The organism is Micromonospora sp. R311 (assembly GCF_056780015.1).
Window position 1 is genome coordinate 1 of the sequence record NZ_JBSWCE010000010.1, and the last position, 55,100, is coordinate 55,100.

Annotated in this window: 56 protein-coding genes, 1 tRNA gene, 2 pseudogenes and 1 riboswitch (1 of these 60 running past the window's edge); of the genes and pseudogenes, 38 read left to right on the forward strand and 21 right to left on the reverse strand. The window is 74.2% G+C overall.

The features are described from left to right. Nucleotides 1-163: 163 nt before the first annotated feature. The 9 genes and pseudogenes from fdh to AC1WTP_RS10495 all read left to right on the forward strand — a co-directional run. Nucleotides 164-3,409, forward strand: a pseudogene (fdh, locus tag AC1WTP_RS10455) (formate dehydrogenase); the annotation flags it as partial. A 41-nt stretch (nucleotides 3,410-3,450) separates the two neighbouring features. Beyond that, nucleotides 3,451-4,524 (forward strand): 4Fe-4S dicluster domain-containing protein, encoded by a 1,074-nt coding sequence (locus tag AC1WTP_RS10460; RefSeq protein ID WP_481649022.1) that lies wholly within the window; start codon nucleotides 3,451-3,453, stop codon nucleotides 4,522-4,524. Between the two features lie 200 nt (nucleotides 4,525-4,724). Next, the gene (nrfD, locus tag AC1WTP_RS10465) at nucleotides 4,725-5,738 is read left to right on the forward strand and encodes an NrfD/PsrC family molybdoenzyme membrane anchor subunit (RefSeq protein WP_481649181.1); all 1,014 of its coding nucleotides are present in this window, start codon (nucleotides 4,725-4,727) and stop codon (nucleotides 5,736-5,738) included. A gap of 45 nt (nucleotides 5,739-5,783) precedes the next feature. Further along, nucleotides 5,784-5,879 (forward strand) — tRNA-Sec (locus tag AC1WTP_RS10470). 18 nt (nucleotides 5,880-5,897) lie between these two features. Continuing rightward, entirely contained in the window at nucleotides 5,898-7,205 is a 1,308-nt protein-coding gene (gene selA / locus AC1WTP_RS10475) for an L-seryl-tRNA(Sec) selenium transferase (protein WP_481649023.1), read from the forward strand. A gap of 2 nt (nucleotides 7,206-7,207) precedes the next feature. Further along, nucleotides 7,208-8,971, forward strand: a complete 1,764-nt coding sequence (gene selB, locus AC1WTP_RS10480) for a selenocysteine-specific translation elongation factor (RefSeq protein WP_481649024.1) — start codon at nucleotides 7,208-7,210, stop codon at nucleotides 8,969-8,971. 65 nt (nucleotides 8,972-9,036) lie between these two features. Beyond that, nucleotides 9,037-9,234: a hypothetical protein gene (locus tag AC1WTP_RS10485; RefSeq protein WP_393007638.1), complete on the forward strand. Its 198-nt coding sequence runs from the start codon at nucleotides 9,037-9,039 to the stop codon at nucleotides 9,232-9,234. A gap of 1 nt (nucleotide 9,235) precedes the next feature. Further along, nucleotides 9,236-10,177 (forward strand): annotated as a pseudogene (locus AC1WTP_RS10490) (hemolysin family protein); the annotation flags it as partial. A 112-nt stretch (nucleotides 10,178-10,289) separates the two neighbouring features. Next, nucleotides 10,290-10,475 (forward strand): hypothetical protein, encoded by a 186-nt coding sequence (locus tag AC1WTP_RS10495; protein ID WP_481649189.1) that lies wholly within the window; start codon nucleotides 10,290-10,292, stop codon nucleotides 10,473-10,475. Between the two features lie 3 nt (nucleotides 10,476-10,478). Here the strand turns inward: AC1WTP_RS10495 and AC1WTP_RS10500 are convergent, their stop codons facing one another. After that, on the reverse strand, nucleotides 10,479-11,132 hold the full coding sequence (locus AC1WTP_RS10500; RefSeq protein WP_481649025.1) for a hypothetical protein: 654 nt from the start codon (nucleotides 11,130-11,132) through the stop codon (nucleotides 10,479-10,481). Nucleotides 11,133-11,263: 131 nt separating this feature from the next. Here AC1WTP_RS10500 and AC1WTP_RS10505 point away from each other — a divergent pair, with 131 nt between their 5' ends. Continuing rightward, nucleotides 11,264-11,470, forward strand: a complete 207-nt coding sequence (locus AC1WTP_RS10505) for a hypothetical protein (protein ID WP_481649026.1) — start codon at nucleotides 11,264-11,266, stop codon at nucleotides 11,468-11,470. Between the two features lies 1 nt (nucleotide 11,471). Here AC1WTP_RS10505 and AC1WTP_RS10510 read toward each other — a convergent pair whose 3' ends face one another. From AC1WTP_RS10510 to AC1WTP_RS10520, 3 genes are all read right to left on the reverse strand, one after another. Further along, nucleotides 11,472-11,945, reverse strand: a complete 474-nt coding sequence (locus AC1WTP_RS10510; RefSeq protein WP_481649027.1) for a hypothetical protein — start codon at nucleotides 11,943-11,945, stop codon at nucleotides 11,472-11,474. Continuing rightward, a complete protein-coding gene (locus tag AC1WTP_RS10515; protein ID WP_481649028.1) occupies nucleotides 11,942-12,154 on the reverse strand; it encodes a phosphatidylethanolamine-binding protein in 213 nt (70 codons plus the stop codon). The genes AC1WTP_RS10510 and AC1WTP_RS10515 overlap by 4 nt, the downstream gene beginning before the upstream one ends. An 85-nt stretch (nucleotides 12,155-12,239) precedes the next feature. Beyond that, nucleotides 12,240-13,121, reverse strand: coding sequence for a universal stress protein (locus AC1WTP_RS10520; RefSeq protein WP_481649029.1), 882 nt, complete (start codon nucleotides 13,119-13,121; stop codon nucleotides 12,240-12,242). A 119-nt stretch (nucleotides 13,122-13,240) separates the two neighbouring features. Between AC1WTP_RS10520 and AC1WTP_RS10525 the strand changes: the two genes are divergently transcribed. The 15 genes from AC1WTP_RS10525 to AC1WTP_RS10595 all read left to right on the forward strand — a co-directional run bounded on the left by AC1WTP_RS10525 (nucleotide 13,241) and on the right by AC1WTP_RS10595 (nucleotide 25,378). Next, nucleotides 13,241-13,987, forward strand: a complete 747-nt coding sequence (locus AC1WTP_RS10525; RefSeq protein WP_481649030.1) for an SAM-dependent methyltransferase — start codon at nucleotides 13,241-13,243, stop codon at nucleotides 13,985-13,987. Nucleotides 13,988-14,074: 87 nt separating this feature from the next. After that, entirely contained in the window at nucleotides 14,075-15,253 is a 1,179-nt protein-coding gene (locus AC1WTP_RS10530) for a PP2C family protein-serine/threonine phosphatase (RefSeq protein ID WP_481649031.1), read from the forward strand. Between the two features lie 54 nt (nucleotides 15,254-15,307). Then, a complete protein-coding gene (locus AC1WTP_RS10535) occupies nucleotides 15,308-15,817 on the forward strand; it encodes a MarR family transcriptional regulator (RefSeq protein WP_481649032.1) in 510 nt (169 codons plus the stop codon). A gap of 242 nt (nucleotides 15,818-16,059) precedes the next feature. Next, nucleotides 16,060-16,698: a cardiolipin synthase ClsA gene (clsA, locus tag AC1WTP_RS10540; RefSeq protein ID WP_481649033.1), complete on the forward strand. Its 639-nt coding sequence runs from the start codon at nucleotides 16,060-16,062 to the stop codon at nucleotides 16,696-16,698. Beyond that, nucleotides 16,695-17,624 carry a DUF881 domain-containing protein gene (locus AC1WTP_RS10545; protein ID WP_481649034.1) on the forward strand — a complete coding sequence of 310 codons (930 nt, stop codon included), beginning with the start codon at nucleotides 16,695-16,697 and terminating at the stop codon, nucleotides 17,622-17,624. Before clsA ends, AC1WTP_RS10545 begins: the two co-directional genes overlap by 4 nt. Continuing rightward, on the forward strand, nucleotides 17,621-17,953 hold the full coding sequence (locus AC1WTP_RS10550) for a small basic family protein (RefSeq protein WP_007460356.1): 333 nt from the start codon (nucleotides 17,621-17,623) through the stop codon (nucleotides 17,951-17,953). Before AC1WTP_RS10545 ends, AC1WTP_RS10550 begins: the two co-directional genes overlap by 4 nt. 10 nt (nucleotides 17,954-17,963) lie before the next feature. After that, nucleotides 17,964-18,989, forward strand: coding sequence for a DUF881 domain-containing protein (locus AC1WTP_RS10555; RefSeq protein ID WP_481649035.1), 1,026 nt, complete (start codon nucleotides 17,964-17,966; stop codon nucleotides 18,987-18,989). A gap of 56 nt (nucleotides 18,990-19,045) precedes the next feature. Continuing rightward, entirely contained in the window at nucleotides 19,046-19,426 is a 381-nt protein-coding gene (gene gcvH / locus AC1WTP_RS10560; RefSeq protein WP_481649036.1) for a glycine cleavage system protein GcvH, read from the forward strand. A gap of 214 nt (nucleotides 19,427-19,640) precedes the next feature. Beyond that, entirely contained in the window at nucleotides 19,641-20,093 is a 453-nt protein-coding gene (odhI, locus tag AC1WTP_RS10565; protein ID WP_007071101.1) for an oxoglutarate dehydrogenase inhibitor Odhl, read from the forward strand. Between the two features lie 50 nt (nucleotides 20,094-20,143). After that, on the forward strand, nucleotides 20,144-20,845 hold the full coding sequence (gene ftsR / locus AC1WTP_RS10570; RefSeq protein ID WP_447136790.1) for a transcriptional regulator FtsR: 702 nt from the start codon (nucleotides 20,144-20,146) through the stop codon (nucleotides 20,843-20,845). 173 nt (nucleotides 20,846-21,018) lie between these two features. Beyond that, nucleotides 21,019-21,483 (forward strand): bifunctional nuclease family protein, encoded by a 465-nt coding sequence (locus AC1WTP_RS10575; RefSeq protein ID WP_088962140.1) that lies wholly within the window; start codon nucleotides 21,019-21,021, stop codon nucleotides 21,481-21,483. A 208-nt stretch (nucleotides 21,484-21,691) separates the two neighbouring features. Continuing rightward, nucleotides 21,692-22,288, forward strand: a complete 597-nt coding sequence (locus AC1WTP_RS10580) for a MerR family transcriptional regulator (RefSeq protein WP_481649037.1) — start codon at nucleotides 21,692-21,694, stop codon at nucleotides 22,286-22,288. A gap of 708 nt (nucleotides 22,289-22,996) precedes the next feature. Next, nucleotides 22,997-23,395, forward strand: coding sequence for a group I truncated hemoglobin (locus AC1WTP_RS10585; protein WP_481649038.1), 399 nt, complete (start codon nucleotides 22,997-22,999; stop codon nucleotides 23,393-23,395). Between the two features lie 2 nt (nucleotides 23,396-23,397). Further along, nucleotides 23,398-24,576: a globin domain-containing protein gene (locus AC1WTP_RS10590; protein WP_481649039.1), complete on the forward strand. Its 1,179-nt coding sequence runs from the start codon at nucleotides 23,398-23,400 to the stop codon at nucleotides 24,574-24,576. 109 nt (nucleotides 24,577-24,685) lie between these two features. After that, nucleotides 24,686-25,378 carry a DivIVA domain-containing protein gene (locus AC1WTP_RS10595; protein ID WP_481649040.1) on the forward strand — a complete coding sequence of 231 codons (693 nt, stop codon included), beginning with the start codon at nucleotides 24,686-24,688 and terminating at the stop codon, nucleotides 25,376-25,378. A gap of 146 nt (nucleotides 25,379-25,524) precedes the next feature. On the opposite strand, the gene AC1WTP_RS10600 is transcribed toward AC1WTP_RS10595, so the two are convergent. Beyond that, entirely contained in the window at nucleotides 25,525-26,184 is a 660-nt protein-coding gene (locus AC1WTP_RS10600; protein ID WP_481649041.1) for an NAD(P)H-binding protein, read from the reverse strand. A gap of 167 nt (nucleotides 26,185-26,351) precedes the next feature. Between AC1WTP_RS10600 and AC1WTP_RS10605 the strand changes: the two genes are divergently transcribed. After that, nucleotides 26,352-27,245, forward strand: a complete 894-nt coding sequence (locus AC1WTP_RS10605) for an NAD-dependent protein deacetylase (protein WP_481649042.1) — start codon at nucleotides 26,352-26,354, stop codon at nucleotides 27,243-27,245. A 96-nt stretch (nucleotides 27,246-27,341) separates the two neighbouring features. Here the strand turns inward: AC1WTP_RS10605 and AC1WTP_RS10610 are convergent, their stop codons facing one another. Next, nucleotides 27,342-27,695, reverse strand: a complete 354-nt coding sequence (locus AC1WTP_RS10610; RefSeq protein WP_481649043.1) for a YybH family protein — start codon at nucleotides 27,693-27,695, stop codon at nucleotides 27,342-27,344. Nucleotides 27,696-27,793: 98 nt separating this feature from the next. Then, a riboswitch (glycine riboswitch) is annotated at nucleotides 27,794-27,891 on the forward strand. Nucleotides 27,892-27,964: 73 nt separating this feature from the next. On the opposite strand from AC1WTP_RS10610, the gene gcvP reads away from it, so the two are divergent. Next, the gene (gene gcvP / locus AC1WTP_RS10615; RefSeq protein ID WP_481649044.1) at nucleotides 27,965-30,784 is read left to right on the forward strand and encodes an aminomethyl-transferring glycine dehydrogenase; all 2,820 of its coding nucleotides are present in this window, start codon (nucleotides 27,965-27,967) and stop codon (nucleotides 30,782-30,784) included. A gap of 125 nt (nucleotides 30,785-30,909) precedes the next feature. Here gcvP and AC1WTP_RS10620 read toward each other — a convergent pair whose 3' ends face one another. After that, a complete protein-coding gene (locus AC1WTP_RS10620) occupies nucleotides 30,910-31,110 on the reverse strand; it encodes a DUF5999 family protein (RefSeq protein ID WP_091641361.1) in 201 nt (66 codons plus the stop codon). A 90-nt stretch (nucleotides 31,111-31,200) separates the two neighbouring features. Here AC1WTP_RS10620 and AC1WTP_RS10625 point away from each other — a divergent pair, with 90 nt between their 5' ends. Continuing rightward, nucleotides 31,201-32,427: a chorismate-binding protein gene (locus AC1WTP_RS10625; RefSeq protein ID WP_481649045.1), complete on the forward strand. Its 1,227-nt coding sequence runs from the start codon at nucleotides 31,201-31,203 to the stop codon at nucleotides 32,425-32,427. Between the two features lie 192 nt (nucleotides 32,428-32,619). Beyond that, a complete protein-coding gene (locus AC1WTP_RS10630; protein ID WP_481649046.1) occupies nucleotides 32,620-33,225 on the forward strand; it encodes a YdeI/OmpD-associated family protein in 606 nt (201 codons plus the stop codon). A gap of 74 nt (nucleotides 33,226-33,299) precedes the next feature. Here the strand turns inward: AC1WTP_RS10630 and pip are convergent, their stop codons facing one another. Further along, a complete protein-coding gene (gene pip / locus AC1WTP_RS10635) occupies nucleotides 33,300-34,250 on the reverse strand; it encodes a prolyl aminopeptidase (protein WP_481649047.1) in 951 nt (316 codons plus the stop codon). 42 nt (nucleotides 34,251-34,292) lie between these two features. Between pip and AC1WTP_RS10640 the strand changes: the two genes are divergently transcribed. Next, nucleotides 34,293-34,775 carry a MarR family winged helix-turn-helix transcriptional regulator gene (locus tag AC1WTP_RS10640; protein ID WP_481649048.1) on the forward strand — a complete coding sequence of 161 codons (483 nt, stop codon included), beginning with the start codon at nucleotides 34,293-34,295 and terminating at the stop codon, nucleotides 34,773-34,775. Between the two features lie 206 nt (nucleotides 34,776-34,981). On the opposite strand, the gene AC1WTP_RS10645 is transcribed toward AC1WTP_RS10640, so the two are convergent. Beyond that, the gene (locus AC1WTP_RS10645) at nucleotides 34,982-35,794 is read right to left on the reverse strand and encodes an ABC transporter permease (RefSeq protein WP_481649049.1); all 813 of its coding nucleotides are present in this window, start codon (nucleotides 35,792-35,794) and stop codon (nucleotides 34,982-34,984) included. Continuing rightward, nucleotides 35,791-36,756: an ATP-binding cassette domain-containing protein gene (locus tag AC1WTP_RS10650; protein ID WP_481649050.1), complete on the reverse strand. Its 966-nt coding sequence runs from the start codon at nucleotides 36,754-36,756 to the stop codon at nucleotides 35,791-35,793. The genes AC1WTP_RS10645 and AC1WTP_RS10650 overlap by 4 nt, the downstream gene beginning before the upstream one ends. 75 nt (nucleotides 36,757-36,831) lie before the next feature. Between AC1WTP_RS10650 and AC1WTP_RS10655 the strand changes: the two genes are divergently transcribed. After that, nucleotides 36,832-37,620, forward strand: coding sequence for a TetR/AcrR family transcriptional regulator (locus AC1WTP_RS10655; protein ID WP_481649051.1), 789 nt, complete (start codon nucleotides 36,832-36,834; stop codon nucleotides 37,618-37,620). Between the two features lie 10 nt (nucleotides 37,621-37,630). Continuing rightward, complete coding sequence (def, locus tag AC1WTP_RS10660) at nucleotides 37,631-38,140, forward strand: peptide deformylase (protein ID WP_447136750.1); 510 nt, start codon at nucleotides 37,631-37,633, stop codon at nucleotides 38,138-38,140. A 61-nt stretch (nucleotides 38,141-38,201) separates the two neighbouring features. Here the strand turns inward: def and AC1WTP_RS10665 are convergent, their stop codons facing one another. The 3 genes from AC1WTP_RS10665 to AC1WTP_RS10675 form a co-directional block, all read right to left on the reverse strand. Beyond that, a complete protein-coding gene (locus tag AC1WTP_RS10665; protein ID WP_481649052.1) occupies nucleotides 38,202-39,782 on the reverse strand; it encodes a VWA domain-containing protein in 1,581 nt (526 codons plus the stop codon). Between the two features lie 245 nt (nucleotides 39,783-40,027). Next, on the reverse strand, nucleotides 40,028-40,804 hold the full coding sequence (locus AC1WTP_RS10670) for a GNAT family N-acetyltransferase (protein WP_481649053.1): 777 nt from the start codon (nucleotides 40,802-40,804) through the stop codon (nucleotides 40,028-40,030). Between the two features lie 48 nt (nucleotides 40,805-40,852). Beyond that, entirely contained in the window at nucleotides 40,853-41,626 is a 774-nt protein-coding gene (locus tag AC1WTP_RS10675) for a sulfite exporter TauE/SafE family protein (protein WP_481649054.1), read from the reverse strand. A gap of 587 nt (nucleotides 41,627-42,213) precedes the next feature. On the opposite strand from AC1WTP_RS10675, the gene AC1WTP_RS10680 reads away from it, so the two are divergent. The 3 genes from AC1WTP_RS10680 (at nucleotide 42,214) to AC1WTP_RS10690 (ending at nucleotide 45,980) form a co-directional block, all read left to right on the forward strand. Next, nucleotides 42,214-42,993 carry an endonuclease/exonuclease/phosphatase family protein gene (locus AC1WTP_RS10680; protein WP_481649055.1) on the forward strand — a complete coding sequence of 260 codons (780 nt, stop codon included), beginning with the start codon at nucleotides 42,214-42,216 and terminating at the stop codon, nucleotides 42,991-42,993. A gap of 131 nt (nucleotides 42,994-43,124) precedes the next feature. Then, nucleotides 43,125-45,233 carry a M14 family zinc carboxypeptidase gene (locus tag AC1WTP_RS10685; RefSeq protein ID WP_481649056.1) on the forward strand — a complete coding sequence of 703 codons (2,109 nt, stop codon included), beginning with the start codon at nucleotides 43,125-43,127 and terminating at the stop codon, nucleotides 45,231-45,233. An 87-nt stretch (nucleotides 45,234-45,320) separates the two neighbouring features. Further along, nucleotides 45,321-45,980: a fasciclin domain-containing protein gene (locus tag AC1WTP_RS10690; RefSeq protein ID WP_481649057.1), complete on the forward strand. Its 660-nt coding sequence runs from the start codon at nucleotides 45,321-45,323 to the stop codon at nucleotides 45,978-45,980. A gap of 7 nt (nucleotides 45,981-45,987) precedes the next feature. Here the strand turns inward: AC1WTP_RS10690 and AC1WTP_RS10695 are convergent, their stop codons facing one another. Together AC1WTP_RS10695 and AC1WTP_RS10700 are read right to left on the reverse strand one after the other, a co-directional pair. Beyond that, complete coding sequence (locus AC1WTP_RS10695) at nucleotides 45,988-47,004, reverse strand: hypothetical protein (RefSeq protein WP_481649058.1); 1,017 nt, start codon at nucleotides 47,002-47,004, stop codon at nucleotides 45,988-45,990. Next, a complete protein-coding gene (locus AC1WTP_RS10700; RefSeq protein ID WP_481649059.1) occupies nucleotides 47,001-48,005 on the reverse strand; it encodes a tyrosine-type recombinase/integrase in 1,005 nt (334 codons plus the stop codon). Before AC1WTP_RS10700 ends, AC1WTP_RS10695 begins: the two co-directional genes overlap by 4 nt. A gap of 54 nt (nucleotides 48,006-48,059) precedes the next feature. Here AC1WTP_RS10700 and AC1WTP_RS10705 point away from each other — a divergent pair, with 54 nt between their 5' ends. From AC1WTP_RS10705 to AC1WTP_RS10715, 3 genes are all read left to right on the forward strand, one after another. After that, nucleotides 48,060-48,599: an AAA family ATPase gene (locus AC1WTP_RS10705; RefSeq protein WP_481649060.1), complete on the forward strand. Its 540-nt coding sequence runs from the start codon at nucleotides 48,060-48,062 to the stop codon at nucleotides 48,597-48,599. Nucleotides 48,600-48,948: 349 nt separating this feature from the next. Beyond that, nucleotides 48,949-49,776: an SDR family oxidoreductase gene (locus tag AC1WTP_RS10710; RefSeq protein WP_481649061.1), complete on the forward strand. Its 828-nt coding sequence runs from the start codon at nucleotides 48,949-48,951 to the stop codon at nucleotides 49,774-49,776. Between the two features lie 188 nt (nucleotides 49,777-49,964). Beyond that, the gene (locus tag AC1WTP_RS10715) at nucleotides 49,965-50,450 is read left to right on the forward strand and encodes a carboxymuconolactone decarboxylase family protein (RefSeq protein WP_481649062.1); all 486 of its coding nucleotides are present in this window, start codon (nucleotides 49,965-49,967) and stop codon (nucleotides 50,448-50,450) included. A 107-nt stretch (nucleotides 50,451-50,557) separates the two neighbouring features. On the opposite strand, the gene AC1WTP_RS10720 is transcribed toward AC1WTP_RS10715, so the two are convergent. The 6 genes from AC1WTP_RS10720 to AC1WTP_RS10745 form a co-directional block, all read right to left on the reverse strand. Continuing rightward, the gene (locus tag AC1WTP_RS10720) at nucleotides 50,558-52,951 is read right to left on the reverse strand and encodes an ATP-binding cassette domain-containing protein (protein WP_481649063.1); all 2,394 of its coding nucleotides are present in this window, start codon (nucleotides 52,949-52,951) and stop codon (nucleotides 50,558-50,560) included. Between the two features lie 142 nt (nucleotides 52,952-53,093). Next, nucleotides 53,094-53,327, reverse strand: coding sequence for a VOC family protein (locus AC1WTP_RS10725; protein WP_481649064.1), 234 nt, complete (start codon nucleotides 53,325-53,327; stop codon nucleotides 53,094-53,096). Between the two features lie 5 nt (nucleotides 53,328-53,332). Next, nucleotides 53,333-53,713: a helix-turn-helix transcriptional regulator gene (locus tag AC1WTP_RS10730; protein ID WP_481649182.1), complete on the reverse strand. Its 381-nt coding sequence runs from the start codon at nucleotides 53,711-53,713 to the stop codon at nucleotides 53,333-53,335. A gap of 138 nt (nucleotides 53,714-53,851) precedes the next feature. Further along, nucleotides 53,852-54,037 (reverse strand): hypothetical protein, encoded by a 186-nt coding sequence (locus tag AC1WTP_RS10735; RefSeq protein ID WP_481649065.1) that lies wholly within the window; start codon nucleotides 54,035-54,037, stop codon nucleotides 53,852-53,854. Between the two features lie 39 nt (nucleotides 54,038-54,076). Beyond that, nucleotides 54,077-54,523, reverse strand: coding sequence for a VOC family protein (locus AC1WTP_RS10740; RefSeq protein ID WP_481649066.1), 447 nt, complete (start codon nucleotides 54,521-54,523; stop codon nucleotides 54,077-54,079). A 162-nt stretch (nucleotides 54,524-54,685) separates the two neighbouring features. Next, a protein-coding gene (locus AC1WTP_RS10745; protein ID WP_481649067.1) for a glucose 1-dehydrogenase crosses the window boundary here: on the reverse strand, nucleotides 54,686-55,100 show its 3' portion. Its footprint extends 365 nt past the window's final position; only the last 415 of its 780 coding nucleotides appear in the window; the start codon falls outside the window, past its right edge; the stop codon is at nucleotides 54,686-54,688.

Below are 55,100 nucleotides of genomic sequence, written 5' to 3' on the forward strand. Positions count from 1 at the left end.
GAGGCGACCTGCACACCGACACCCCAGCACCGCCCCCGGAGCCCACCTGGCCCGGGGGCGGCGCTGTCTACACCGGGACGTGAAGATCGGTCAGACGGGTCGCGGGCGGGCGTCGGCTGGCCTATGTTCGAGGGGTCGGCGTCGGGGCGAAGGGGGTGTGGCAGTGGGCATCCGCACCTTCATCGAGGGCTGGCCGGTCTACCGGCAGCTCACCGGCACCGACCCGCTCGGCCGGGGCACCGCGGCGCAGTCGGCCCGCTCGGCGGAACTGACCGCCCGCACCGAGACCGCCGACAGCGTGGCCCGCTCGGTCTGCCCCTACTGCGCGGTCGGCTGCGGCCAGCGGGTCTTCGTCAAGGACAACCGGGTCACCCAGATCGAGGGCGACCCGGACAGCCCGATCTCGCGGGGCCGGCTCTGCCCGAAGGGCGCTGCCAGCAAGAGCCTGGTCACCAGCCCGCTGCGGCAGACGAAGGTCCGCTACCGCCGGCCGTACGGCACGGAGTGGGAGGACCTGGACCTCGACGTCGCGCTCGACATGATCGCCGACCGGATCCTCGCCGCCCGCGAGCAGACCTGGGAGGACGTGGACAGCGAGGGCCGGCCGCTCAACCGGACATTTGGCATCTCCAGCCTGGGCGGGGCGACGCTGGACAACGAGGAGAACTACCTCATCAAGAAGCTGTTCACCGCGATGGGGGCGCTCCAGATCGAGAACCAGGCCCGGATTTGACACTCCGCCACCGTTCCCGGTCTGGGGACCAGCTTCGGTCGCGGTGGCGCGACGGACTTCCAGCAGGACGTCGCCAACGCTGACGTCATCGTCATCCAGGGCTCGAACATGGCCGAGGCCCACCCGGTGGGCTTCCAGTGGGTGATGGAGGCCAAGCGGCGCGGCGCCAAGGTCTTCCACGTCGACCCGCGGTTCACCCGGACCAGCGCGCTGGCCGACACGTACCTGCCGATCCGGGCCGGGTCGGACATCGCCCTGCTCGGCGGGGTGGTGAACTACATCCTGGCGAACGAGCTGGACTTCCGGGAGTACGTGCTGGCGTACACCAACGCCGCGACGATCGTCAGCGAGCAGTTCGTCGACACCGAGGACGGCGACGGCTTCTTCTCGGGCTTCGACCCGGACACCGGCACGTACCGCCGGACCAGCTGGCAGTACGCGGGCCAGGAGGGGGAGCATTCCGCGGCGGACAGTGACCGGGAACGGGACGCCGCGGCGGGGCTGCGGCACGAGTCGCACGGGTCGCCGATCCCGGGGCAGACCGAGCGGGACGAGACGTTGCAGCACCCACGCTGCGTCTACCAGATCCTCAAGCGGCACTTCGCCCGCTACACACCGGAGATGGTGGAGCGGGTCTGCGGCATCCCACGGGAGAAGTTCCTCGAGCTGGCCCGGGCCTGGACGGAGAACTCGGGCCGGGAGCGGACCGGCGTGCTGATCTACTCGGTCGGCTGGACCCAGCACAGCGTCGGGGTGCAGTACATCCGCACCGGCGCGATCATCCAGCTGCTGCTGGGCAATGTGGGCCGGCCGGGCGGCGGGGTGCTGGCGCTGCGCGGGCACGCCAGCATTCAGGGCTCCACCGACATCCCGACGCTGTTCAACCTGCTCCCCGGCTACCTGCCGATGCCGCACCACGCCGACCACCCGACCTTCGACGAGTGGGTGGACAGCATCCGCCATCCGGGCCAGAAGGGGTTCTGGGGCAACGCCCGGGCCTACGGCGCCAGCCTGCTCAAGGCGTACTGGGGTGAGGCGGCGACGCCGGAGAACGACTTCTGCTACGGCTACCTGCCCCGGATGACCGGCGACCACGGCACCTACCAGCAGGTGCTGAACATGATCGACGGCAAGGTGAAGGGCTACTTCCTGCTCGGCCAGAACCCGGCCGTCGGCTCGGCGCACGGCCGCGCGCAGCGGTTGGGCATGGCCAACCTGGACTGGCTGGTGGTCCGCGACCTGTTCATGATCGAAAGTGCCACGTTCTGGCGGAACAGCCCCGAGGTGGCCACCGGCGAGATCGTCCCGGAGCAGTGCCGCACCGAGGTGTTCTTCCTGCCCGCCGCGTCGCACGTGGAGAAGGAGGGCACCTTCACCCAGACGCAGCGGCTGCTGCAGTGGCGGGAGAAGGCCCTCGACCCGCCGGGTGACTGCCGCTCCGAGCTGTGGTTCTTCTACCACCTGGGGCGCAAGCTGCGGGAGAAGCTGGCCGCCTCCCCGCACCCGCGGGACCGCGCCCTGCTCGACCTGGCCTGGGACTATCCCACGCACGGTCCGCTCGCCGAGCCGAGCGCCGAGGCGGTGCTGCGCGAGATCAACGGGTACGAGGTGGCGACCGGCCGCCCGCTGGCCTCGTTCACCGAGGCCCGCGACGACGGCACGACCGTGGTGGGCTGCTGGATCTACACCGGGGTGTACGCCGACGGGGTCAATCAGGCCGCCCGCCGCAAGTCCCGGCACGAGCAGGACTGGGTGGCCGCCGAATGGGGCTGGGCGTGGCCGGCCAACCGGCGCACCCTCTACAACCGGGCCTCCGCCGATCCGCAGGGCCGGCCGTGGAGCGAGCGGAAGAAGTACGTCTGGTGGGACGCCGACGCCGGCGAGTGGACCGGCTACGACGTGCCGGACTTCGAGAAGACCAAGCCGCCGACGTACCGGCCGCAACCGGGCACGTCCGGCCCGGCGGGGATCGCCGGCGACGACGCCTTCGTCATGCAGAGCGACGGCAAGGGCTGGCTGTACGCGCCGAGCGGGTTGATCGACGGCCCGCTGCCGACGCACTACGAGCCGGCCGAGTCGCCGGTGCGCAACCCGCTCTACCGGCAGCAGTCCAACCCGACCCGCAAGGTGTACGCGCACCCGGTGAACTCGGTGAACCCCAGCCCGCCGGAGGAACACAGCCAGGTCTTCCCGTACGTGTTCACGGTCAGCCGGCTCACCGAGCACCACACCGCGGGCGGGATGAGCCGCACCGTCCGGCCGCTGGCCGAGTTGCAGCCGGAGATGTTCGTCGAGGTGTCCCCGGAACTGGCGGCCGAGGTGGGCCTGGCGCACCTGGGCTGGGCGCACCTGGTCAGCGGGCGGGCGGTCATCGAGGCGAAAGTGCTGGTCACTGACCGGCTCACCCCGTTGCGGGTGGACGGCCGGGTGATCCATCAGCTCTGGCTGCCGTACCACTTCGGCGGCGAGGGGCTGGTCACCGGCGACTCGGCCAACGACCTGTTCGGGATCACCCTCGACCCGAACGTGCTGATCCAGGAGAGCAAGATCGGTACCTGCGACGTACGACCCGGCCGGCGGCCCACCGGGCCGGCCCTGCTGGACCTGGTGGCCGACTACCGACGCCGGGCCGGCATGGAACCCGGTGAGCGGCCGCCCACCGTCACCCCCGGCGCGCACCCCGCCACAGAGCACCGGCCGGACGGGGGAGCGGCCCGATGAGCCCCGACCCGAACAGCTACTACGGCCCGGCGGACCCGGCCCCGGACGCCGGCTGGTCCGACGCCCCACCCCGGATGGGCTTCTTCACCGACACCAGCGTCTGCATCGGCTGCAAGGCGTGCGAGGTGGCCTGCAAGGAGTGGAACGACGTCCCCGGCTCCGGGCTGGACCTGCTGGGCATGTCGTACGACAACACGGGCGCGTTGACCGCCAACTCGTGGCGGCACGTCGCCTTCGTCGAGCAGCCCCGCCCGGCCGGGCACCGGACGCCCCCGTTCGCCGGGAACCCGACCGGCGGGTCGGTGAGCGCCTCCTCGGCGGCGGTGGGCGCCGGCACCGGCAACCCGACCGGCACCGACCCGGGGGTGCCGCCCGGCTCGCCGGACGCCGCCGCCCGGATGGCCGCCGGCGCGGACGCCGCCCCGATGGCCGCCACGCCGCAGTTCCTCGGCATGCCCGGCGACGGGCCGCCGGGCCGGACCGGCAGCGCCGAGGGTCGGACCGACTTCCGCTGGCTGATGATGTCCGACGTCTGCAAGCACTGCACCCACGCGGCCTGCCTGGACGTCTGCCCGACCGGGTCGCTGTTCCGGACAGAGTTCGGCACGGTGGTGGTGCAGGAGGACATCTGCAACGGCTGCGGCTACTGCATCTCCGCCTGCCCCTACGGAGTGATCGACCAGCGCAAGGGCGACGGCCGGGCGTGGAAGTGCACGCTCTGCTACGACCGGATCGGGGTCGGGATGACGCCGGCCTGCGCGCAGGCCTGCCCGACCGACTCCATCCAGTACGGCCCGCTGGAGGAACTGCGCGAACGGGCCGCCGCCCGGGTGGCCACCCTGCACGCCCGGGACGTGCCGGAGGCGCGGCTGTACGGGCACGACCCGACCGACGGGGTCGGCGGTGACGGGGCGTTCTTCCTGCTGCTGGACGCCCCGGAGGTGTACGGGCTGCCGCCGGACCCGGTGGTCACCACCCGGGACCTGCCGAAGATGTGGAAGCGGGCCGGCCTGGCCGCGCTGGCCATGGCGGCGGCCGCGGTCGCCGCGTTCGTCGGAGGTTCCTCGTGAGTGCGTACCGCCCGGCCGGCGACCGGTTCCGCCGCTTCCGCACCCGGCTCGCCGGTGGTGACGCCGAAGCAGCGGCGACCGGTCCCGCCTCCGGCCGCGGGCCGGGTGATCCGGCGCGGGGACCGGAGGCGAGGGGTGGGCGCTCCATCGGCACCGGGGCCGGCGCCGCGCGCAGCGACGCCGGGGCGGCCGCGGCCGGCCTGGAGGCGTCCCCGGCCACTCCGGCCGCCCCGACCGAGCGGCGCCGCGGCGGCCGGCGCCGGCGCGGCGGCGAGGAACTCACCGTCCCGGAGGCCGAGTTCACCTCCTACTACGGCCGGCCGATCCTGAAGGCCCCGGTCTGGAAGTGGGACATCGCCGCGTACCTGTTCACCGGCGGCCTGGCGGCCGGCTCGTCGCTGCTGGCGGCCGGCGGGCAGCTCACCGGGCGGCCGGCGCTGCGCCGGGCCGGGCGGGTCACCTCGCTGGCGGCGGTCACCGCCAGCGCCGCCTTCCTGATCCACGACCTGGGCCGGCCGGAGCGGTTCCACCACATGCTGCGGGTGGCCAAACCGACCTCGCCGATGTCGGTGGGCACCTGGATCCTCACCGCCTTCGGGCCGGCCGCCGGCGTGGCCGCGGTCGCCGAGGCGGCCGACCGGCTGCCCGCGCACGGCCTGCCCGGGCTGGCCCGCCGGGTGCTGCCGCCGGTGGGGCACGCCGCCGGGCTGGCCGCCGCGGTCACCGCGCCGGCGCTGGCCACGTACACCGGGGTGCTGCTGGCCGACACGGCCGTGCCGTCCTGGCACGAGGCGTACCCGGAACTGCCGGTCGTCTTCGCGGGCAGCGCGCTGGCCAGCGGCGCCGGCGTGGGTCTGCTCGCCGCGCCGCTCGGGCAGGCCGGCCCGGCCCGGCGGATGGCGGTGGCCGGGGCGGCGCTGGAGCTGTACGGCGTGCACCGGGTGGAGACCCGGCTCGGGCTGCTCAGCGAGCCGTACCGCACCGGCCGGGCCGGGCGGCTGCTGCGCGCCGGCCGGGCGCTGACCGTCGCCGGGGTGGCCGGCGCGCTGCTCGGCCGGCGCAGCCGGACGGTCTCCGCGTTCTCCGGTGCGGCGCTGCTGGCCGCGTCGGTGGCCACCCGGTTCGGCGTCTTCCACGGCGGGGTCGCGTCGGCGCGGGATCCGAAGTACACGGTGGTGCCGCAGCGCGAACGCCTGGCCCGCGGCGAGGGCTGACCCTTCGCCACCCGGTCGACGCCCCGCTGTGGTCAAATGCTCGGTGGAGGCGTTCAGGCGGCTGGTGCCCCTCCCGGTCTTCAAAACCGGTGTGGTCCGGGACCCGGGCCAGGCGGGTTCGATTCCCGTCCGTCTCCGCCAAGCCAGCGGGGAGATGACGTGACAGGGGACGGCGACGCCGATCCGCGTCGGCGCGTGCCGCGCACCGACGCGCTGCTCGCCGAACCCGGGTTGGCCGCCGCGGCGGCCACGCTCGGCCGGGACCGGGTCAGGGCCGCCGTCCGCCGGGCCCAGGAGCGGGCCCGGCGCGGCGAGATCAGCCCCGACGAGGTACGCGACGTGGCGCTCGGCGCGCTGCCCGCGCCGGCGCCCCGGGCGGTGCTCAACGCGACCGGGGTGGTGCTGCACACCAACCTCGGCCGGGCGCCGCTGTCGGCCGCCGCCGTCGCCGCGGTGGTCGCCGCCGCCGGGCACACCGACGTGGAACTCGACCTGCGCACCGGCCGGCGGGCGCGGCGGGGCCGGGACGCCCTGGACGCCCTCGCGGCCGCGGTGCCGGGCGCCGGCGCGGTGCACGTGGTCAACAACGGCGCCGCCGCCCTGGTGCTCGCCGCCACCGCGCTGGCCGCCGGCGGCGAGATCGTGGTCAGCCGCGGCGAACTGGTGGAGATCGGCGACGGGTTCCGCCTGCCGGACCTGCTGGAGAGCACCGGCGCCCGGCTGCGCGAGGTGGGCACCACCAACCGCACCACCCTCGCCGACTACGCCGCCGTGCTCGGCCCGCGCACCGGCTTCGTGCTCAAGGTGCACCCGTCGAACTTCCAGGTCACCGGCTTCACCTCGGCGGTGCCGGTGCGCGCCCTGGCCACCCTCGGCGTGCCGGTGGTCGCCGACATCGGCTCCGGGCTGCTCGCCCCGGACCCGCTGCTGCCCGACGAGCCGGACGCCGCGAGCACCCTGCGTGCCGGCGCGGCACTGGTCACCGCCAGCGGCGACAAGCTGCTCGGCGGCCCGCAGGCCGGGCTGCTGCTCGGCGCCGCCGAACTGGTCGACCGGCTGCGCCGGCACCCGCTCGCCCGGGCGCTGCGGGTGGACAAGTTGACCCTCGCCGCGCTCGCCGCCACCGTCGGCGACCCGGCCACCCCGACCCGGGCGGCGCTGCACGCCGACGCCGGGGCGCTGCGCGAGCGGACCGAACGGCTGCGCGACCGGCTCGCCGGGGACGGCTGTAAGGCCGAGGTGGTGCCGACCGCCGCGGTGGTCGGCGGAGGCGGCGCTCCCGGCGTGGCACTGGACTCGTGGGCGCTCAGCCTGCCCGAGCGGTACGCCGAGCCGCTGCGCACCGGCGATCCGCCGGTGCTCGGCCGGGTGGTGCGCGGCCGGCTGCTGCTGGACCTGCGCTGCGTGCCCGCCGACGCCGACGACGCGGTGCGGGTCGCCGTGCTGCGCGTGCCGGGGGACTGCTGAGCATGTGGGTGGTGGCCACCGCCGGGCACGTGGACCACGGCAAGTCGACGCTGGTGCGGGCGTTGACCGGGATGGAACCGGACCGCTGGGCCGAGGAGCGTCGCCGGGGCATGACCATCGACCTGGGTTTCGCCTGGACCACGCTGCCCGCCGGCGGGACGGTCGCCTTCGTCGACGTGCCCGGGCACGAGCGGTTCGTGCCGAACATGCTCGCCGGGGTGGGCCCGGTGCCGGCCGCGCTGGTGGTGGTGGCCGCCGACGAGGGCTGGATGCCGCAGTCCGCCGAGCACCTGGCCGCGCTGGACGCGCTCGGGGTGTCGTACGGCCTGCTGGTGGTGACCCGCGCGGACCTGGCCGACCCGGGCCCGGCGCTGGCCCGGGCCCGGGCGGAGCTCGCCGCGACCTCGCTCGGCGCGGTCGAGGCGGTCGCGGTCAGCGCGGTCACCGGCGCCGGCCTGCCCGAGCTGCGGGTGGCGCTGGACCGGCTGGCCGCCCGGCTGCCGACACCGGCGGCGGACGCGCCGGTGCGGCTCTGGGTGGACCGCTGCTTCACCGTCCGGGGCAGCGGCACGGTGGTCACCGGCACCCTCGGCGCCGGCCGGCTGCGCGTCGGCGACGAGCTGGAACTCGCGGCCACCGGCGAGCCGGTGCGGGTGCGCGGCCTGCACTCGCTCCACCAGGCCCGCGCCGAGGTCGCCGCCGTCGCCCGGGTGGCGGTGAACCTGCGGGGCGTCCCGCGCGACCGGCTGGCCCGCGGGGACGCGCTGCTAAGTCCCGGCCGGTTCCGGCCGACCGACCTGCTCGACGTCCGGCTCGCCGGTGACCCGGTCGCCGACCTGCCGGCCGCCCTCACCCTGCACGTCGGATCCGCCGCGGTGCCGGCCCGGGTCCGGCCGCTCGGCCCGGACACCGCCCGGCTGCGGCTGGCCCGCCCGTTGCCGCTGCTGATCGGCGACCGGGCGCTGCTGCGCGACCCGGGCCGCCACCACGTCGCCGGCGGAGTCACCGTGCTGGACGTGGCGCCCCCGCCGCTGACCCGCCGGGGCGCCGCGGCCGCCCGTGCCGCGGTGCTCGCGGGCCTGGACGGCCGCCCCGACCTCGCCGGCGAGCTGCGCCGCCGCCGGCTAGCCCGGGCCACCGACCTGGTCCGCACCGGGGTCGAGGTCACCGCCCGGCCGGTCGCCGGAGACTGGCTGGCCGATCCGCAGCACTGGCGGCAGCTCGCCGCCCGACTGGTCGAGGCGGTCGCCCGGTACGGCCGGGACCACCCGCTGGAGCCCGGCGCGCCGGTCGAGCTGCTCCGGCGGCGCCTGGACCTGCCCGACCGGGTGCTGGTCGAGGCCCTGGTCCGGCCGCCGTTGCGGCTGCGGGCCGGGCGGGTCACCGCGTCCGCCGCGGAGGCGCTGCCCGAGCCGGTGGCGCGCGCCGTGGCCCGGGTCCGGGCCGAGTACGCCGACCGCCCGTTCCGCGCCCCGGAGGCCGCCCACCTCGCCGACCTCGGGCTGGGTCCGCGCGAGATCGGCGCCGCGGTGCGGGCCGGTGCGCTGCTGCGGCTGGCCGAGAACGTGGTGCTGCTGCCCGGTGCCGTCGACGACGCGGTGCGGGTGCTGGCCCGGCTGCCCCAGCCGTTCACGCTCAGCGCCGCCCGGCAGGCGCTGGACACCACCCGGCGGGTCGCCGTACCGCTGCTGGAACTGCTGGACCGGCGCGGCGCGACCCGCCGGCTGCCCGACGACGCCCGGATCGTGGTCGCCGGCAGGGGGTAGGCCGGGCCGCGGGGGACGTGGCCAAGGCGGCCCGCCGGACCGCGCGGGTCACCTAGCGTGGCGGCATGGACCCTTCCGCGGTCTGGCGGGACCGGCAGCACAAGTGGCGGATCGAGGCGTACCGGGCGCCCGACCTGCGGTTCGCCATCTTCGCCACCAACGGCACCACGGAGTCCGCGCCGCTGTGGCTGTTCGGGATGTCGGCGCTGGCCCGGTGGCTGATGTCGCACAAGATCTCGCTGGACGACCTGGAGGTCGACTGAGATGGGCGGGCACCTCGGGCAGCTCGCGCTGGTGGCCGTGCTGATCCTGGTCAACGCGGCGCTCTCCGGCAGCGAGATGGCGCTGGTGACGCTCCGCGAGGGGCAGGTCCGCCAGCTGAGCCGGCGCAGCGGCTCCGGGGAACGGCTGGCCCGGCTGGTCCGCGACCCGAACCGTTACCTGGCCACCATCTCCAGCTCGGCATCACCCTCGCCGGTTTCCTCGCCTCGGCGGCGGCCGCGGTCTCGCTGGCCGAGCCGCTGGTCGGGCCGCTCGGCTTCCTCGGCGGGGCGGCCCGGCCGACCGCGGTGGTGGCGGTCACCGTGCTGCTCACCTTCGTCACCCTGGTCGTCGGCGAGCTGGCGCCGAAGTGGCTGGCGATGCAGCGGGCCGAGCGGTGAGGGCTGCTCAGTGCCCGCCCGCTGGACCTGCTGGCCCGGCTCTCCCGGCCGGCGATCTGGTTGCTGAGCGCGGCCACCGACACGGTGGTGCGCCTGGCCGGCGGTGACCATGCTGCCGGCCGCGCTACCCACCGGGGACGGGCTGCGCCGGCTGGCCGAGGCCGGGCGGTCGCGCGCCCCGGTCGGCGGCCCCGGCGGGCTGGACGACGTGTGCGGGGTGGTGCACATCCGGGACCTGGTCGACGCCGGGCCGCGGACGGTGGGGGACCGGGCCCGCCCGCCGCTGCTGCTGCCCGGCACCCTGCCGGTGGCCGACGCGTTGCGCCAGCTACGCCAGCACCACCAGAAGCTGGCGCTGGTGGTGGACGAGCACGGCGGGGTCGCCGGCATGATCACGGTCGAGGACCTGCTGGAGGAGGTGGTCGGGGAGCTGTACGACGAGACCGACCGGGACGTGTCCGGGGTGACCCGGGAACCGGACGGCTCGCTGCTGCTGGCCGGCGACTTCCCGCTGCACGACCTGGCCGACGTGGGTGTCCGGCTGCGTGAGTTCCCCGCCGGCGGCTGACCGCCGGGGCGGCGCCGACGCCACCCGGTCGGGGGATCGTGTCCGGAAAAGCCGATACACCCCGATCAGCGCCCGTAGCGTCTGGTACGTGAGGGACCGAGGAATGCGTACCTTCGTCACGGTGCTCGCCGGGCTCGCGGTGATCTACTTCGGCACCACCGGCCGCAGCCCCGAGGAGGGCGGCGGGGTCACCGGCGGCCTCGTGGTGCTCGCCCTGCTCGCGGCACTGTTGGTCTGGCACCTGACCAAGCCGGGGAACACCTCGGCGAAGTGAGCCTCAGCCGGCGGCGGCGCTGCGGCTGACCTCCCCGGCGGACTCCTCGCCCAGCGCGACCCGGACCAGCGCCGAGGCGAGCCGGCCGAACTCGGCCGAGCCGACCAGCCCGGCCAGCCGGTCCGGCGAGGTGGGCAGGCCCAGCCGCTTCGCCCCGGCCAGCGCCCGCCGGTCGGCGTACGGGCGCACGTCGGGCCAGACCGTCTGCGCCTCGCGCAGGAAGATGTCGGCGCCGGTCGGGCCGATGCCGGGGAACTCGGTCAGCCGCCGACGCAACCCGGCCGGGTCGCCGTCCGCCTCCCGGTGCAGGCGGCGCAGGTCGCCGCGCCAGCGGTCCAGGCAGAGCCGGGCGCCGGTGCCGAGCATCGTCGAGGTCCGCTCGTCGTAGCGGCGGTAGTGGCCGCGGCCCAGCGCGTCCACCCGGTCCTGCCAGCTGGCCGCCTCCATGGCCTGCGGCGTGCGGTAGCCGGCGGTGAACAGCTCCCGGGCGGCCGCCACCGCGACCTGGGCCCGGATCCGGGTGCTCAGCAGGGTGGCGAGCACCAGCAGCTGGTAGAGCGGGGCCGGCCGGTCGGCGAGCCGGATGCCGGCCTCCTCCGCGTACGTGCGTCCGCCCCGGTCCAGCAGGACCCGCGCCACGGTCCGGTCGTCGCCCATCTGCCGGGGGTACCCGTGCTGCGGCCGGTCACCCCTCGCCGGCCGGTCCGGCTGCGGCATGGCGCCTGCGGCGGCGGGTAACCGGTGGCGGACGCGGCGCCGCCGGGTGCCGTCCAGCGGAAGGAGACACCGTGGTCAACCCGCAGCAGGAGGAGCTCCGGCGCAACGACAAGGGCGCCACGAGCCAGTACAGCAAGGGTCCGAAGCCGACCGGTCATCCTCTCAACCGCGGTTCGTCCAAGGGGGACACCGGGCGTCCGGTGCCGAAGGGACAGATCTCGCCGTACGGCCCGACGGCAGAGCCGGTGGCCGACGACGAGAGCGACGGGCGGGGCTGACTCAGCCCCGCCCGGTGGGCGGCCGCAGCCGGTTCCAGGTGGCTGCGGCCGCCAGGCCGTACGCCAGGTGCGGCACGATGTCGGCCAGCCAGTCCGCGTGGCGCCACGTCCGCGGGTCGGTCACGCCCAGCGCGGTCAGGCCGCCGTCGGAGATCGTCATCACACCCCCGCCGAGCAGCGCGGAGGCCAGCGCCAGCGGTTGCCGGCGGCCACGGGTGAGCAGCGCGAAACCGACCGCGGCGGCGACCCCCGCGCCGTAGCCGAGCAGGGGCCCGAGGCCCGAGCGGCGGTTGGCCGCCCGGTCCCCGGGGCCGAGGTCGACGTGCGCCACCCCGGCCAGCCGGCCGGCGCTCTCCTCCGGCGTGCTGCTCGCCGGGCGGCCGCGCACCACCATGTCCAGGTAGGTCACCACGTTCAGCGCGGTGCTGCCGACCGCCCCGACGATCACCCCGTCGGCCAGGCTGCCGCCTCTCACTTGGGATCCCCGGGTTCGCGTTCACCCTTGGGCCCGTACGTCCGTTCGCCGCGCACGACGCCCCGCTGCCCCCGGTCGTCCTGCAGGATCCGGTTGGCCACCTCGTTGGCCTTGCGGTCCGGCACCCGGCGTCCGGAATCGTCGATCGCGTTACGGATGCGCGCGCGCTGCTTGTCGTACGCGTTGCTGCCCGGCCGTGGTCCTGGCATCACTGCCTCCTCCGGTCGCTGCGTCCGCCCGTCGGCGTACCGCGTGCGTCTACCCGCCTGTGGCCGGGCCAACCCCGCGCCCGGCTCAGCGCGGCGTGCGGATCACCGCGACCGGGCAGTCGGCGTGGTGCAGCACCGCCTGGCTCACCGAGCCCAGCAGAAACCCGGTGAACTCGCCGCGTGCCTGCCGACCGACCACCAGCAGTTGGGCGCGGCGGGAGGCGTCGTTGAGCACGGCCGCCGGGCGCCCCCGGACCGTCCGCCCGCTGATCGGCACGTCGGGCCAGCGTTCGGCGAGCCCGCCCAGGGCCTCCGCGAGCACCCGCTGCTCCTCGGAGCGCAGCTCGGTGTCGTCGTAGACGAGGGGTTGCATGTCGCCGGGGCCGGTGGAGACCGGGTGCCGGTAGGCGTGCAGGGCCAGCACCTCGGCGCCGCGCGTCGAGGCCTCCTCGACCGCGAACTCCGCGGCGAGCCGGGACGTCTCGGAACCGTCCACGCCGACCACGACCGGACCGTCGGCCCGGTCGGTGCCGCGGGCGACCAGCACCGGGCAGTCGGCGTAGGAGGCGACCTGCACCGCGACCGAGCCGACCACCAGCGCGGAGAAGCCGCCGAGCCCGCGGTCACCGAGCACGATCATCGCGGCGGCCGGCGACTCGCCGAGCAGCACCGCGGCGGCCTCCCCGTCAATGATCTCGCCGGTGACGCGCAGCCCGGGTACCACCGCCTCGGCCTCGGCCACCGCTTCGGCGACCAGCCGCTCGGCCTGCTGCCGCAGCCCGCTGCCGGGCGGTCCGGCGGCGGGGGCCTCCACCGGCACGTGCAGCAGCGGCCAGATGAAGCCGTGCACGACCCGCAGCGGCCGGTTGCGCCGACGCGCCTCGACCGCCGCCAGGCGTACGGCCCGCAGCGCCGGCTGCGAGCCGTCCACGCCAACCACCACGGCCGCGCCGTTCGCCGAGTTCACCGTCCACCTCCCGCCGGTTCCGGGTCAGTATCGCGGCCGGTGGCGTGCCGGCGGGGCGATACCGGCCAGGACGTCCGGTCGGTACGCTGGCGACGACCACCGGGGAGGGAGCGTCATCGATGGTTGAACCCGACCAGCCGAGCACCGCGCGGATGATCGATTTCTGGCTCGGCGGGGAGCACCACTTCCCGGTCGACGTGGCCGCGGCGCGCGCCTTCGAGCAGGCGTACGGGCCGTGCGCGCCGGTCTTCCGGGAGCTTCGCGAGTTCCTCGGCCGGGCGGTGCGGGCGATCGTCGCGGAGGGGGTGGACAGCTTCCTGGTCTTCGGCGCCGGGGTGCCCACGATGGGCAACGTGCACGAGGTCGCCCCGGAGGCCACCGTGCTCTACACCGATGTGGACCCGGTCACCATCCGCCTCGGTCAGCGGATCCTGGCCGGCAGCGACCGGGCCGACTACGGCTACGGCGACGCCACCGACATCGGCACCATCGACCGGGCGCAGCTGCACCGGTTCGTGCCGGGGTGGGGGAGGCGGCCGGTCGGGGTGGTCTTCCTGGGGCTGGCCGCGTTCCTCGACGACGACACGCTCGCCCGCACCCTCGACGAGCTGTACACCGCCGTTGCCCCGGGCAGTCATCTCGCGATCGACTTCGACACCGACGAACTGGCCGACCACCCGCAGGCCCTGGCGATGATGGGTCCGGCGTTCCGGATGCGCCGGCCGGAGGCGTTCGCGCCGCTGCTCGGCCGGTGGCGGCCCACGGCCGAGGGCATCGTGCCGATCGCCCGGTGGCGCCCGGCCGGCCCGCCGGCCGAGGTGCCGGACGCCTTCTACGGCGCGGTGGCCGTGCGCTCGGCGGACTGACCCGGGCGGGCGGCCCGCCCGGTCGGCGCGCTCCGGGCGGCCTCCGTATGATGCTTGCCCTACAGCAAGTGTTGCCGGAGGAGAACCATGTTGGACGCGCCCGGCGGGTTGTCGCGTGCGCTGCGCGAGTCCCCGCCCGACCAGGTGGCGGAGGCCGCCGACCGGGCCATCCGGTCCACGTTGGGCGCGACGCGGACCAACGTGTTCCTCGCCGACTACCGGATCAGCGGGCTCTGGCCGGTGCTGGATCCGGACCTGCCCGAGGCCGGCTTCCTGCCCAGCCCGGGCATGGCGCAGCGGTGTTTCAGCAGCCAGCAGCCGGTGCTCGACGGCGCCGGGCACGGCGGGTGCCGCCTCTACCTGCCGCTGTCGGTGTGGGGGGAGCGGCTCGGCGTGCTGCTGGTCGAGTTTCCCACCGCGCCCGGCCCGGCCACCGTGGAGCGCGCCGGGGACATCGCCGGCGAACTGGCGGTGGTGCTGCGCGCGGCGGACCGGGAGACCGACCGCTACCGCCGGGCCCGCCGGCGGGAGCGGCTCAGCATGGCCGCGGAGATGCAGTGGGAGCTGCTGCCGGGGCGCGGCGTCAGCCATCACGCGTTCCAGCTCGCCGGGCAGTTGGAGCCGGCGTACACGGTGGGCGGTGACCACTTCGACTGGTCGCTCGACGGTGACCGGCTCACCCTGACCGTGCTCAACGGATCCGGCATCGGGCTGGCGGCCTCGCTGCTGACCGCGGTGACCGTGAACGCGCTGCGCAACGCCCGCCGCTCCGGCGGCAGCCTGACCGAGCAGGCCGAGCTCGCCTCCGACACGGTCTTCTACCAGCACCGCGGTCACCGCTACGTGGCGACGCTGCTGCTGGAGCTGGACACGGTCGCCGGCCGGGTGCGGGCGGTGGACGCCGGTTCGCCGCGCCTGCTGCGGCTGCGTGGCGGCGTGGTCGACACGATCAGCCTGGAGCAGCAGCTGCCGTTGGGCATGTTCGCCGAGGCCCGGTACGACCTGCAGGAGTTCGACCTGGCGCCGGGGGACCGGCTCTTCGTGGTCAGCGACGGGGTGTGGGCCGCCGCGCCGGCCGACCGGGAGGCGTACGGGGAGCGGGCGATGGCGCGGGCGATGCGGTCCACACGGCTGCAGCCGCCGGCGGAGGCAGTTGGTACGGTGATGCGCGAACTGCACGCCTGGCACGCGGACACGGGTCTGCGCGACGACGCGGTCGTGGTCTGCCTGGACTGGCGCGGTTCCGGCGGGCGCGACGGCGACTGAGGCGGTCGCCACGACGACGCCGAGCACCAGCGGGACGATCGCAGGGGACACCGGGTGGAGCCACCTCCGAATCTCGCCGCCGCGATCGACGCGGCCGCCGAGGCGCTGGTCGGCGTGCTGGACTCCGCCGTCCACGGGCACCAGATGGTCGTCTCGCCGACCCAGCTGCGGGTGCTCTCCCTGCTCGCCAGCCGGCCGCGGACCAACGTCAACCGGCTGGCCGAGCTGCTGGACGTCGTACCGTCGTCGGCGAGCCGGCTCTGTGACCGGCTGGAGGCGATCGGCCTGCTGCGCCGGGTGGCCGATCCCCGGGACCGGCGGGAGGTGCGGCTGGTGCCGACCCCGGCCGCCGAGCGCCTGCTGCGCGAGCTGACGGAGCGCCGGCACCAGGCGCTGCAGGCGGTGCTGGACCGGATGCCCGGCCGGGTGCAGCACGAGCTGCTGTTCGGCCTGCTGGCCTTCGGCCAGGCCGCCAAGGGGGTGACCGAGCCGGCCACGGACCCCGCGGCCCGGACCCTGGGCCCCCTCCTGCACCAGTATCCTAGGACGCCGTACGCGAGGTGAGCCCGGTCACACCGCGTGATCCGCACGCCGAAGCGGGCTCGGCGGCGCCCGGAACAACCCCGGCGGCCCGATATAGTGGCAGCGCAATTCAGCCGGCCCGCGATCGTCGAGATCGCGGGCCGAATCAGGGGAGGTCCCGTCCCGGGACCGCAGCGGGCGCCGGCGGACGTCGGCCCGACAGCACGCGTCCCGCAGGGCCCGTTCTCGGCCGGGCTGCCGGAACGCGGCGCGGAGGAGGTTCGGTGTCGCGTCGGCCGGCTCGGGCAGCGGATCCGGGCGCCTCGGGCGGCACCGACCGGGCCCCGGGTGACCGGGTCCTCACGCTGCCCAACCTGATCAGCTTCGTGCGACTGCTCGGCGTACCGCTCTTCCTCTACCTGCTGCTGGTCGTGCACGCCGACGTGGCCGCGATCGTGGTGCTGGCCGTGGGCGGCACCACCGACTGGGTGGACGGCTGGATCGCCCGGCGACTGGGCCAGGTGAGCCGGCTGGGCGAGCTGCTCGACCCGCTCGCCGACCGGCTCTACATCCTCGCCACCCTGCTCGGGTTCACCGCGCGCGACGTGGTGCCGTGGCAGTTCACCGCAGCGCTGCTGGCCCGGGAGCTGCTGCTGCTGGGCTCGCTGGCGGTGCTGCGCCGGTACGGCTACGGCCCCCCGGCGGTGCACTACGTCGGCAAGACCGCCACGTTCCTGCTGCTGGCCGCCTTCCCGGTGCTGCTGCTCGCCGCCGCGGTGCCGGGGGCGGCCGCGGTCGCCGGCGCGATCGGCTGGGGGCTGGCCTGGTGGGGTCTGGTGCTCTACTGGGTGGCCGGGGTGCTCTACGTGGTGCAGGCGCGCCAGCTGGTCACCACGGTGCGGGCCGGGGGAGCGGGCGCATGACGGACACCCCCCGGGAGGGCCAGGGCCGCTCCGATCGGGTGTACGCCCCGGACTTCCTCACCGAGCTGTTCCGCAATCCGCTGGATCCGGGCTACCTGGACGCGGCGGCCCGCCGGCGCGAGGGTCCGCCGCCGTCGGGGTGGCGCGGCTGGTTCGCCCGGCCGGTGAGCCTGCTGGTCATCGTGCTGCTCGGTTTCCTGTTCGCGGTGGCGTACAAGCAGACGTTGGCCGACGAGCCGGGGCGCAGCCAGGCCCGGTCCGGGCTGGTCGCCCAGATCAAGGAGCGGCAGGACGAGGCGGACCGGTTGGCGGCCCAGGCCGACCAGTTGCGCGAGGAGGTGGCCCGGCAGCGGGAGGCGGCGCTGAGCGGGTCGCAGGCCGCCCGGCTGCGGGAGCTGGAGGCGGGTACCGGCCTGGGGCGGGTGCGCGGCGACGGTGTGGTGGTGCGGCTGGCGGACGCGCCGGGGAAGCCGGACGGGGTCACCGGGGCCGGCGCCGGGCCGCCGCGGGTGCTCTACAGCGACCTGCAGGGCGTGGCGAACGACCTGTGGAGCGCCGGGGCGGAGGCGATCGCGATCAACGGTCAGCGGTTGACGGCGACCTCGACGATCCGGTCGGCCGGTGAGGCGATCCTGGTGGACTTCCGGCCGGTGACCGGGCCGTACGAGGTCTCGGCGATCGGCCCGGGGTCGATGAAGCGCAAGTTCGAGGAGAGCCGGTCGGCGCTGCTGATGCGTGAGGTGGCCGACAAGACCGGGTTGTCGTTCGGGGTGCGCGGGGTCGACGACCTCACCCTGCCGGCGGCGCCGGAGCCGCGGCTACGCTACGCGGAACCTTCGGTGAGCCCGACGCCGTCCCCGTCGGCCACCGGTGTCCAACCGTCCGGTTCCCGGACGTCCCCCAGCCCCTCCGGAGGTGGTCGATGATCGCGGTGCTGGCGTTGCTCGCCGGTGTGGTACTCGGGGTGTGGCTCGATCCCACGGTGCCGGCGGCGTTGCAGCCGTACCTGCCGATCGCGGTGGTGGCGGCGCTCGACGCGGTGTTCGGCGGGGTGCGGGCGAAGCTCGACCGGATCTTCGACGACAAGCAGTTCGTGGTGTCGTTCATTTCGAACGTGCTGGTGGCGGGTCTGATCGTGTACCTGGGTGACCAGTTGGGGGTGGGCGGTCAGTTGTCCACCGGTGTGGTGGTCGTGCTGGGGGTGCGGATCTTCGGAAACGTCGCGGCGATCCGCCGGCACCTGTTCCGGGCGTAGGTTACAGACGATGAGCGACGAGCACACCGAGACGGGGACCGGTTGGCCGCAGCCGGCGGGACCGGCGCGGCCGTCGGGGCCGGCGGGTGAGCCGGATCCGCGTCCGGAGGCGCCGGATCCGGACGAGGTGAGTCCGTTGGCGCCGCGGCCGCCGGCGGAGCGTGAGGACGCGCGGCCGGCGGAGGAGACGGAGAGCGGTGCGGCGGTGACGGTCGACCTGAGCCGGGCGGCCGGCGCGGGTGCCGGCGGGCCGGACGGGGGCGCGCCGGACGCGGATGGGTCGGACGCGGATGGGTCGGACGCGGGCGTCGGGCCGGTGCGGTCGGTGCGGTCGGTGCGGTCGCGGTTGAGCTCGGCCGGGGTGATGATCGCGGTGCTGCTGGCGCTGCTGGGGTTCACGCTGGTGGTGCAGTTGAAGACCACCTCGACGGATCCGACGTTGGCGGCGACCCGGCAGGAGGACCTGGTCCGGATCCTGTACGACCTGGATTCGCGGACGAACCGGTTGCGGCAGGACATCGAGTCGTTGGAGGAGAGCCAGCGGCAGTTGCAGTCGGGTGAGCAGGGGCGCCAGGCGGCGTTGGAGGAGGCGACCCGGCGGGCGGACGAGTTGGGGATCCTGGCGGGGACGTTGCCGGCGACCGGGCCGGGGCTGGCGGTGCGGTTCGAGCGGGGCGACAAGCCGATCTCGGCGTCGCGGGTGCTGGACGCGGTGCAGGAGCTGCGGGGCGCGGGCGCGGAGGCGATGCAGATTTCCGGTGGTGACCGGGCGACGGTGCGGATCATCGCGTCGACGTACTTCCTGGACGGGGAGAACGGGTCGTTGATCGTGGACGGGCGGCGGTTGACGGGTCCGTACACGATCACGGTGATCGGTGATCCGGCCACGATGCGTACGGCGTTGAACATTCCCGGTGGGGTGGTGGCGTCGGTTGCCGGCGACGGCGGTAACGTGATCGTTGAGGATCGTGAGGCTGCCGAGGTTTCGGCGCTGCACGCGCCGACCAAGCTGGAACACGCCCGTCCGGTCTCCTGACCGGCGCGGCCGGCACCGGGTGCGCCCGGTGCACCGATGGATGAGGGACGCGTCTGGTGATTCCTGAGGATCTGCGTTACACCGCTGAGCACGAGTGGGTGGTCGGTGGCGACGGCGGCGCCGTCCGCGTCGGCATCACCCACTTCGCGCAGGACGCGCTGGGTGACATCGTGTACGTCCAGCTGCCCGAGGCGGGCACGGTGGTGGCTGCTGGTGAGTCAATGGGTGAGATCGAGTCGACCAAGAGCGTGTCGGAGATCTACGCCCCGGTCAGCGGTACGGTGGCGGCGCGCAACGAGGCGCTCGGCGACACCCCTGAGATGATCAACACTGACCCGTACGGTGCGGGTTGGTTGGTGGAGATCACTCCGGACGATCCGGCGGCGGTCGACGGGCTGCTGTCCGCGGGCGCGTATCGCGAGCTCACCGAGAGCTGAGTGTGCCCGAGCCGGTGCGCCTGTCGAGTCCGCGCGTCCGGTTGCCCTGCATTTCGGCGCTGGCTAGGCTCGCCCAGTCGACCGAGAACCCAATAGTTGAGCGTCGCGGAACCGCCTTTCCGGGCACGGGGAGCCAGCCGCCGGGTGTTCATTGGCCCGGCGGCCAGACCCGCCATCACCCGACGCCGACCGAACAGATCCGTGAGGTGGTCCCATGACGCGCCCAGACGACGAGTTCCCCCCGCTCGACGTCACTTCGACGCTCAATCTCGGCTCGCTCGACGAAGTGCTGGAAGGGCCGGACACCGATGTGGTGCCGAGCCGGATGTCCGGTTCGTTGCCGCCGGGGATGGCGCTGCTGGTGGTCCGGCGGGGTCCGAACGCGGGTGCCCGGTTCCTGCTGGATCACGATGTGACGACCAGTGGCCGGCACCCGGACAGTGACATCTTCCTGGACGACGTGACGGTGTCGCGGCGGCACGCGGAGTTCCACCGGGACGGTGGCACGTTCACGGTGCGGGACGTGGGCAGCCTGAACGGCACGTATGTGAACCGGGAGCGGGTCGAGGCGGCCACGTTGAGCAATGGTGACGAGGTGCAGATCGGCAAGTTCCGGGTGGTGTTCATCGCCGGTCCGCGCCCGGAGGAGGAGGCCGGCCGGGGGTGAACGAGCCTGCGGCCTCGACGCCGCCGGGGGCGGCCCGCTCGCAACCGCTGATGAGCATCGGTGAGGTGCTCGCGCAGTTGCGGGTGGATTTTCCGGACGTCACGATTTCGAAGTTGCGGTTTCTCGAGGCCGAGGGTCTGGTGGAGCCGCAGCGGACGGCGGCGGGCTACCGGAAGTACAGCTGGGATGACGTGGCGCGGTTGCGGTTCGTGCTGACCGCGCAGCGGGACCAGTACCTGCCGTTGCGGGTGATCCGTGAGCAGTTGGCGCAGTGGGACGCGACCGGGGAGGCGCCGGGTCGGCAGCGGCCGACGTTGGTGGCGGTGGGCCCGGGTGGCGAGGTGCCGGGGCGGGAGTCGGCGGAGCCGGCCGAGTCGTCGCAGGTGCGGCTCGGTCGGGCCGACCTGGTGGCGCGCAGCGGGGTCGACGAGTCGACGTTGGCCGAGTTGGAGCGGCTCGGGTTGGTGGTGTCGGATCCGCCGGGGTGGTACGACGCCGACGCGTTGATCATCGCTTCGGCGGTGGCGGGATTGTCGGCGTACGGGTTCCAGCCGCGGCACCTGCGGGGTTACCGGACGGCGGCGGACCGGGAGGTCGGTCTGTTCGCGCAGTTGGTAGCGCCGTTGGTGCGGCAGAGTGATCCGGCGGCGCGGGCGCGGGCCGCGGAGACGGCGCGGGAGTTGGCGGCGTTGTCGCAGCAGTTGCACGCGGCGTTGGTGCGGGTGGGGTTGCGGTCGACGTTGGGCCGGTGACCGGCGGGTGTGCGGAAAGATCTGTCCCGGGAAGCGTGTCGTAGGCTTGCCGGGGTAACCCCTTTCTGGCGCGGGCGTGGTGCGGATTGCGCGTGGGACGGCCGTGTCGCGGTCCGTGTACCGTGCAGGGAAGGGCGCGGTGCGGCGTAGGTGACAACGACACGGAGGCGGCGGTGCGCGAGCTGAGCGTGGTCGGGGTTCGGGTGGAGCTGCCCAGTAACCAGCCGATCGTCCTGCTCAGGGAGGTCGAGGGGGACCGCTATCTGCCGATCTGGATCGGCGCGGTCGAGGCGACGGCGATCGCCTACGAGCAGCAGGGGGTCAAGCCGGCCCGGCCGTTGACTCATGATCTTCTGCGGGACGTGTTGGCGGCGTTGAAGGCGCCGTTGCGGGCGGTGGAGATCACCGAGCTCAAGGAGAACGTCTTCTACGCCGATCTGTTGATCGGCGACGGGGTGCGGGTCTCGGCGCGGCCGAGCGATTCCATCGCGTTGGCGTTGCGGGTGGGGGCACCCATTCGTTGTGCCGAGCAGGTCCTCAGCGAGGCGGGGATCGTGATCCCGGACGAGCAGGAGGACGAGGTGGAGAAGTTCCGCGAGTTCCTGGAGCAGGTGCGTCCGGAGGACTTCGCGGGTTGATCGCCGGCCGGCCGGTTGGCCGGCGCGGTTTCTGGCCGGGTTCACCGTGGGTGACGTCCCGGTGGTGTGGGTGATCTTTCTGGCGGCTGCGCGGCGTGTCGCGACGGTTCCTGCGCGGTAACCCCTGAAGGCGGCTATAGGGTTGCCGTGTCGAGGGGTGCACGTCCCGGAAACGACGTGTCACCGCACTGGCGGGGAGGTTGTCCGGATGCACGAGCCGCGAGATTCCGATCCGGGTACGGAGCTGGACGAGCCGGGTGTGGCGCCGCCGGGGTCGGCGACGGACGGTGACGGTTCGGTGGGCTACCGGGGTGTGACGGCCTGCCACGCGGTGGGGATCAGCTACCGCCAGTTGGACTACTGGGCCCGTACCGGGCTGGTGGTGCCGAGCGTGCGGGACGCTTCGGGTTCGGGCACCCAGCGGTTGTACTCGTTCCGGGACCTGGTGGTCCTGAAGGTCGTGAAGCGGCTGTTGGACGCCGGGGTGTCGTTGCAGAACATCCGCAAGGCGATCGAGGCGTTGCGCTCGCGTGGGGTGGAGGACCTGGCGGGCATCACGTTGATCTCCGACGGGACGACGGTGTACGAGTGCCGGTCGCCGGAGGAGGTGGTCGACCTGTTGCAGGGTGGCCAGGGCGTGTTCGGCATCGCGATCGGCGGGGCGTTCAAGGAGATCCAGGGTTCGTTGTCGCATCTGCCGGCGGAGCCGGCGACGTCCGTGGCGGGTCAGGGGCCGGCGGTGTCGGCGCCGGACGCGGTGGGGGACGAGTTGGCGGCGCGGCGGGCCCGCCGGCGGGTGGGCTGAGCGGTTCGCTGACGGTCTGCGGGGCCGGCGCCCGGTGCAGCGGCGCTGACGGTTAGGCGGGGCGAGGCCCGGCGGTCGCGCGGTGGGGGTGTACCGGCGGTGCCAGGTGCGCCGGCGGTCGGCGTCGACGCCGGTCGGACGGGCCCGGGCGGCTCGGCCGCGGCCAGGTCGGTGGCCGCCGTGGTGATGACCCGGACGGGGCGCTGTGACGTACGGTGGGCGCGACGCGCCGAGGCTTGTTGCACATTTCGTGGTGACGCTGCGTGCCCGTTGTGGCGTGCTGCCCGGGCCGGTGGGCCGTTCGGTGCGGCCGGTCGGCTGCGCGGGTGAGGTCGGGCTGCCGGGACGGTCGATGCTGGTCAGGCGATCGGCCATCGGGGTGTCCGTGGTGGTCAGCGGCCCGTGACGGGCTGGTGGGGCCGGTCCCGGCCCGGTTTTCGCCGGCCCGGTGCGACGGTTGTCAATCACGGAGCGTTTGGTGGTAGTCGCCCACTGTGGAGGTCGTGGAGGGTCCCTCTGTCACGGTGGGTAGTGGACGTTGTCGGGAATCCGATAGGGGGGCGATGACCGCGGCAGCGTGACGCGCTATGGTCCGTCACGCGGTCGGCCCGGTGCGGGTGTCGCCTTCGCAGGCGCCGTTTCGCCCCGTCCGGCCGTTGCCCCTGCGCGCCACCCCTGCGCGACCCCTCCAGATCGGAAGGAACGACCGTGACGGTTACGGAACAAACCGCTCCCGCCTCCCACTACGAGCGCATCGGTGGCGCCAACTCGGTCAAGGCCGCCGTCGACCTGTTCTACGACCGGGTGCTGGCCGACCCGGACCTGGCGGGCTACTTCACCGATGTGGACATGGTGGGTCAGCGCCGGCACCTGGCGTTGATGCTGACCGTGGTGCTGGGCGGTCCGAACGAGTACGCCGGGCGGGGCCTGGCCGAGGCGCACCAGCCGCTGAACATTCCGGTGGAGCACTACGTCAAGGTCGGCGAGCACCTGACCGCGACGCTGACCGAGCTGGGTGTGCCGGGCGACATCATCGCCGACGTGCAGGTGGTGCTGGGTCAGGTGCAGGACCAGGTGGTGGCCAGCGGGAACCCGGCGAGCGCCTGAGCGTGGACGCCGCCCGGCTCAAGCAGAGCTGGTCCCTGGTCGCCGCGCACGGCGACCAGGTGCCGCTCTATTTCTATTCCACGCTGTTCCTGGCCCATCCGGAGACCCGGCAGATGTTCCCGACGAACATGGCGGGGCAGCGGGACCGGCTGGTCACCGCGCTGGGGCACATCGTGTCCAACGTGGACCAGGTGGACCGGCTGGTCGGGTTCCTGCAGGATCTCGGCGCCGACCACCGCAAGTTCGCGGTTCGCGCGGAGCACTATCCGGCGGTCGGGGAGGCGCTGCTGGCGACGCTGCAGCACTTCCTCGGCGAGCAGTGGACCGAGGAGCTGGCCCAGGACTGGGCCGGCGCGTACGGGCTGGTGTCGCAGGTGATGATCGAGGCCGCGCAGGCCGCCGAGGCGGTCAACCCGCCGTGGTGGGTGGCGGAGATCATCGGGCACGAGCGGCGGGGGTTCGACCTGGCGGTGTTGACGCTGCGCCCGCAGTACCTGCTGCCGTTCACCCCGGGCCAGTCGATCGGGGTGTCCCACCCGGCGGTGCGGGCGTGGCGGTACTACTCGCCGGCGAACGCGCCGCGCGCGGACGGCACCCTGGAGTTGCACGTGCGCGCCGCGCCCGGCGGTGCGGTGTCGTCGCGGCTGGTGTACGGGTGCGCGGTGGGTGACCAGATCCACCTGGCCGCGCCGGTGGGTGACCGGTTGACCCTGTGGTCGGCCGGGTCGGCGGATCTGCTGCTGCTGGCCAGCGGCACCGGCTGGGCGCCGGTGAAGGCGCTGGTCGAGCAGGTCGCGGCGGAGGGCGGCCGGCGCAAGGTCGACCTGTACGTGGGGGCCCGTTCGCGCATCGAGTTCTACGACAACGACGCGATCGACAAGTTGGCGTCGTCGTACCCGTGGCTGACGGTGACCTACGTGGTGGGCACGGATCTGCACCGGCCGGGGGAGTTCGTGCACGCGGTGGACCGGGCGCTGGCCGACGGCGACTGGCGGTCCCGGCACGTGTACGTGTGTGGTTCCGACGAGATGGTGTCGTATTCGGTGGCGGCGCTGACCCGGGCCGGCTACCACGCCGGTCAGCTGCACCACGAGGGGTTCGGCAAGCACTGGTACGGCCCGGCGTGGCGCACCGCTGTGGAGGACGCGTCCGCCCCTGACAGTTCCGGAGGTGCCCGGTGAGCGCGAGGAGTGAGCTTGCGAGCCCCGCAGTCGCGAACGAAAGGCGGGCCCGGGTGAGCGCGAGGAGTGAGCTTGCGAGCCCCGCAGTCGCGGACGAAAGGCGGGCCCGGTGAGCGCGACCCCGATCAGCCGGTATGACGGTGTGCAGGTCTCCGGCGGTGTGCAGATGCGGATGACGGCCGACCGGGTGCGCCGGTGGGAGTTCGGCGCGGCGTCGTTCACCCGGCGCGGCTACGACCACGCGGACGTGGACCGGTTCCGGATGCAGGTGGCCGACGAGCTGGACCTGCTGGCCGCGCAGATCGCCACCCTGCGGGCGGAGAACGAGCGGCTCAACGACCATCTGGAGTTGCACCGGCACGGGGTGATCCCGAGTGCCGGGGCGGCGGCGAACGTGCCGGCGGCGAAGGAGGTGAACCTGCTCTCCGCGGCGCAGCGGGAGGCCGAGCAGATCATCGCGCAGGCGCACGACTACGCCCGCCGGGTGGCCGAGTACGCGCGGATGCAGTACGAGAGCTACGTGCAGGCGGCGGCGGAGGAGGCCCGGCAGGAGGCCGAGCGGGCGGTGCACGACTACCGGAGCACGGCCGGGGCGAGCTTCGACGACGGGGTGGCCGCCCGGGAGGCGTTGCGGATATACGGCGAGATGATGATCTCGCACATGCAGGCCGCGGCGCGGCACCTCGACGACGGCAGCGAGCATCTGGCCCGCACGATGGACCGGCTGGCCAAGGAGGCCGGCGGGCCGGCCGTCGGGGCGGGCGCGCCGCAGGGTGCGCTGCCCCGGCACGGTCAGCGCTGATCCCCGGGGCGTGGGGCCCGCCCGGTCGGGCCCCACGCCGGGGTTGCTCGGGCCGTGGCCGGGCGCGTCGCCGACCGGCACCAGGAACCGGCCACCGGGTCACCCGGGGGCCGGCCACGTCCGCCGGCGCCGGGTGCGTCACGGGGTCAGCGGCGGGTGAGGGCGTGCAGCGCCTCGGCGATCGGGGTGTCGCCGCCGACGAGTTCCAGGATCATGCCGGCGGTGTCCGGGGCGTGGAGCAGGGCGGTGAGCACCCGGGCGACGTCGGCGCGGGTGACCGCGCCGCGGGGCACGTGCCGGCCCAGGGTGATCCGCCCGGTCGGCGGGTCGTCGGTGAGCCGTCCGGGCCGCAGCACGGTCCAGTCGAGGTCCCGGCCGGTGACGTCCTCCTCGGCGGCCTTCTTTGCCCGCAGGTACGCGGCGAACACCGGGTCGGTGCCGGGGCGGGGCTCACCCTCCACGCCCATCGAGGAGACGAGCAGGTAGCGGCGGACGGCGGCGCGCTGGGCGGCGTCGGCGAGCAGCACGGCGGCGGCCCGGTCGACGGTGTCCTTGCGGGCGGCGCCGCTGCCCGGGCCGGCGCCGGCGGCGAAGACCACCGCGTCGGCGCCGGTGAGGTGGCCGGTGAGGTCGTCGACGCCGGTGCGTTCCAGGTCGGCCAGCACCGGGTGGGCGCCGGCGGCGGTCAGCGCGGCGGCGTGGTCGGGGTTGCGGATCAGGCCGACGGCGGTGTCGCCGCGGCCGGTGAGTTCCCGCAGCAGCAGCTTGGCGATCTTGCCGTGTCCTCCGGCGATGACGACGCGCATACCGGAAACCTAACCGCCGGGCCGTGCGCGCGCCCCGGCGACCGTGGCGTGCGGCGGTCCCGCGAGCGAAGCGCGACCGCACCTGTCGGGCCGCGCCGGGGGCCGGCGGGGGTCGCGGTGGCGCGGGGTGTTCGCCGGTGCGGGGCCGGGTGAGGCAGCATGGACAGGTGACCGAGACGATCGACGCGCTGGCCGAGCGGGTGGCCGCCGGTGGGGTCGTGGTGCTCAGCGGGGCGGGCCTGTCCACCGAGTCGGGCATCCCCGACTACCGGGGGCCCAGCGGCGTGGCCCGCCGGCACACCCCGATGACGTACCAGGCGTTCACCCGGGACGCGGACGCCCGGCGGCGCTACTGGGCGCGCAGCCACCTGGGGTGGCGGACCATCGCCCGGGCGGCGCCGAACGACGGGCACCGGGCGGTGGCCCGGTTGCAGCGCGGCGGCCTGGTCGAGGCGGTGATCACCCAGAACGTCGACGGGCTGCACACCGCGGCCGGCAGCGCCCCGGTGGTGGAGCTGCACGGCCGGCTCGACGAGGTGGTCTGCCTGGACTGCGGCAACCGGACCTCCCGGGAGGAGCTGGACCGGCGGCTGCGGGAGGCGAACCCCGGCTTCGACGTCCAGGTCGACGCCGTGAACCCGGACGGTGACGTGGATCTCCCCGAGGTGGAGGTGGCCCGGTTCCGGGTGCTGGACTGCACGTTCTGCGGCACCGGGTTGCTCAAGCCCGACGTGGTGTTCTTCGGCGAGACGGTGCCGGCGCCGCGGGTGGCGCACTGTTTCGAGCTGGTGCACCGGGCCCGGCTGCTGCTGGTGCTGGGCTCCTCGCTGACGGTGATGTCGGGCCGGCGGTTCGTGCTGCGCGCCGCGAAGCTCGGCGTCCCGGTGGCGATCGTCAACCAGGGGCCGACCCGCGGTGACGGGTACGCGGCGCTGACCGTGGACGCGCCGCTGGGCCGGCTGCTGCCCGCGCTGGCCGAGCGGACCGTCGGCGCCGGGCCCGCCGACCCCGACCGCCGTTCGGCGGCCGGGCCCGTTGGCGCGGCGGCCGCGGCCCGCTAGGCGTCGACCGGGCGCCGGGCGGCGCCCGGGTGCGCTGCTCCGCCGGGTGTCCGTCACCCCGGGCCGCGGGAGCTGCCGAGACCGGCGGCGGGCCGGTCAGCCGGGCGGTGGGACGAACCGGGGCTGGTCGAGCACCCAGCGCCAGGTGCCGTCGGGCTGGCGGCGGGCCACCTCCGCGGTGAAGGAGCCGTCGTCGAGCCGGGTGGAGGTCAGCGCGAGTTCCCCGGCGTACAGGGTGGGCTGCGGCTGGCCGGGGGTGAAGGTGGGCCCGTCGGCGAGCATCTGCTCGAACGCGACCCGGATCTGGTCGGCGCCGGCGGCGGGCCCGGCCGGGGTGGCGAACACCCCGTCGGGCTCGTAGAGGGCGACGAGACCCTCGACGTCGCGGGCGTTGGCACGGGCGACGAAGAATCGCCCCAGGTCGTCCGGGCTGGTCGCCGGCTCGGGCATGGCACCTCCTGCGGTGTGCGCGACTACCCCCATGATCGGGGACGGGGGTACGACATCGGCCCGAAACAGCGACGCTGGTAGCGTTGACCTTCGCCGGTACCACCCACGCGGGAGAGACCGCCCACAGCAGCACGGGCGGCGCCGAAGGGGCATATCCTCCCCGGAACCTCTCAGGCAAAAGGACCGCGGGGGCAGGCACTGTGGAGCGCTGCGCGGGCGCGACTCAGGGGGAGGCCGACCCGTCGACCTCGCCCCCGGGAGCGCAGCCCATGACAGAGCAGTTCGCCGCCCGCCACATCGGCCCCGATCCGGACGACGAGCGCCGGATGCTGGAAACGGTCGGCTACGACTCGATCGACGAGCTGATGGACGCCGCGATCCCCGAGGTGATCCGCTGGCACGGCACCCTCGACCTGCCGGCGCCGGCCAGCGAGCAGGAGGCCATCGACGAGCTGCGGGCGCTCGCCGCCCGCAACACCGTCGCCGTGTCCATGATCGGCCTGGGCTACCACGGTACGCACACCCCGGCGGTGATCCGCCGCAACGTGCTGGAGGACCCGGCCTGGTACACCGCGTACACGCCGTACCAGCCGGAGATCAGCCAGGGCCGGCTGGAGGCGCTGCTGAACTTCCAGACCATGGTCACCGACCTGACCGGGCTGGCCACCGCGAACGCCTCGATGCTCGACGAGGGCACCGCCGCGGCCGAGGCGATGACCCTCGCCCGCCGGGCGTCGAAGAGCAAGAGCCCGGTGTACGTGGTCGACGCCGACGCCCTGCCGCAGACCATCGCGGTGATCAGCAGCCGGGCGGAGCCGCTCGGCATCGACGTGCGGGTGCTCGACGTCGAGCGCGACGAGTTGCCGGCGGAGTTCTTCGGTCTGCACCTGCAGTACCCGGGCGCGTCCGGGGCGGTGCGCGACCACGCCGGCCTGGTCGAGGCGGCGCACGCCGCCGGGGCGCTGGTGACCGTCGCCGCGGATTTGCTGGCCCTGACGCTGCTGCGCCCGCCGGGTGAGATCGGCGTCGACATCGCCGCCGGCACCACCCAGCGCTTCGGCGTGCCGATGGGCTTCGGCGGGCCGCACGCCGGCTACCTGGCGGTGCGCTCGGGGCTGGAGCGGATGCTGCCCGGCCGGCTGGTCGGGGTGTCCCGCGACGCCGACGGCAACCCGGCGTACCGGTTGGCGTTGCAGACCCGCGAGCAGCACATCCGGCGGGAGAAGGCGACCAGCAACATCTGCACCGCGCAGGTGCTGCTGGCGGTGATGGCCGGCATGTACGCGGTGTACCACGGGCCGGACGGGCTGCGGGAGATCGCCCGGCGTACCCACGAGATGGCGGCGCGGCTCGCGGCCGGGCTGCGCGCGGGCGGGGTGCCGGTGGCGGACGTGGCGTTCTTCGACACCGTCACGGCGACCGTGCCGGGGCGGGCCGGCGAGGTCGTCGCCGCGGCCGCGGAGCGGGGGGTGAACCTGCGCCTGGTCGACGCCGACCGGGTCGGTGTCGCCTGCGACGAGACGACCACCGTGGCGCACCTGCGGGCGGTGTGGGCGGCGTTCGGCGTCGACGCGCCGACCGGCGAGGTGGACGCGTCGCTGCCGCCGGCGCTGGCCCGCACGTCGGACTTCCTCACCCACCCGGTGTTCCGCAGCCACCACTCGGAGACGGCGATGCTGCGCTACCTGCGCCGGCTGGCCGACTTCGACTACGCCCTGGACCGGGGCATGATCCCGCTCGGGTCGTGCACGATGAAGCTGAACGCTACCACCGAGATGGAGCCGGTCAGCTGGCCGGAGTTCGCCCACATCCACCCGTTCGCCCCCGAGGCGCAGACCGCCGGCTACCGGGAGATGATCTCCCAGCTGGAGGGGTGGCTGGCCGAGGTGACCGGCTACGACGCGGTCAGCGTGCAGCCCAACGCCGGTTCGCAGGGTGAGCTGGCCGGGCTGCTGGCCATCCGGTCCTACCACGCCGCCCGCGGTGCGGGGCACCGGGACGTGTGCCTGATCCCGTCGTCGGCGCACGGCACCAACGCGGCCAGCGCGGTGATGGCCGGCATGCGGGTGGTGGTGGTCGGCTGCGACGCCGACGGCAACGTCGACCTGGTCGACCTGGACGCGAAGATCGACAAGCATCGGGACGCGCTCGCCGCGATCATGGTGACGTACCCGTCGACGCACGGCGTGTACGAGACCGGCATCGCGCAGCTGTGCGCGAAGGTGCACGACGCCGGCGGGCAGGTGTACGTCGACGGGGCGAACCTCAACGCGCTGGTCGGCTTCGCCAAGCCGGGCAGGTTCGGGGCGGACGTGTCGCACCTGAACCTGCACAAGACGTTCTGCATCCCGCACGGCGGCGGCGGGCCGGGGGTCGGGCCGGTGGCGGCGCGGGCGCACCTGGCGCCGTTCCTGCCGGGCGACCCGCTCGGCGCGCACGTCGACGGCAAGCCGGCGATCTCGGCGGCGAGGTACGGGTCGGCGGGGATCCTGCCGATCCCGTGGGCGTACCTGCGGATGATGGGCGCGGCCGGGCTGACCCGGGCCACCGGGGTGGCGGTCCTGGCCGCGAACTACGTGGCGGCGCGGCTGCGCGCCCACTACCCGGTGCTGTACGCCGGCAACAAGGGCCTGGTGGCGCACGAGTGCATCCTGGACCTGCGGCCGCTGACGAAGGCGACCGGGGTGAGCGTGGACGACGTGGCGAAGCGGCTGATCGACTACGGCTTCCACGCCCCGACCATGTCGTTCCCGGTGGCGGGGACGCTGATGGTGGAGCCGACGGAGAGCGAGGACCTGGCCGAGCTGGACCGGTTCTGCGACGCGATGATCGCCATCCGGGCGGAGATCGACAAGGTGGGTGCGGGGGAGTGGCCGGCGGGTGACAACCCGCTGGCCAACGCGCCGCACACCGCGGCGATGGTTAGCTGCGACGAGTGGCCGCACCCGTACCCGCGGTCGGTGGGCGCCTACCCGGCCGGGGTGGACCGGGCGGGGAAGTACTGGCCGCCGGTACGGCGGATCGACGGCGCGTACGGCGACCGGAACCTGGTCTGCTCGTGCCCGTCGCCGGAGGCGTTCGAGAGCTGATGTCGCGTGACGCCGGGGCGGTCATGGGTGCCGCCCCGGCGGGTACGCCGACCTGCGCGCGGGTGTCCCGACCGGGGGACTAGCCTGGGTCGACGCGGAAGAACTGCGTTACGAAGCGTGGTCGTTCAGGCGACGAGGGCGTGCCGGGCGGGCCCCCGGTGCGGGGCGATGGTGCGGCCGTCGGGGAGCAGTTCGCCGGTGTCCTCGAAGACGATGACACCGTTGCAGAGCAGGCTCCAGCCCTGCTCACGGAAGCAGGCGATGATCCGGGCGGCCTCCCGGTCGGTCGCTTCGGCGGAGGGGCAGGTGGGTTGGTGCTGACACATCGGGTTCTCCGGACTGTGGGGGCACTGTGTCATGGTTCACATGACCAGTGACGCACAGTACCAAGCGAAAGTGGCCAACATCGAGCAGATGTGCGCGTGGTCGGTAGGAAATCCACTGAACGGACGAGGCGAAATGGGCCAGACGGCGTGGAAACGCTCCCAAGCCAGAGGGTGATCGATGTGCCGGCGGCGCCGGCCGGCTGCCGCCGTACCCTCGTCGAACGCGCCCGGTGGGAGTGGCGGCCCGCCGACGGCGGCGATCCGGCTGCGCTCGCCGAGAAGTTCCTGGCCGCGCGCGGCCTGCCGCTGCACGACCTGGCCCGCCCGGGCGCCGCGCACGGCCGCAGCGGGACGTGCGGGGCCGCGCTCTACGTCTCCGCCGCCGCCGGGGCGCTGCTGGCCGGCGGGCCGGCCGGCGCGGCCAACCCGGCCGACCTGCCGGAGGTCGCCGTGGTCGTCTACGGCCACGCCCCGACCCCGCCGCCGCCCACGCCGGCGCCGGCCGGCTGGTGGCTCGGCGACTGGGCGGAGAGTTGGACGCCACGGCAGCACGCCGACGCGGTACGCGCGGTCCGGGCCGCGATCGGCCGCGGTGACGTCTACCAGGTCAACGTGGTCGGCCACGCCGCCGCCCGCTACACCGGCGACCCGCTGCCGGCGCTGGCCCGCCTCGGCGCGCTGCCCGGCGCCCGCTACGGCGGCACGCTCGCCGGGGCCGGCTGGGCGATCGGCTGCGCCTCCCCGGAGACCCTGGTCGAGCTCGCCGGCGGGCGGCTGATCACCCGGCCGATCAAGGGCACCCGGCCGGCCACCGCCGCCGGCCGCGCCGAACTGCTCGCCTCGGCCAAGGAACGCGCCGAACACGTGATGATCGTCGACCTGGAACGCAACGACCTGGCCCGGCTCGCCCGCACCGGCACCGTCCGGGTCGACGAGCTGTTCGCGGTGCGCCGCTGGTGCGACCTGTGGCAGGCCGAGTCGACCGTCTCCGCGGCGGTGGCCGACGGGCTCGGCCTGGCCGACCTGCTGCGCGCGGTCTGCCCCGGCGGCTCGGTCACCGGCGCGCCGAAGCTCGCCGCGCTGGACCGGATCGCCGCCCTGGAGCCGGTCGGCCGGGGCGCCGGCATGGGCGCGCTCGGCTGGGTCGCCCCCGGCCGGATCGACCTGGGCCTGACCATCCGCACCGCCGCCGCCGACGGCGACCGGGTGCACGTCTGGGCCGGCGGCGGCATCACCTGGGACAGCGACCCGGACGCCGAGGTCGCCGAGGCGGCCGCGAAGACCGCGCCCGTGCGCGCCACCCTCGCCGGCCGCTGACTCCGGGTCCGGGTCGGGCGCGGCTGGACCGCGCCGGCCCGCCCCCGCCCCCGCCCCCGGCGTCGTCGGGCGCGACTGTCGGTGGGTGCCGGTACGGTCGGAACCCGGGTCGCCCGGCACGCTGGTCACGGGGTTGGCGGGCCGGGAACGGACATCCCGCGGTGTCCGGGGTGCGTTCGTGGGGAGGTCGGGGTGGGGTCAGGAGCCGAAGCGCCCGAGTTGGTCGTCGCCGACGCCGACGCGTGGCGGCGGTGGCTCGACGCGCACCACGACAGCGCGACCGGAGTGTGGCTGGTGCTCGCCAAGCAGGGCACGACGCGACCGACCAGCCTCAGCTACGACCAGGCGCTCGACGAGGCACTGTGCCACGGCTGGATCGACGGCCAGGCACGCCGCCGCGACGAGACCACCCACCTGCGGCGGTTCACCCCGCGGCGGGCCCGCAGCCCGTGGTCGGCCCGCAACGTCGACATCGTCGCCCGACTGGTCGCCGCCGGGCGGATGCGTCCGGCCGGGCTGGCCGAGGTCGAGCGCGCCAAGGCGGACGGCCGGTGGGACGCCGCCTACGCGGGGCAGGCGAGCGCCGAGGTGCCGGACGACCTGGCCGCCGCGTTGGCGGCGGAACCCCGGGCGCGGGCGATGTTCGACATCCTCACCGCCCAGAACCGCTACGCCGTGCTTTACCGCGTCGGCGGCGCCAAACGCGCCGACACCCGGGCCCGGCGGATCGCGCAGTTCGTCGCCATGCTCGCCCGCGGCGAGACGATCCATCCGCAGAAGCGCACCCTCGACGGCTGAGACGGCCGTCGCGCCCGCTACGCCGCGTGCCACCGCCGCCCCCGGCCAGGCCACGCGGCGGGCGGCGGTGGCCCTCAGCGGCGGTCGGCGAAGCCGTCCAGCGCGGCGAGGACCCGCTCGCCGATGCCGTGTCCCGAGCCGTGCCCGGCGGCGTCCAGCAGTTCCAGGCGGGCGTCGGGCCAGGCCTGCGCCAGCCGCCAGGGGATCTCGGGCGGGCTGCTGATGTCGAGCCGGCCGTGCAGCAGCACGCCGGGAATGCCGGCGAGCCGGCCCGCCTCGCGCAGCAGCTGGCCGTCGGGCAGGAAGCCGGCGTGCCGCCAGTAGTGGGTGACCAGCCGGGCGAACCCCATCCGGAACACCGGGTCGGTGTAGCGGGGGTCGGGCCGGTGCCCGGGGACGGTGCCGACGTGGGTGTCCTCCCAGGCGCACCAGTCCCGCGCCGCCCGCTCGCGCACCGCCGGGTCCGGGTCGGCCAGCAGCCGGGCGTACGCGTCGGCCAGGTCGCCGTCGCGGTCGGCCGGCGGCACGCCGTCACGGAACCGGGCCCACTCGGCGGGGAAGATCCGCCCCATCTCCCGGGTGATCCACTCGACCTCGCGGCGGCTGGTGGTGACCACGCTGAACAGCACCAGTTCGCTGACCCGCTCGGGGTGCCGTTGCGCGTAGGCCAGGCCGAGGGTGGACCCCCAGGACGCGCCGAGCACCAGCCAGCGCCGCACGCCGAGGTGGGCGCGCAGCCGCTCGATGTCGGCGACCAGGTGGCCGGTGGTGTTGACGGACAGGTCGACGGCCGGGTCGGCGGCGTGCGGACGGCTGCGCCCGCAGCCGCGCTGGTCGAACAGAACCACCCGGTAGCGGGCCGGGTCGACGTAGCGCCGCCAGCCCGGCGTGGCGCCGGAGCCGGGGCCGCCGTGCAGCACCACCGCCGGCTTGCCGTCCGGATTGCCGCAGCTCTCCCAGTACACGAGTTGACCGTCGCCGACGTCGAGCATGCCCTGCTCGTACGGCTCCACCGGTGGGTACATACCGTCCTCCCGCAGATCCAACAGCGCTGTTACATTAGCCGGGTGACCGACGTACCGGACCGGGAGGCCGTGGGGACGCTGCTGCGGCACGTCCTCGACGTGCTCGACGGCGACGTGGCCGCCGTCTACGCCGAACGGGGCCTGGCCGACTACCGGCCCCGGTTCTCGCCGCCGCTGCGGGTGCTGGTCGCCGACGGGCCGCTGCCGATCCGGGACCTGGCCCGCCGGGTCGGGGTCACCCACTCCGCGGCCAGCCAGACCGTGGCGCAGATGGCCCGGGCCGGGCTGGTCGAGCTGAGCCCCGGCGCGGACGCCCGGCAGCGCATCGTGCACCTGACCGGCCGGGCCCGCGACCTGCTACCGGTCATCGAGGCGGAGTGGACGGCCACCACCGCGGCGATGCGCGAGTTGGACGCCGAACTGCCGGTGCCGCTGGCCGACCTGCTGCACGCGGTGCTCGCCGCGGTGCGCCGCCGGCCGATGCGCCAGCGCATCGCCGACGCCGGCCGGCCCCCGCCGGGCTGACCGGCGCCGACCGACCCGCCGACGTCGGCCGGCGCGCGGGCCGGCGTCGACCGGCTCGCCGGCCCGGTCGGCGCCCGACAGGCCCGACAGGCCCGACAGGCGCCCGACAGGCCCGAACGTGACCTGCGGCCGGCGGCTCACGCGGGCCCGCCGCGGCCGAGGGGCGCCACCGACGTCGGAGGCGCCCCTCGACGTGGTGGCGCCGGTCAGCGGCTCAACCGCCGGTAGCGGTGCACCGACAGCGGCAGGAACACCGCGATCAGCAGCACCGGCCAGGCCACCGCGAGAGCCACCGCGTGCTGCGCGGCGAACGACTCCCCGCCCCAGCCGGGGTTGCCGAACAGTTCCCGGCAGGCCGCCACGGTCGCCGACAACGGGTTCCACTCGGCGATCGCGGCCAGCCAACCCGGCATGGTCTCCGGGGGGACGTACGCGTTGGAGGTGAACCCGACCGGCCAGACCAGGATCTGCAGCGCCACAATCGACTCCGGGCGGCGCAGCAGCAGCGCCAGGTAGATGCCGGCCCAGATCAACGCGACCCGCAGCAGCAGGAGCAGCCCGACGGCGGCCAGCGCGGGGGCGAGGCCGTTGCGCCACTGCCAGCCGACCAGCCAGCCGCAGCCGAGCATCACGGCCAGGCCGGCGGCGGAGTGCAGCAGGTCGGCGGCGGCCCGGCCGGTGACCACCGCGGACGGGGCCATCGGCAGCGACCGGAACCGGTCGGTGACCCCGCGGGCGGTGTCGGCGGCCACCGCGGCGTAGCTGGCCTCGATACCGAAGGCCATGGTCATGGCGAACATGCCGGGCAGCAGGAACTCCTTGTAGTCGCCGCCGCCGGGCACCGACATCGCCCCGCCGAACAGGTAACCGAACATCAGTACCAGCAGCACGGGGAAGAGCAGGCCGACGATCAGCTGGCCGGGCTGGCGGGCCCAGTGCCGCAGCGCCCGGCCGGTGAGCACGAGGCCGTCGGCGACGGCCCAGCGCAGCCGGCGCGGGGCGAGGGAGAGGCTGCTCATACGGTCACCTTCCGGGTGCTCGGGGTGTCGGTGAGGCGCAGGAACACCTCGTCGAGGGTGGGGCGGCGCACCGCCACGTCGGCGACGCTGATCCCGGCGCCGTCCAGCCCGCGCAGCACGCCGGCCAGGGCGGTGACCCGCTCGGTGACCGGGACGCTGATCCGCAGCGCGGCCGCGTCGACGCGCGGGGTGGCGGCGGTGGCCGTGGCGATCACCGCCGCGGCCCGGTCGAGGTCGTCGGCGCGGTCGCACACCACGTCGAGCCGGTCGCCACCGAGGTCGTTCTTGAGCTCGTCCGGGGTGCCGGCGGCGACCACCCGGCCGGCGTCGATCACCCGGACCGTGTCGGCGAGCTGGTCGGCCTCCTCCAGGTACTGGGTGGTCAGCAGGACGGTGGCGCCGTCGGCGACGAGGGCGCGCACGGCGTCCCACACCTCGCTGCGCCCGCGCGGGTCGAGCCCGGTGGTGGGCTCGTCGAGGAAGAGCACCGGCGGGGCGAGGATCAGGCTGGCGGCCAGATCGAGCCGGCGCCGCATGCCGCCGGAATAGCCGGACACCGGCCGGGTGCCGGTGCCGGCCAGGCCGAAGCGGTCGAGCAGTTCGTCGGCGCGGGCCCGGGCGGCGCGCGCCGACAGGTGGTGCAGGCGACCGAAGAGCACCAGGTTCTGCCGGCCGCTGAGCACCTCGTCGACGGCGGCGTGCTGCCCGACCAGCCCGATCGCGGCGCGCACCCGGTCGGGGTGGCGCAGCACGTCGTGCCCGGCCACCCGGGCCCGGCCGCCGTCGGGGCGCAGCAGGGTGGTGAGGATCCGCACCGCGGTGGTCTTGCCCGCTCCGTTCGGGCCGAGCAGGGCGCAGACCTGCCCGGCCGGTACCGCCAGGTCCAGTCCGGCCAGGGCGACCGTGTCGCCGTACCGCTTGCGTAGCCCCTCGGCCGCGATGGCCGGTGTGTCGGTGTGCATCCGCGCTCCCGTCTCCCGGTGACCCGTACAGTGTACCGTACGACGTACGGTACAGGCGACGGTACAGTGCGGGGCGTGACGACGGAGTACAGCGGCACCGGCGACCCGGCCCGCAGCCTCGCCCTGTTGTGGCGCACCCGGGAACGCACCAGCCGCAAGGGGCGTCCCGACCTGAGCGTCGACCGGATCGTCCGGGCCGCCATCGAGGTCGCCGACGCCGAAGGGCTCGCCGCGCTGTCCATGCGCCGGGTCGCCGAGCGCCTCAGGGTGGGCACCATGAGCCTCTACACGTACGTGCCGGGCAAGGGTGAGCTGCTCGACGTCATGCTCGACACCGTCTACGGCGAGACCGCCCGCCCCGACCAGGTGCCCGGCGGCTGGCGCGGCCGGCTCGAGCAGATCGCCCGGGAGACCTGGGCGCTCTACCTGCGCCACCCCTGGCTGCTGCAGGTGGCCACCACCCGCCCGCCGCTGGGCCCCAACGTGATCGCCCGCTACGAGTACGAACTCGGTGCCGTCGACGGGATCGGCCTGACCGACCTGGAGATGGACGCCGTGGTCACGCTGATCAGCGGCTTCGTGCACGGCGCCGTGCGGGGCGCGGTGGAGGCCGCCCAGGCCGCCGAGCGCACCGGCATGACCGAGGAGCAGTGGTGGCAGGCGCACGCCCCGTACCTGGAGAAGGCGATGGACCCGCGCCGGTTCCCGCTCGCCGCGCGGGTCGGCGCCGCCGCCGGCGAGGAGTACCAGGCCGCCGCCGACCCGGCCCGCGCCTTCGAGTTCGGCCTGCAGCGGATCCTCGACGGCATCGAGGTGCTCGTCCGGGACCGCCCGGGCGGCGGCGCCCCGCCCACCGACCGTTAACCTTGCCGGCATGACGATGCGGCCCATCCGGATCATCGGCGACCCGGTGCTGCGCACCCCCTGCGAGCCGGTGACCAGCTTCGACGCCGAACTGCGCGCCCTGGTCACCGACCTGATGGACACCCTGCTCGGCGCGCCCGGCCGCGCCGGCGTGGCCGCGCCGCAGATCGGGGTGAGCGCCCGGGTGTTCGTCTACGACGCCGACGGCCACCGCGGGCACCTGGTCAACCCGACCCTGGAGCTGTCCGAGGAGTCGCAGGACGACGACGAGGGCTGCCTGTCCATCCCCGGGCTCTACTTCCCGACCCGGCGGGCGATGCACGCCACCGCGCACGGCTTCGACCAGCACGGCGAGCCGCTGACCATTTCCGGCAGCGGTTTCCTGGCCCGCGCCCTGCAGCACGAGACCGACCACCTCGCCGGCCGGCTGTACGTCGACACCCTGCGCGGGGAGGTCCGCCGCCGCGCGCTGCGGGAGATCCGCGCCGGCCGGTTCGACTCGCCCAGCCGGCGCGGCTGACCCGTACGCCGCGCCGGCGACGGGTGCGGGGGCGGCCGTCCGGCCACCCCCGCACGGTGCGTCACTTCGGCGGGGGCGCCACCAGGCAGACCGCCGCCGTCGAGGTGTTGCCGGCGTCGTCCACGCCGACGATCAGCGCGTCACCGCGCAACGTGACCTTGTAGTCGATGTCGCCGGTGCCGTCCTTGACCCGGGACTGCGCGCCCGGCGCCTGCACCAGCTTGATCTTGGTGTCGGCGGGGAACGGCCCGAACCGCACCGACGGGTCCGCGGCGTCGGCGATGAACACCTCGACCGCGGTGTCCACGATGTCGGTGGCGGTCAGCTGGTAGAACCCGTCCGGGTTGTACGAGCCGGGGGTGTTGTCCCCGCTGGGGTTGTTGGTCGGCACGCACCCGGTGGTGGGCGCGGTGGTGTCGACCACCCGCATCACCGCGGTGTCGCCGCCGGTGTTGCCGGCCGCGTCGGTGGCGGTGCAGGTGACCGTCGTGGCGCCGAGCGGGAACGTCGAGCCCGGCGGCGGCACGCAGGTCGGGGTGAGCGGTCCGTCGACGTTGTCGGTCGCCGACGCCGGGTAGTGGATCACCGCGCCGGCCGGACCGGTCGCCTCCACCGTCCGGTCGTCGACGACCACGACCGGCGGGGTGACGTCGTTGACCCGTACGGCGATCCGCTGGGTGAACGCCGGCCCGCCGTGCAGGCCGTTGAGCAGGAACTCCACCGTGCAGTGCAGCACCGCGCCCTGGGCGGCGTCGGCCGCGACGGTGATGGTCTCGGCGAACGGCACGTCGGTGCCGGACTGCTGGGTCCGCGACGGCGCGTCGAAGCCCACCGACAGCCCGGGGTCGCAGCCGGTCACCGTCGGGGTGACCGTGACGTCGAGGTCGCGCAGGCCGGCGAGGATCGCCGCGGTGACCGTGTCGGGGGAGCTGCCCACCAGCTGCCCGCCGGTGGCCGCGACCAGCGCGCCGGCCTGCCCGGTGGCGTCCAGGCCGCCACCGCCGCCGGAGACGTTGACCGCCAGCAGCCGGGCCTCGTCGGCCTGCAACGCCGCGGCGGCCTGCGCCGCGGTGCGCCCGTTGCTCGGGTCGTGGCTGGGCGCGTCGCCGACCAGCACCACGATCCGGCTGCTGCCCGACCGGTAGCCGATCGCGCCCTCGGAGACCTCGACCAGGGCGTTCACCCACGCCTCCGGGGTGTCCCCGCCGCCGCCGGCGGCCAGCCCGTCCACCGCGGTCTGCAGCGCGGTCGCGTCGTCGGTGAGGTCCTGGCGGACCCGGAACAGCTCGGCCCCGTCGCCGGTGTCCCGGTAGGAGGCCACCGCGAAGTGCGCGCCGGGCTGGGCCGTGCGCACGTCGGTGATGACCTGTTGCAGGTTGGTGCGGACGTTGGCGATCGCCCCGCCCATGCTGCCGGTCGTGTCGACCAGCAGCACCACGTCGGGCTTCGGCGGGATCGGCGGGGTGGACACCACCTTCGCCACCGGGATCGAGGTGCCCGGGTCGGCGTCGCGGTCCACGGTGGCCGGGCTCACCCCGGGCGCGGCCAGCGCGGGGGTCGCCAACGCGGTCACCGCCGCCGTCACGGCGGCGACCACCATCACCGAGCGTGGTCGTCGCCGGGGTCCTGCTGCTGTTGCCATGGATTGCTCCTTCAGCTCCGCCGCGCGCGCCGCGCGCGGCCTCTGCCGCCCGACGCTAGGGGTGGCGACCGCTCCCGCCGGTCCGACACAGGCCCAGGTCAGGGTCGGGTTTCCGACCCCGTCAAGGGCTCGGACATGCAGCCGGAACAGCTTTCACGTCCGGCCTGGGCCGGTCGTCCGGGCCGCGCCGCCGGCCGGCGAAACCGCCCCGTCCGGACGGCCGGTCATCGGTCGACGACCGACGGTCAGACCCGACGAGTGGTCAACGTGTACTCGCCGTAGTCGGCGACGGGGGTGAAGCCGAGCCGGGCGTACAGCCGAAGCGCGGCCACGTTGTCGGCCTTCACGTTCAACGTCACGTGGTCGACGTGGCCGCGCAGCCGGCCGCAGAGGGCCGCCACCGCCGCCCCGGCCAGCCCCCGCCGCCGCACCCGGGGGTGGGTGGTGACGTTGCCCAGCGCCGCGACCCGGTACGCCGGCGAGTACACGTGCACCCCGGCCACCGCGACCAGGTCGTCGCCGTCGCGGACGCCCACGTACTGGCCGGTGTCCAGCATCCGCGGGTCGAACCAGTTGCCCGGGTAGGCGGCCGCGTACAGCCGGCGCAGCGCCGGCAGATCACCGGCGTGCAGCACCTCGCCGGCCGGGGCCACCGCGGCCAGCCGCGCCGGGTCGGTCAGCGCCATCTTGTGGTGCCCGCCGGCGGGGTCGAGGGCGAACCCACCGGCCAGCGCCGGCTCCACACCGGGGGAGAGGTGGGCGTGGAGGCGGGCCGGCAGCACCGGCGCCAGCTCGCGCAGCAGCGCCGCCAGCGCCGGGACCCGCGGCGGGTCGGCGAAGGCCAGCAGCGTGGGCGGCTCCACACCGTGGTACAGCAGCGCCACCTCGTCGCCGCGGCGGAACCACGAGGTGTACGGCCAGAAGAAGTCGTCCAGGTCGCCCAACTGGTAGGCGTGCAGCACCGGGTCCCGGCCCAGCAGTCGCGCAAGGACGGCCCGGTCGTGTTCGGCGCGTACCGGCACCGGCCGATGATCACACACCGGGCGGCGCGGGCCGGCACCCGGGAGCGGTCAGCCGGCCAGCCACTGGTCGTAGCCGAGCTTGGCGACCAGCGCCACCACCACCACCAGCAGCACCACCCGGACGAACCCGGAGCCGCGGCGCAACGCCATCCGTGCCCCGAGCACCGCCCCGGCGATGTTGCACACCGCCATGCCCGCGCCGAGCAGCCACCACACGTGCCCGGTGGCCGCGAACACCACCAGCGCGCCCAGGTTGGTGCCGGCGTTGACCACCTTCGCCATCGCCGAGCCGTGCACGAAGTCCGCGCCGACCAGCGCGGTGAACGCCAGCACCAGGAAGGTGCCGGTGCCCGGGCCGATCAGCCCGTCGTACAGGGCGATGCCGACGCCGGCCACCGCGACCGCCGCCGCCATCCGGGGCCGGGTGCGCCGCTGCGGCACCGCCACCACGCCGAGCCGGGGTCGCAGCACCACGAACACCGCCACCGCCGTGAGCACCACCAGCACCACCGGCCGGTACGCCGACCCCGGGACGCTGCCGGCCAGCGCCGCGCCCAACCCGGCGCAGAGCACCGCCAGCCCGGCCGCCGGCCCGGCCACCGCCCAGTCGAGCTTGGTGCGGCGCGCGTACGTCACCGCGGCGGTGGTGGTGCCGGCGATCGCGGCCAGCTTGTTCGTGCCCAACGCGGTGGCCACCGGCACGCCGGGCGCCCCCACCAGCAGCGCCGGCAACAGCAGCAGGCCGCCGCCGCCAACCACCGCGTCGACCCAGCCGGCCATGGCGGCCACGGCGAGCAGGGTGGTCAGCGATACGGGGTCCACGGGCGGCCATTCTTCCCACCGCCACCGCGGCGGCGAGACGGTCTGTGGCCAGCCTCACCAGCCCCGCCACGCCGGCGCACGAGACCGCCCCCGCCGGTCGGCCGCCGACTTCGGGGGTGTGCGAGATCCTCGCCGCCGGTCGGCCGCCGACCCCGGGGTGTACGAGATCCTCGCCGCCGGTCAGCCGCCGACCCCGGGGGCCGTGCGAGATCCTCGCCACCGGTCGGCCGCCGACCCGGGCCTGCCGGCGCGCGGAATCGGGCCTGCCGGCGCGCGGAATCCCGGTCCGCCGGCGCCCCGCCAGCTACGCCGTCGCCGTCGCCTACACGGCCCGCCACCTCGCCGGCCGCGACGGCCTCCTCGCGCTGTCGCCGCGCACCTGCTCGCCGCCACCGGCCTGACCGCCCCCGCCCTGCCCAGCACGGCCGTCGTCCTGGTCGGTGCCGCCCCGACCGCGAGCCCGCCTCAGCGGCCCCGGCGGCGCCGTAACCAGACACCCGCCGCGCCCACCGCCACGAACACCAACGCGGAACACAGCAACGCCCTGAGCACCGGGCAACTGTGCCACGACGTCGTAGGGTGCAAACGTGCGCCTGGCCACCTTCAACCTGCTGCACGGCCGCTCCCTCACCGACGGCCTGGTCGACCCCGAGCGCCTCACCGCCGCCGTCACCGCCCTCGACGCCGACGTGCTGGCCCTGCAGGAGGTCGACCGCGACCAGAGCCGCAGCGGCAAGCTCGACCTCACCGCGATCGCCGCCCGCGCCCTCGACGCCCCCGAACACCGCTTCGCCGCGGCCGTCGTCGGCACCCCCGGCGAACAGTTCCGCCCCCTCACCCACGACGACGACGGGCACGGCGAACCCTGCTACGGCGTCGGCCTGATCAGCCGCCACCCGGTACGCAGCTGGCGGGTCACCCGGCTGCGCCCCGCCCCGGTCCGCTCACCGGTCTACGTCCCCGGCCCCGGCGGCGGGCTCATCCTGCTCCGCGACGAACCCCGGGTGCTGCTCGCCGCGATCCTCGACACCCCCCGCGGCCCGCTCACCGTCGCCGCCACCCACCTGTCCTTCGTCCCCGGCTGGAACGCCCACCAACTGCGCCGGGTCGTCCGCGCCCTGCGCACCCTGCCCGCCCCCCGCATCCTGCTCGGCGACCTGAACCTCCCCGCCTGGGCCGCCCGGCTCGTCTCCGGCTGGCGGCCGCTGGGCCGCCGCCCCACCTACCCCGCCGGGCAACCCCGGGTGCAACTCGACCACGTCCTCGCCGACCGGCAGGGCATCGACCAGCTGCCACCGGTCACCGGCGTGCACACCCCCCTGTCCACCATCTCCGACCACCGTCCCCTCCTGGTCGACCTCGGCTGACCCGGTCAGCGGCGACAGGGGAGACGACCCCTTACCGCAAGATTCCCTCAAGGTCATTGCGTCAACCATCCATGCCGATCATGCTGGTCCCAACCGCGTCACGGTCAACCAGTCCTCGCCATGGAGGCCACGTGAGACGCCACCGACCCATCCTCATCGCACTGTCCACACTCCTCGCCGCCAGCCTCATCGCCACCCCGGCCAGCGCCCGACAGCAGGAGACCGCCGCACCCAACCAGGTCACCGACCTCACCGTCCGCCAGGCCGACGGATACGCCACCCTCGCCTGGCGCCCCCTGCCCGGCGCCACCGACTACCAGATCGAACGCACCGCCGTCGACGCCACCGACACCGCCACCGGCGCGCCCACCATCGTCGGCATCTGGCGCCCCAACCGGCAGATCAACCAGGAGTCACCCACCTTCGCCGACGCCGGCTTCCACCCCGGCGACCGGTTCCGCTGGCGCGTCCGCGCCCGCCTCGGCACCACCGAGCAGCCCTGGTCCGACCCCGTCGCCGGCACCACCACCGCCCCCTGGGGCAACCCCGACACCCCCGGCGAACGACTGCGCACCCAGTGGGAGACCACCCGCGCCGCCCAGTACACCAGCGACACCGACGAGTACGCCTACACCGCCGCCATCGACGACCTCAGCGACCGGGTCCGCGTCGTCGAGATCGGCCGCACCGTCCTCAGCCGGCCGATCAACATGTTCGTCATCGGCTACCCCACCCCACCGGCCACCCCGGCCGCCGTCGCCGCCACCTCGCCGCTCGCCATCAACTGCAACGTGCACGGCAACGAACCCGGCGACCGCGAAGCCTGCCTCATCATGGCCCGGCAACTCGCCTTCAGCACCGACCAGCGGATCATCGACCTGCTCAGCCACACCACCGTCCTGATCGTCCCCACCATCAACGGCGACGGCCGGGCCGCCAACACCCGCGGCAACTCCACCGGCCAGGACCTCAACCGCGACTACTCGCTGATCCGCCAGCCCGAGACCGCCGCGTACGTGAAGATGATCCGCGACTACCGGCCCATCGCCGGCTACGACGGCCACGAATACGGCAACTCCCGCGCCGGCGACCTGCCGATGCTGCCACCCCGGCACCAGAACGTCGCCCAGTCCATCTTCGACGAGTCCCAGGACATGATCGAAGGCCACATGTACCGCGAGGGCGCCACCGCCGGCTGGTGGGCCTGCCCCTACGGCTGCGAAGGCGGCGGCAACGTCGGCCTCAGCGAGGAAACCATCCTGCGCAACACCCTCGGCCTGAAGAACGTCGTCAACTCCCTGCTCGAACTGCGCAGCTCCGGCGGCCAGACCCGACCCGACGAGGGCAACACCGCCAACAACCGCCGCCGCAAGACCTACTCGGCCCTGTGGACCTTCCACCAGTTCCTCGACTACCACCGGGCCCAACTGGCCGACATCACCACCGCCCGCGCCCAGGCCATCACCGGCCAGGCCGCCAACACCGGCCGGCTGGTCTTCCGCGGCTCCCGACCCATCCCCGCCCACCCGGCACCGCACCCCGGCGACAGCCCACCACCGCTGGACGCCCCCCGGCCCGACCTCATCCTCGACAACCCGCCGTGCGCCTACCGGCTCACCGACGAGCAGTACCACGGCGCCCGCACCGACGGACCCGGCGGCGTCGGCACCACCGTCGCCCAACGCCTCGCCGCGCACGGCTGGCAGGTCGTCAAGACCGGCGACAGCTACTACGTACCACTCAACCAGCCCGAACGCGGCCTCATCCCGCTGCTGCTCGACGGGCAGGGCGTGGAGAACCTCACCGACGGCGAACGGGTCTACCCGACCCTCACCGGCCGCCGCGACGGACCCCTGACCGTCACCGGCTTCACCTGCCTGGCCGGCGCCACCGTCAACGGCCCGGTCACCGTCCGCCCCGGCGCCACCCTCGTCGCCACCGGCAGCACCATCACCGGACCGGTCTCCGCCCGCGGCGCCGTCGGCGTCCTGCTCGCCGACAGCACCGTCACCGGCCCCGTCCGGATCACCGGCACCACCGACGCGGTCTCCCTGATCGACGTCACGGTCAACGGCCCGGTCGACCTGTCCGCCAACACCACCGGCGCCGACACGCCACGGCTCGTCGCCAGCACCATCGACGGCCCGCTCGCCTGCACCGGCAACACCCCGGCCCCGACCAACCTCGGCATCCCCAACACCGTGCACGGACCCCGCACCGACCAGTGCGCGGCACTGTGACACCCGACCGGTAGCCGAACGACAACCGCCGCGCCGGCGGGGCGGGTCCACACCCGCCCCGCCGGCCCGACCAAGTGGAGACGCCCCGTGTCGCACCCCCACACCCCGGCACGCCACCACCGCACCCCGCGCCGCACCCTCCACCTCCTCGCGGCGACCCTGCTGCTCGCCACCACCGCCTGCACCGGCGACCCCACGCCGCCACCGGCGGCAAGCGCCAACGCACCCCGGATCACCGGAGAGCTCTGCGCCGCCCTGCCCAGCGGCACCGAACCGGGAAACCCCACCTTCCTCGCCAGCCAACCCGTGGACGCGGCGCTGCGCTGGATGCCCACCCTCACCACGTTCGAAGCGGCCCTGCGCACCAGCGGAATCCTCACCGGCCTCGACACCAGCGGCGGCATCACCATCCTCGCCCCCTCCGACGACGCCTTCAACGCCAAGTTCTCCGACGACAACTGGGACGAGCTGATGACCCGCCGCCCCGACCAGCTCCGCAGCCTGCTGACCGCACACCTGATCACCGGCGCCCACACCGTCGACGACCTGGCCACCGCCGGCACCGCCACCACCCTCGACGGCGCCACCCTCACCGTCACCCGCACCGGCGCCACCACCCGCTTCGCCGACCGGGCCGACGCCGTCTGCGCCGACTACCAGGCCACCCGCGCCCGAATCCACATCGTCAATGCCGTCCTCGGCCCGCTGCCCACCACCGCCGACGGCACCGGCCACCGCGCCCACTGACCACCCGTCACCGCCGCGCCATCACCAGCTCGGCCGTCGACCACAACCGCGGCAGGTACGCCAGCACCGCATCGGCCCGCCGCCGCCGGTCCACCGCCGACGCCACCCCCAGATCCGCCAGCGCCGCCTCGAACAACGGCAACAGCTCCGCACCCCGCTGCGGCGCGTCCGCCGCCAGGATCGCGTGACACCGGGCGTACGTCGCCACGATCCAGAACATCGCCTCCCGATGCCACCCCGCCGCCACCAACGCCGCACTGCCGTCCACCGCCACCACCCGCGCCGCCGGCGTGACGTCGGCACTGAAGAAGAACGGCGTCCGCGCGACCCCCGCCGCCACGTCGAACGTGCGCGCCAACCCCGCCAGATGCTCCCGCACCCGGGCGGCACCCACCCCGCCACCGTCCAACAGCTCCAGCAGCTCCGGATAGCGGTCCGCCAGACCGTGCCCGGCCAGCACCTCCCGCGCCCGCACGTACCGCCGCCGCACCGTCGGATCAGCCAGCCCCGCCACCAGCGGCAGCACCGCCGTCAACGACGTCGGAAACAACCACGCCGTCACCTGCTCGGGCAGCGACGCCGCGGCGTCCAGCGCCCGCAGGCCCCGCTCGATCCGCTCCCGCACCCCGACACACCGCCGCCACACCCACCGCGGCGCGGCGAACTCCGCCGCCACCCGCCGGCCGGTGGCCGCCAACCGCCCCGTCGGGTCCGCCAGCACCGCGTCCACCCGGAAACACCCGGCGAACACGAACGACCCCAGCACCCGCTCCGGCGGCCCCAGCTCCGCCCAGGTCAGGAACGTCACCTCCAGCAGCACCCCACCCCAGCGGAACTTGCCCAGCTTCCCGGCCGGCGCCTCCCGCACCACCAGCACGTCCACGTCCGACCACGGCGGCAGCACCGCGTCGTCGGGCAGGCCCACCACCGAGCCGCTGAGGAACGCGCCCTGCACGCCCGGCTCCCGCGCCGCGTACTCCCGGACCCACCGCGCCGCCACCGCCCGCGCGGCGCCCGCCCTCACGGCCGGCCCGCCCCGCGCACCAGCCCCGCCAGCGCCCGGTTGGTCCGGTTGGCCCGCACCGCATCCCGCTGCTGACCGGCCGTCACCTCGATGTACGCCTGCGACGACGCCAGCGACGCGTGCCCCAGCAACCGCATGATCTCCGCCGCACTCGCCCCGTCCTCGGCCAACCGGGTCGCGAACGTGTGCCGCAACGCGTGCAGCCGCGCACCGCGCGGCACCCGGTCGCCGATGCCCGCCCGCCGGTAACATGACTCCACCAGGTACTGCAGCCCACCCCGGCGCAGCGGCTCACCCCGCCGGTCCACCAGCAACGGCGCGTCCGGCCGCACCGTGCGCGCCCCGAACCGCCGGGCCCGGCTGTCCAGATAGTCCACCAGCAACCCGTCCAGCTCCGGCTCGATCGGCACCACCCGCGGCCGGCCACCCTTGCCCGCCACGTCGACCCGCCGCTCGCCGGGCCGGCCCGCCAGCGAACCGACCCGCAGCGCCAGCAGCTCCGACAGCCGCAGCCCCGCGCAGAGCGCCAGCGCCAGCACCGCGAGGTCGCGCTCCGGCCACGGGTCGCGTTGCCGGCCGTCGTCGTGGGCCACCGCCGTCAGCAGCCGCTCCGGGGTGTCCGCGCCGCGCAGCGGCTTGGGCTGGGGGAGCGGGGCGCGGGGACGGTCGACCGCCGGCATCGGGTTGCCGGCGACCACCCCCTCGGCGATCAGGAAGGAGAAGAAACTGTTCCAGGTGGACCAGGCCCGGTGCACCGACGCGACCGCGCGCGGGGTGGCGTACCGGGCGAACGCCGCCCGCATGACCCGGGGAGTGAGGGCGGCGACGGTCAGGGCGTCGAGGGGGAGGGGAGGGGTGACGACCTCCCCGGCCAGGGCCGCGATCGTCCGCAGATCCCGCCGGTACGCCTCGACGGTGTGCGGGGACGGCTTGCGGGTGGCCCGGGCGGTCAGGAACTCCTCGATCAGCCGTTGCACCGATTCGTCCTGTTTGTCATGCATAAGGGATATTATGCATGACTTTCGTGTTTCGAGACAGTCGGGGAGCGGGCGGGAATGCGTCGCTACGTGCTGACCGGCGCGCCGGGAGCGGGCAAGACCAGCATCGCCGACGCGTTGCGCCGGCGGGGATACCCGGTGGTCGCCGAGGCGGCCACCGACCTGATCGCGGTGGGGCAGGCCCGGGGCGTCGACGAGCCGTGGGCCGAGCCCGGGTTCGTCGAGGCGGTCGCCCGGCTTCAGCGGACCCGCCAGGAGGCGGCCGGCGGGCCGGTGCAGGTGTACGACCGCTCACCGCTGTGCACCCTGGCCCTGGCGCGTTACCTGGGTCGGCCGGTCGGCCCCGGGTTGGCCGCCGAGGTCGAGCGGGTGACCCGCGAGGGGATCTACCAGCGGCAGGTGTTCCTGGTCCGGCCGCTGGGCTTCGTGACGCCGACCGCGGCCCGGCGGATCGGCTACCCGGAGTCGCTGGCGTTCGCCCGGGTGCACGAGCGGGTGTACGCCGAGCAGGGCTACGAACTGGTCGACGTCCCGCCCGGCCCGGTCGAGCGACGGGCCGCATCCGTGGCCGCGTACCTGGGTGATCCGCCCGGATGAGGGAGGGCGCGATCCAGTCTACTTGACATAATGTACATTATCGAACTGCCGGCGGGACGGGCTTGAGCAGCCCGGGATGCCGTTATCGAGTCCCAGTCATTCCCGGCCGGTTGGCCCGCCCCGGCATCTGGTCAGCCGGCGGCTCTCCGCCTGCCACCGTCGTTCGCTGTCACGGATCTTCGCCCGCCGCCCGGGCCTCTCCAGCGGCGGAGCTCAGGCGCCGCCCCGCCCGGCCGTGCCGGATACCCGACGAATCCGGTTGGCGACGGTCGACGCCCTTCACCTCCCGCACCGCCTTTGACACTCTGCAATCGCCGGATGACACAGTGGATAGGGCGGGTCGAGGGCGATGACGAAGCGTTGGTTGGTCACGGGGTGTTCGAGCGGGCTCGGTCGGGCCCTCGCGGCCCGGCTCGCCACCGAGGGCGACCAGGTGGTGGCGACAGCCCGGCGGCCGGAGACCCTGGACGGGTTGGTGGCGCGGCACCCGGGCAACGTGGTGGCCGCCGCCCTGGACGTACGGGATCCGGCGCAGTGCGCGGCGGCGGTCGAGCGGGCGGTGGAGGCCTTCGGCGGCGTCGACGTCCTGGTCAACAACGCGGCCTACGGGCAGTTCGGCACCTTCGAGGAGGTCTCCGACGCGGAGCTCGCCGCGCAGTTCGACACCAACGTGTTCGGGCCGTGGCGGCTCACCCGCGCGGTGCTGCCGCTGTGGCGGGCGCAGCGCCGCGGGCACGCCGTCTTCGTCAGCTCGGTCGCCGGCATGGTTCCCTTCCCGGGGCTCGCCGCGTACACCGCGAGCAAGTTCGCGGTGGAGGGGGCGGCCGAGTCGCTGGCCGCCGAGGCCGGGCACCTCGGGGTGAGGGTGACCATCCTGCAGCCGGGCGGCTTCGCCACCGGTTACAGCACCAACGTGGTGATGCCGGAGCACCGTATCGGGGACTACACGCCGGTCAGCGACGGCATGCTCGGCGCGCTGCGGGGCATGAACGCCAAGGCGGACATCAACTCCCCCGAGTTGTTCGCCGACGTGGTCTGGCGACTCGGTCAGCTGGACTCGCCGCCGCTGCGGCTGCCGGTGGGACCTGACTCGGAGGCGTTCCTGGAGCCCGCCTACGACGCTCGACGCAGTGAGTACGACCAGGTGATCAAGGCGGGCCAGCACACCGTCGCGTGAGCAGTGAGAGCCGCCGGTGCGAGCGGTTCTCACTGTCCTGCGCCGGCGCGGGTCAGAGCGTGTCCGGTGGCTCGACTCGGCTGAGGACGGACAGTTGTGGGGCCCGTCACGGAGCCCGGGCTGTCACAGGGACGGGGTCGGCGGCATCTGGTGTTCGTCCAGCGCAGTACACGAGTGAGGACGACGTCATGGACTCCCGGTTCAACATGTTCGACAACGACATCGCCGTCAAGTTCGCCAAGCGGTTCGCCAACGCCGGTCTGGTGATCCACCAGTCGCCGCTGCCCAGGTCCACCCAGGAACTGGTGTCGCTGCGCGCCAGCCAGATCAACGGCTGCGGTTGGTGCATCGACATGCACACCAAGGAGGCCACGGCCGCCGGTGAGACCGCGCTCCGGCTCAACCTGGTCGCCGCCTGGCGCGAGTCCACCGTCTTCACCGAGGCCGAGCGGGCCGCGCTGGCGCTCGCCGAGGAGGGCACCCGGCTCGCCGACGCCCACCGGGGTGTCTCCGACGAGACCTGGGCCCACGTGCGCAGGTACTACGACGACGACCAGATCGCCGCGCTGGTCGCCCTGGTCGCCCTGATCAACGCGGCCAACCGGCTGGCCGTGATCGTGCACCAGCGGGGAGGTTCCTACGAGCCGGGCATGTTCGCGGCCGTGTTGAACTGATCGGCAGGCGGATCGGGCCCGGCCCGGGTCATTCGATCCCGGGCCGGGCCCGCGCGTGTCCGGGCGCGGCTACCGCGACGCGGCCCGACACCGGCGACCAGGCTCGCTCAGGTGCCGACGTAGGCCGCGAGGTGTTCGCCGGTGAGGGTGGAGCGGGCGGCGACGAGGTCGGCCGGCGTGCCCTCGAAGACGATCCGTCCGCCGTCGTGGCCGGCGCCCGGGCCGAGGTCGATGATCCAGTCGGCGTGTGCCATGACCGCCTGGTGGTGCTCGATGACGATGACGGACTTGCCGGAGTCGACGAGCCGGTCGAGCAGGCCGAGCAGTTGCTCGACGTCGGCGAGGTGCAGGCCGGTGGTCGGCTCGTCGAGGACGTAGACGCCGCCCTTCTCGGCCATCCGGGTGGCCAGCTTGAGCCGTTGCCGCTCGCCGCCGGAGAGCGTGGTGAGCGGCTGGCCAAGGGTGAGGTAGCCGAGCCCGACGTCGGCGAGCCGGTCGAGGATGGCGTGCGCGGCGGGCGTGCGGGCCTCGCCGGCGGCGAAGAACTCCTCGGCCTCGGTCACCGACATGGCGAGCACCTCCGCGATGTCGCGGCCGCCCAGGGTGTACTCCAGCACCGATGCCTGGAACCGCTTCCCTTCGCACTCCTCGCAGGTGGATTCGACGGTGGCCATGACGCCGAGGTCGGTGTAGATGACGCCGGCGCCGTTGCAGGCGGGGCAGGCGCCCTCGGAGTTGGCGCTGAACAGGGCCGGCTTGACGCCGTTGGCCTTGGCGAAGGCCTTGCGGATCGGGTCGAGCAGGCCGGTGTACGTCGCGGGGTTGCTGCGGCGCGAGCCGCGGATGGCGCTCTGGTCGATCACGACCACGCCGTCGCGTCCGGCGACCGAGCCGTGGATCAGTGAGCTCTTGCCGGAGCCGGCGACGCCGGTGAGCACGCAGAGCACTCCGAGCGGGATGTCGACGTCCACGTTCCGCAGGTTGTGCGTGGACGCGCCGCGGACCTCCAGCTTGCCGGTGGCCGTACGGACCGATTCCTTGAGGCTCGCCCGGTCGTCGAGGTGGCGGCCGGTGGTGGTGGCGCTTGCCCGCAGGCCCGCCACGGTGCCCTCGAAGCAGATGGTGCCGCCGCCCGTGCCGGCTGCGGGGCCGAGGTCGACGACGTGGTCGGCGATCGCGATGGTCTCGGGTTTGTGCTCGACGACGAGCACGGTGTTGCCCTTGTCGCGCAGTCGCAGCAGCAGGTCGTTCATCCGCTGGATGTCGTGGGGGTGCAGGCCGATCGTGGGTTCGTCGAAGACGTAGGTGACGTCGGTGAGCGACGAGCCGAGGTGGCGGATCATCTTGGTGCGTTGCGCCTCTCCCCCGGACAGGCTGCCCGCCGGCCGGTCGAGCGAGAGGTAGCCCAGACCGATCTCGGTGAACGAGTCGAGGAGGTGTTGCAGTCCGCGGAGCAGTGGTGCCACCGTCGGCTCGTCGAGCTTGCGGACCCAGTCGGCCAGGTCGCTGATCTGCATCGCGCAGAGGTCGGCGATGTTCTTTCCGTTGATCTTCGAGGACCGGGCCTCCTTGGTGAGGCGGGTGCCGTCGCACTCGGGACAGGTCGTGAAGGTGACCGCCCGCTCCACGAAGGCGCGGATGTGCGGCTGCATGGCGTCGACGTCCTTGGCGAGCATCGACTTCTGGATCTTGGGGATCAGGCCCTCGTAGGTGAGGTTGATGCCCTCCACCTTGATCTTGGTCGGCTCCCGGTAGAGCAGGTCGTGCAGTTCCTTCTTGGTGTACTTGCCGATCGGCTTGTCCATGTCGAAGTAGCCGCTGCCGCTGAAGATGCGGCCGAACCAGCCGTCCGTGCTGTAGCCGGGGATGGTGAGCGCGCCCTCGCTGAGCGACTTGGTCTCGTCGTACAGCGCCGACAGGTCGAAGTCGTTGACCGAGCCCATGCCCTCGCAGCGTGGGCACATGCCGCCGAGGCGGTGGAAGGTCGCCTTCTCGGTCTTGGTCTTGCCCGCACCGCGCTCGACGGTGATGGCGCCGCTGGCCTTCACCGAGGGGACGTTGAACGAGTACGCGTTGGGCGAGCCGATGTGCGGCCTGCCGAGCCGGCTGAACAGGATGCGCAGCATCGCGTTGGCGTCGGTGGCGGTGCCGACGGTGGAGCGGGGGTTGGCGCCCATCCGCTCCTGGTCGACGATGATCGCGGTGGTCAGGCCTTCGAGCAGGTCGACCTCGGGCCGCGCCAGCGTCGGCATGAAGCCCTGCACGAACGCGCTGTAGGTCTCGTTGATCAGCCGCTGCGACTCGGCGGCGACGGTGCCGAAGACCAGGGAGCTCTTGCCCGAGCCGGAGACGCCGGTGAAGACCGTCAGTCGGCGCTTCGGGATCTCGACGCTGACGTCCTTGAGGTTGTTCACGCGCGCGCCCAGCACCCGGATCATGTCGTGGCTGTCGGCGGCGTGCGGCGCGGGCGACTGCCTGCCCGTCCTCGGGGCCATGCTCATCGTGTCTCCATCTGTCACGCGGGGCCGCTGTCGCGGTCTCCCGACGTCGGCTGGCGGTGTCCAGGGGTACGGCTGGTTGCAGGAACCACGGTAACCACGCCGTTTCCGTAGGTCCGGTCACGGCGGCGGTCGCCGGGACGGCTCAGCGCAGTTCCTGGATGCGGATCATGTTGCCCGCGGGGTCGCGGAAGGCGCGGTCGCGCACGCCGTAGGGCTGCTCGGTCGGCTCCTGGACCACCTCGGCGACGGTGATCCAGCGCATCCCCGCGTACCCGACGTCGTTGCGGACGTCGAAGCCGGGGGTGTCGCGGTAGAAGGCCAGGGAGGCGTCCGGGTCGGTGTGTGGCAGGAAGCTCGAGTGAATGGTGATGCCCATGCCGGTCACGCTAGGTGCGGCCCCGGGGCGGGCGCTTCTCGATTCCTGACCGGTCTGGTCACCTGTTTGGCCACGCACGGGGGCATGCCCGCCGTCGCGCGCGCCGCCTGCTCCCGGTAGACGCTGGGCGGCACGCCGACCAGTTCGGTGAAGCGGGTGCTGAAGGTGCCCAGCGACGAGCAGCCGACCGTGAAACAGACGTCGGTGACGCTGAGGTCGCCACGACGCAGCAGCGCCATGGCGCGTTCGATGCGCCGGGTCATCAGATAGGCGTACGGCGACTCGCCGTAGGCGAGCCGGAACTGGCGGCTGAGGTGCCCGGCCGACATGTTCACGCCGCGGGCGAGCGCCTCGACGTCCAGCGGCTGGGCGTACTCGCGGTCCATCCGGTCCCGGACGCGGCGCAGCAGCGCGAGGTCGCGCAGGTGCTGCGCCGTGGCGGGACTGCTGGTCACAGGGGAGATGATAACGACGCGCGGGAGGTGTCCGCCGCCGCGGCGGTCATCGCCGGGCCCGGTGGTCGCTCAGGTGCCCGCTGCCGGTGTCGCCGGGCCGGAGCGGCCGGTCTGCTCGTCCAGCATGTGCTGGGCGTACCAGTCCGGCCAGTCCGGGTCGGGGCGCCCGATCTCCTCCTCGTAGCGGCCGTGGGCGGCCGCTGCCCGCTTCAGTGCGGCTGCCAGGTCGGCCACCGAGTCATAGCTCGCCGGCATGCGAGTCCTCCTCTTCCGCGAGAGGGGCCGGTGCGGCGGTCACCACAGCCGGCCGGGGAAGCGCGTGGTGACCTCCTGGAGATACCAGCCGTTGCCGTCCGGGTCGTTGAACGAGGCGAACGAGAAGTAACTGCCCCGTTCCGGAGCCAGGCCGGGGGCCCGTCCCTGCCCGTTCGCAAGCGGCAGTCCGCCGGCTGCCTGGTGGAAGATCTCACCCACCTCGATGCCCCGGCCGACCAGTTCGGCGCGGGCCGCCTCGATGTCGTTCACCACCAGGTACAGGCCCTGCATGGAGCCGGGGGCGGCCGAGGTGAGGCTGGGACCCAACATGATCGAGCAGTCCGACCTGGGCGGGGTCATCTGCACCACCCGGGCGTCCCCCTCGCCTTTGTCGATGTCCTCCCGGCACCCCAGCGCCGCGTAGAAGTCCTTGGCGCGTCCCACGTCGGCGACGGGCAGCACGATGAACTCGAGCTTCATGTCCATGACGTCGGCTCCTCTCCCCCTGCGATGGCAGCGACGTACGAATACCGTCGGTTCCTGCACCCTTGGCTGGTCCTCTGCGCTCATCCTCGACCAGCCGTCGACCGAAGGACGCGGAAAACTACAAAACGGGCGAATCTCGTGGATGGTGGGCGGTCACCGCCGTCAGGCGCCCTGGCCCTGGTTCTGCATCAGGCCGCCGTCCATGAAGTAGGTCGAGCCCGTGACGTAGTCGGCGTCGTCGCTGGCCAGGAAGACCGCGACCTTGGCGATCTCCGCGGGCTCCGCGGCCCGCTTCCAGGGGATGCTCTGCACCTGCTCCTCGAGGTACTTCGGATCGTCGATGGCCCGCTGGTTGAACGGGGTGAGCACCATCCCGGGCCCGACGTTGTTGACGTTCAGGTGCATCGGGGCGACCTCCAGGGCGAGGCTCTTGGCGAACTCCAGCAGCGCACCCTTGCTGGCGTCGTAGTCCGCGCCACCGGCCCGGGCGACCTCCTGGTGGATCGAGGTGGTGTTGATGATCTTTCCGTGGCCGCCCTGGTCCCGTCGGTGCCGCACGAAGCGCCGGGAGCAGAAG

Excerpts from the sequence above, each read along its gene's own strand:
- AC1WTP_RS10485 (WP_393007638.1), top strand. The coding sequence starts at position 9,037 with ATGGACCCTTCCGCGGTCTGGCGGGACCGGCAGCACAAGTGGCGGATC.
- ftsR (WP_447136790.1), top strand. The coding sequence starts at position 20,144 with ATGAGCATCGGTGAGGTGCTCGCGCAGTTGCGGGTGGATTTTCCGGAC.
- AC1WTP_RS10650 (WP_481649050.1), bottom strand. The coding sequence starts at position 36,756 with ATGCACACCGACACACCGGCCATCGCGGCCGAGGGGCTACGCAAGCGG.
- AC1WTP_RS10645 (WP_481649049.1), bottom strand. The coding sequence starts at position 35,794 with ATGAGCAGCCTCTCCCTCGCCCCGCGCCGGCTGCGCTGGGCCGTCGCC.
- AC1WTP_RS10700 (WP_481649059.1), bottom strand. The coding sequence starts at position 48,005 with ATGCATGACAAACAGGACGAATCGGTGCAACGGCTGATCGAGGAGTTC.
- AC1WTP_RS10710 (WP_481649061.1), top strand. The coding sequence starts at position 48,949 with ATGACGAAGCGTTGGTTGGTCACGGGGTGTTCGAGCGGGCTCGGTCGG.
- AC1WTP_RS10500 (WP_481649025.1), bottom strand. The coding sequence starts at position 11,132 with ATGGGCGACGACCGGACCGTGGCGCGGGTCCTGCTGGACCGGGGCGGA.
- AC1WTP_RS10665 (WP_481649052.1), bottom strand. The coding sequence starts at position 39,782 with ATGGCAACAGCAGCAGGACCCCGGCGACGACCACGCTCGGTGATGGTG.
- AC1WTP_RS10610 (WP_481649043.1), bottom strand. The coding sequence starts at position 27,695 with ATGCCCGAGCCGGCGACCAGCCCGGACGACCTGGGGCGATTCTTCGTC.
- AC1WTP_RS10545 (WP_481649034.1), top strand. The coding sequence starts at position 16,695 with ATGACGGACACCCCCCGGGAGGGCCAGGGCCGCTCCGATCGGGTGTAC.
- AC1WTP_RS10580 (WP_481649037.1), top strand. The coding sequence starts at position 21,692 with ATGCACGAGCCGCGAGATTCCGATCCGGGTACGGAGCTGGACGAGCCG.
- AC1WTP_RS10515 (WP_481649028.1), bottom strand. The coding sequence starts at position 12,154 with ATGCCAGGACCACGGCCGGGCAGCAACGCGTACGACAAGCAGCGCGCG.
- def (WP_447136750.1), top strand. The coding sequence starts at position 37,631 with ATGACGATGCGGCCCATCCGGATCATCGGCGACCCGGTGCTGCGCACC.
- AC1WTP_RS10725 (WP_481649064.1), bottom strand. The coding sequence starts at position 53,327 with ATGGGCATCACCATTCACTCGAGCTTCCTGCCACACACCGACCCGGAC.
- AC1WTP_RS10600 (WP_481649041.1), bottom strand. The coding sequence starts at position 26,184 with ATGCGCGTCGTCATCGCCGGAGGACACGGCAAGATCGCCAAGCTGCTG.
- AC1WTP_RS10730 (WP_481649182.1), bottom strand. The coding sequence starts at position 53,713 with ATGGACCGCGAGTACGCCCAGCCGCTGGACGTCGAGGCGCTCGCCCGC.
- odhI (WP_007071101.1), top strand. The coding sequence starts at position 19,641 with ATGACGCGCCCAGACGACGAGTTCCCCCCGCTCGACGTCACTTCGACG.
- AC1WTP_RS10530 (WP_481649031.1), top strand. The coding sequence starts at position 14,075 with ATGTTGGACGCGCCCGGCGGGTTGTCGCGTGCGCTGCGCGAGTCCCCG.
- AC1WTP_RS10550 (WP_007460356.1), top strand. The coding sequence starts at position 17,621 with ATGATCGCGGTGCTGGCGTTGCTCGCCGGTGTGGTACTCGGGGTGTGG.
- pip (WP_481649047.1), bottom strand. The coding sequence starts at position 34,250 with ATGTACCCACCGGTGGAGCCGTACGAGCAGGGCATGCTCGACGTCGGC.
- AC1WTP_RS10525 (WP_481649030.1), top strand. The coding sequence starts at position 13,241 with ATGGTTGAACCCGACCAGCCGAGCACCGCGCGGATGATCGATTTCTGG.
- AC1WTP_RS10715 (WP_481649062.1), top strand. The coding sequence starts at position 49,965 with ATGGACTCCCGGTTCAACATGTTCGACAACGACATCGCCGTCAAGTTC.
- AC1WTP_RS10740 (WP_481649066.1), bottom strand. The coding sequence starts at position 54,523 with ATGGACATGAAGCTCGAGTTCATCGTGCTGCCCGTCGCCGACGTGGGA.
- AC1WTP_RS10735 (WP_481649065.1), bottom strand. The coding sequence starts at position 54,037 with ATGCCGGCGAGCTATGACTCGGTGGCCGACCTGGCAGCCGCACTGAAG.
- AC1WTP_RS10620 (WP_091641361.1), bottom strand. The coding sequence starts at position 31,110 with ATGTGTCAGCACCAACCCACCTGCCCCTCCGCCGAAGCGACCGACCGG.
- AC1WTP_RS10555 (WP_481649035.1), top strand. The coding sequence starts at position 17,964 with ATGAGCGACGAGCACACCGAGACGGGGACCGGTTGGCCGCAGCCGGCG.
- gcvP (WP_481649044.1), top strand. The coding sequence starts at position 27,965 with ATGACAGAGCAGTTCGCCGCCCGCCACATCGGCCCCGATCCGGACGAC.
- AC1WTP_RS10460 (WP_481649022.1), top strand. The coding sequence starts at position 3,451 with ATGAGCCCCGACCCGAACAGCTACTACGGCCCGGCGGACCCGGCCCCG.
- selB (WP_481649024.1), top strand. The coding sequence starts at position 7,208 with ATGTGGGTGGTGGCCACCGCCGGGCACGTGGACCACGGCAAGTCGACG.
- AC1WTP_RS10720 (WP_481649063.1), bottom strand. The coding sequence starts at position 52,951 with ATGAGCATGGCCCCGAGGACGGGCAGGCAGTCGCCCGCGCCGCACGCC.
- AC1WTP_RS10705 (WP_481649060.1), top strand. The coding sequence starts at position 48,060 with ATGCGTCGCTACGTGCTGACCGGCGCGCCGGGAGCGGGCAAGACCAGC.